Here is a 57,671-nt window from a genome sequence, read left to right on the forward strand (position 1 = left end):
GCGCCACCTCGGTCGGCGTACTGGCGGCCGTCAGCGGACCGCCGGAGGCGGCCGGCGGCTCGGGCAGCGCGTCGCGGTCGAGCTTGCCGCCCGGGCCCAGCGGGAGGGCGGGGAGGACGACGAGGGTCGCGGGCACCATGTAGTCGGGCAGTTCGACGGCGAGCCGGCCGGTGACGGCGCTCTGCAGCGCGGCATCCAGCCGGGGGCCGTCCTGGGCGGCGCCACCCGGGGCCGTGCCGTCCTGCGTCGCGCCGTCGCCCGCGGGCACGACGTAGCCGACGAGCCGGTTGCCCCGCACGACGGCGGCCGCCTCCCGGACCTCGGGGCAGGCGGTCAGCCGGGCCTCGACCTCCTCCAGCTCGATCCGGTAGCCGCGCAGCTTGACCTGGTGGTCGGAGCGGCCGAGGAAACGCAGTTCGCCGTTCTCGGTGAACTCGACGAGGTCCCCGGTGCGGTACATCCGCCCGCCCTCGCGGAACGGGTCCGGCAGGAAGCGCTCGGCGGTGGTGCGCGGCCGGTTGACGTAGCCGTGCGCGACGCCGACGCCGCCGAGGTAGAGCTCGCCGGGCCGGCCGGGCGCCACCGGCCGCAGGTTCCCGTCGAGCACGTGGACCACGGCGTCGGCGGTCGGCGGGCCGATGGTCGGCTCGTCGGTGCCGTCCTCGGGCACCAGCCCGAAGGAGCAGAAGACGGTTCCCTCGGTGGGGCCGTAGGCGTTGAACACCCGTACGGCGCCGGTCTCCCGGTAGGCCCGGTCCACCAGCTTGCGGCGCAGTGCCTCGCCGCCGAACACGATCGAGCGCACGTTCGGCGGCAGGGCGCCGGCGTCCAGCAGGCCGTTCATGACCGACGGGACGACGGTCAGGTGGGTGATCCGGTCCGCGTACCGGCTCTCCGGCAGGTGCACGGCGCTCTCGACGAGCACGACGGCGCCGCCGCGGCAGAGCGCGTTGAAGACCTCCATCACGGACATGTCGAAGCAGATCGAGCTCGCCGCCGAGACGCCGCTCAGGTCGCAGCCTTCGAGGACCCGGTCCATCGCGGCGAGCATCGCCACGGCGCCGGCGTGCCGGACGGCCACGCCCTTGGGCCGGCCGGTGGAGCCCGAGGTGTAGATGACGTACGCGGTGTCCTCGGGCACGACCGCCACCGGCTTCGCGCCGGGCTCGGTCGTCACGGTGTCCCCGAGCACGACGACGGTCGCGCCGGGCGGGCAGTTGGCCCGGGACGCGGGCGTGGTGAGCAGCAGGCGGGTCCCGCTGTCCTGGACCATGAAGGCCAGCCGGTCGGCGGGGTAGTTCGGGTCCAGCGGCAGGTAGCAGGAGCCGGTGCGCAGGACGGCCAGGACGGCGACGAGCAGGTCGGGGGTGCGCTCGACGCAGATGCCGACCGGGACGCCGGGGCCCGCGCCGTCGGCGGCCAGCCGCTCGGCCAACTCACGGGAGCGCTCGTTCAGTTCGCCGTAGCTCAGGACGCCGGCGTCGGAGTGGACCGCCGTCGCGTCGGGGTTCTTGACGGCCTGGGCGATGAACTCGGAGTGCAGGGTTTCGGTCAACGGTCCGTCTCCTTGGGGAGGCCGGCCGGCGCGACGGCGCCGAGGGCCTGGTCGGGTCGGGCGATCGAGTCGAAGAGCACGGTGCGGTACAGCGAGAGCAGCGCCGTCACGGTCCGCCGCTCCAGGTAGGCGGGCTTGAACTGGACGTGGCCGGCCACCCGGCCGTCGATGTCGGCCATCGAGATCTCCAGGTCGAACTTGGCGAGGTGCCGGCGGACCTGGAGGGGTTCGAGCGGCAGCGCGCCGTCCGGGGTGAGCGTGTCGCCGACGCCGTGGAAGAGCTTCACGGAGCGCGGGAAGGCGTCCGAGGAGAGCCAGTTCACCACCACGTCGAACCACGGGGAGCGGCCCTCCGCGCGCGGCGGCTTCAGCTGGGCGGCCAGCAGGTCGAGGGGGTAGTTCATGTGCTCCAGCAGGCCCAGCGAGAAGGCGTGGACCTCGCGCAGCAGCTCGCGGAAGCTGCGGTCGGCGGTCGGGTTCGCCCGCACCAGCACGGTGTTGAGGTAGTAGCCGATGGCGGACTCCCAGCCGGGTTCGGCCCGTTGGGCGATGGCGGTGGCGAGCACCGAGTCCTCGGTGCCGACCGCGCGGTTGAGCGTGGCGAAGAACCCGGCCAGCACGACGGTGCTCACCGACACGCCCTCGCGCACCGCGAACTCCCGCAGCAGGCGCGTCTCCTCGGCGCTCCAGCGGAACGCGACGTCCCGGCCCTCGTAGGTGACGCCCGGCGGCCGCTCCTTGTCGGAGAGGTCGAGGTGGGCGGGCGGGTCGGCGAGCTTGCGCGACCACCAGTCCAGCGCCGCCTCGGCGGCCGGCCCGGCCAGCCACTGCCGCTCCCACGCGACGAACTCGGTGTACGGGGCGACCGGCGCGCTGCTGGCCGGGTCGGCGCCCTCGTAGTACTCCTGGATCTCGCGGATCATGACGTCGGCCGACGCCGCGTCCGAGGCGATGTGGTGGACGAGCACCAGCAGGTAGTGGTCGGCGGGGCCGCGCCGCATCAGGACGATCCGCACCAGCGGCCCGTTGTCCAGGTCCAGCGGCTCGTGCCCGTACCCGGCCAGTTCCTCGCGGGCCTGCTCGTCGTCCAGGTCGGCGGTGTCCACGACGAGGAACTCGTACACCGGCTCGTCCAGGATGACCTGGTACGGGCTGCCGCCCGCCTCCACGAAGACGGTGCGCAGCGCGGGATGCCGGTCCAGCACGGCCAGGACGGCGCGCTCCAGGGCCTCCTCGTCGACCGCGGCCCGGATCCGGGCGGTCACCATGAAGTTGTACGGCACGGCGTCCGGCGCGACCATCTGCATGAACCACAGCGAGGCCTGGCCGTGCGAGGCCGGCGCCACGTCGAGGCCGAGGCCGTCGGCGCGCAGCTGCTCCAGCGCCGGGGCGTCGGTGGCCTCCAGCAGCCCGCGCGCGTCCAGTTCCTCCAGCAGCTCCTCGGCGTCCAGTTCGGAGAGGTCCGCCAGGAAGCTCCGGTCCGGCCGGGCCGGGGGAGCGGTGACGGGAGCCGTGACGGGAGCGGGGATGACGGGGCCGGCGGGGACGGCGGTGGCGCCGGCGGGTGCCGGAGCGGGTGCGGCCGGTCCGGCGGTGAGCCCGACGAAGTGGGCGACGACCTCGGTGATGGAGCGCCCGTCCAGGAACACCACCGGCGACACCCGGTGCCCGAGCACGGCCTGCAGCCTGTTGACGAGGCGGATCGCCAGCATCGAGTCCAGGCCGAAGTCGCGCAGGCCGGCCGCGGTGTCGAACCTGCTCACCGGTACGCCCAGCGCGTCGGCGAGTTCGGCGAGGACGACCTCCGCCACCGGCCGGTCCGCCGCCGCCGGGCTCTCGACCGGCCGCGCCTCGACGGGAGCCGTGACGGCCATGCTCGCCGCCGCGGTCTCGACCGCCGGAGCCGGGGCGGGCGCGGCCTCGCGGCGGGGCTCGGTGTCGATCCAGTAGCGCTCCTTCTGCCACTGGACGAGCGGGGTCTCCACGACCTCGACGTCGTCGCCGAACAGCGAGTCGAAGCTCAGCGGCAGCCCCCTGACGTACAGCGAGGCGACGGCGCCCAGCAGGCAGCGGACGTCGCTCTCCCCGCGCCGCAGCGAGTTGATCGCGTGCACCTCGGTGCCGCGGGACAGCCCGATCTCCTCGACCGCGCCGCGCAGCGTCTCGTGCGGGCCGATCTCGACGAAGGTGGTGACGCCCCGGTCCACCAGCGCGCCGATGGTCTCGGCGAAGCGGACCTGGTTGCGCAGGTTGTGCACCCAGTAGTCGACGTCGGTGACCGGGTTCACCGTGTCGGCCAGGGCGGTGGAGTGGAAGGGGATGCCCGGTGTCAGCGGGGTGATGCCGTCGATGGCCGCGCGCAGCGGCTCGAGCAGCGGGTCCATGCCGGGGCTGTGCACCGGCCGCTCGACCCGGATCCGCCGGACGGAGACCCCGTCCCGCAGGAGGTCCGCCTCCAGGGCGTCGACGGCCTCGGGCGACCCGGAGACCGCCGCGCTGGTGGGGCTGTTGACCACGGCGACGGCCGCGTGCTCGGCGTACGGGGCGAGCCGGGGCCGCAGTTCCTCCTCCGGCAGGTCGACCGAGATCATGGCGCCCTCGGCGGCCTTGCGCTCCAGCAGGTGCGAGCGGGCCACCACGACCCGGGCGGCGTCCTCCAGGGACAGCGCGCCGGACACGCAGGCGGCCGCGACCTCGCCCAGGCTGTGGCCGACGACGGCCGCCGGCTCGACGCCCAGGTCGAGCCAGACCTGCGCCAGCGAGACCTGCAGGGCGAACAGCACGGGCTGCTGGAAGTCCATCTCCTCGTACCTGGCCTCCTCGGCCGGGGCGGCGAGCAGGTCGAGCACCGAGAACCCGCCGGCCGCGCGGACGGCGGCGTCGCAGGCGGTCATCCGGGCCCGGAAGCCGGCGTGGGAGCGCAGCAGCTCGCGGCCCATGCCGACCCACTGGGTGCCGCCGCCGGAGAACACCAGCGCCACCCGCCGGTCGGCGTTCCCGGAGACCGTACCCGTGACGACGTCGGGGTGCGGCCGGCCGGCGGCGACCCGGGCGAGTCCGTCCAGGACGTCCTGCCGGTCGCGGGCGAACAGCGCGATCCGGTGGCCGTGGTGGCTGCGCCGGGCGGAGAGGGTGTAGGCGAGGTCGGACACCCGCAGGGCCGGGTCGCGTTCGACGTGGTTGGACAGCTCGCGGCAGGTGTCGGCCAGCGCGTCCGCGGTCCGGGCGGTGACGGGCACCAGGTGCAGCTGCCCGTCGGCCGCGGCGTCACCGGGGCTCGGCGCGAGGTGGCGGCCCCGGTCGCCGGCCAGGAACGGGTGGGCCGCGACGGGGAGTCCGGCGGTGTACAGGGCGCCGAGTGAGCCGAGCAGGGTGGCGGCCTCGTCGGCGCCGCGCCGCAGGGAGGGCAGGGTGGCCGCCGCCGGGAGGATCTCCGAGACCGACTTGAGCAGGAGGGGGTGCGGGCTGAGCTCGACCACCGCGTCGACGTCGTGGCCGCGCAGGGCCGTCAGGGCGTCGACCATCCGGATCTCCCGGCGCAGGTTGTCCGCCCAGTAGTCCGGCCCGAGCTCCGCGCCGTCGACGAGTTCGCCGGTGACGGTGGAGATCATCGGGATGCGGGTGGACCGGGGCCGGATGCCGTCGAGCTCGGCCTTCAGCGGGGCGAGGACGTGGTCGACCAGCGCGGAGTGCGGGGCGTGGCCCATCCGCACCCGGTGGCTGGTGACGCCGGCCTCGGTCAGCCGCAGGACGAGGTCGTCGATCTCCTGCGGGGTGCCGGTGACGAGGGTGGAGCCGAGGCCGTTGCGGCCGGAGAGGGTGAGCCCGCCGGTCAGGTGCGGCAGCACCTCCTCCGCGGGGGTCATCACCACGATGCCCTCGCCGCGGCCCACGGCCAGCAGTTGGAGGAGCCGGCCGTGGTGGGCGGCCAGCCGGGAGGCGTCCTCGAAGTCGAGGGCTCCGGCGATGTGGGAGGCGGCGAACTCGCCGACGCTCTGCCCCACCACGACGTCCGGCTCCACCCCCAGCGAGCGCCAGGTCTCGGCGAGCGCGACCTGGAGGGAGAACAGCAGCGGCTGGAAGACGTCCATGTCGTCCAGGCGGCCGTCGGGGTCGAGCAGCTGCTCGACCAGCGAGAAGCCCAGCAGCTCCCGCATCCGCCGGTCGGACCTCATCATGGAGCGGCGGAACACGGGCTGGCCGGCGAGCAGTTGACGGCCCATGCCGACCCACTGCGAGCCGTTGCCGGAGAACAGGAACGCCACCCGCGGCCTGCGGCCGGCCTTCCCGGCCTCCCCGACGCTCAGTCCGGGGGCGTCCGCGCCGGTACCGAAGGCGTCGAGGCTGCCACGGAGTTCGGCCATGTCGCGGGCGGTGGCGGCGAGCCGGAACGGGCCGTCGCCGGGGGTGCGGCGGCAGAGCGCGCGCAGGTCGTCCGCGTCGCGCACCGCCCGGGCCCGCTCGGCCAGCTCCTCGGGGGAGTCCGCGGCCAGCAGGAGCAGCGAGGCCTCGGGGCGCGGCAGTTCCTCGACGGCGAGGTGGCAGATCGAGCCGCCGAACCCGAACGAGCTGACGCCGCCGCGCCGGGCGTCGGAGCGCCGCGGCCACGGCTCCAGCCGGTCCTGGACGGTGAGGTTGTACTCGTCGAACAGGATCTGCGGGTTCGGCGCGCTGAAGTGCAGGCTCGGCGGCAGCACGCCGTTGCGCATCGACATCGCGAGCTTGACCAGGCCGACGATGCCGGCGGCCGCCTCCAGGTGGCCGACGTTGGACTTGACGGAGCCGAGCCGCAGCGGCTCCGCGCGGTCGCCGCCGAGGACGGCGCCGATGGCGTTGGCCTCGATCGGGTCGCCGAGCGGTGTCGCCGAGCCGTGGCACTCGATGTAGTCGACGAGGTGGGGTGCGATGCCGGCCCGCTGGTAGGCGGTGCGGAGCATCTTCTCCTGGGCCTGGGGGTTCGGCGCCGTCATGCCGTTGCTGGGGCCGTCGTTGTTGGAGGAGCTGCCCTTGATCAGGCAGTACACCGGCAGGTCGCGTTCGAGCGCCACGCTCAGCGGGGCGAGCACGACGACGCCGGCGCCCTCACCGCGGACGTAGCCGTCGGCGCGGGCGTCGAAGGACTTGCAGCGGCCGTCCGGGGCGAGCGCGCCCATCTGGTCCATGGCGGTGTAGTAGTCGGAGACGAAGCTCAGGTTCACGCCGCCGGCCAGCACCAGGTCGCTCTCGCCCAGCCAGATCGACTGGCAGCCCACGTGCACCGAGACGAGCGACCCGGCGCAGGCCGAGTCGATGGCCATGCTGGGGCCCTGCAGGCCGAGGACGTAGGAGACGCGGTTGGCGATGATGCCGTCGTGCATGCCGGTCGCGGTGTGCGGGGTGATCTGGCTGTCGGGGCCGCGGTAGTGGGCCAGGGCGGCGTAGTCGCCCCAGCAGGAGGCCATGAACACGCCGGTGTCGCTGCCGACGAGGCTGTTCGGCGCGATGCCGGCGTCCTCCAGGGCCTCCCAGGACAGCTCCAGGACCAGGCGCTGCTGAGGGTCCATCTGGACGGCCTCGCGGGGCGAGATGCCGAAGAACAGCGGGTCGAAGCGGTCGATGTCGTCGATGAACCCGCCCCAGCGCACCCGGTCGTTCAGCAGCTCGCGGCGTGCGGCCGGCACCGGTCCGACGGCGTCGCCGCCCTCGGTCAGCAGCCGCCAGAACGAGGACGGGTCCGGCCCGCCGGGGAACCGGCAGCCGATGCCCACGATCGCGACCGGCTCGTGCGTGGGAGAGCGGCGTTCGGTGCTCCGGGCGGGCTCCGCGGCCCGCGGACCGTCGACCAGGGCGCGGGCCAGCCCGTCGACGGTCGGGTACTGCCACATCAAGGTGGCCGGGACCTGCCGGCCGAGGAACTCGGACAGGGCGGCCGCGAGGTTCACCGACTTCAGGGAGTCCAGTCCGTACCGGTGCATCGGTGCCCACCGGTCCACGGAGTTCGCGGAGACGTCCAGTAGCTCGGCGAAGCGGGATAGCAGGAAATCCGTGACGGCGGATATGTCTCGCGCTGCGCGCTCTTGGGGCATGGCGACTCCCTCGACAGGGCGGATGGAATGGACGGTTGGAGCTTCACAGCCGATCGTTCGCAGGGGGGGACTGGCGGTTCTTTCAGGTGGGGGGAATTCGGCCACGAAGGAGCACCTCAGGTATAGGCCTGTACATGACATGCCTAGGCCTGCGGTCGTGCGGCACTGCTCCTCTCGTGGCAGGAGGGAGGAACGGAGCGCCGATCGCGTGACTCGCCAACGCGTGTGGGGGGCAGGGTGCTACGAGGTGACCGGAGTGATCGCGGATCAGCGGCTCACTGTGGAATTCTCACCGGCGCTCACGGCGCCGCGCCGGCGGAGCTGTCGCGCATTCTCGCTGCCGGGATTCTGGCAGCGCTGTTTCATCCGCGCGTTCGGGTGGGGAGCTTCTCGACTCCAGGATTGCGCACTTCGTGCTCCGGTTGTGGCAGTGGCGAGATTTGATCGACAAAGTGTCCGATTCGATCTCCTGGGACGGTACCATTCAGTGCCGTTTTGCGGGCCGGGGCGGAGTGGACAGCGGATGAGTGGTCAATGCAAGCTGTCCGCATGGCAGTTGACAAATTTGACGCGGCGTCGACCGATGCCGAGAACTCCTTACCCGGACCTGCCCCGGCCGCCCCGGTCCGCCGGCCGGGACTGGCACTCGGCGTGCTGGCCGGGGCACTCGCGCTGGACGTGAGCGGCCTCGGCGTGCTCAACGCCGCCCTGCCGTCCGTCGGAGAGCGCTTCCACCTGGGCGAGACGACGCTCCAGTGGGTCATGACCGCCTACGCCGTCACCTTCGCCGGCTTCCTGCTGGTGGGCGGCCGACTGGCCGACGTGCTCGGGCGGCGGCGGGTGTTCGAGGTCGGCGTCGCGCTGTTCACCGTGTCCGCACTGGTCGGCGCGGCGGCCCCCAACACCGCGACCCTGCTGGGCGCGAGAGCCGCGCAGGGCATCGGCGCCGCCCTGTCGGGCCCGGCCGCGCTGGCGCTGCTCACCGACACCTTTCCGGCCGGTCCGGCACGCAACCGGGCCTTCGGGGTGTACGCGGCCGTCGGCGCCGCGAGCTTCAGCGGCGGGGTGCTGCTGGGCGGCGTCCTGACCGAGTTCCTCGGCTGGCGCTCGGTGCTGTGGTTCTCGGTGCTGCTCGGGCTCGGGGTGCTGGCCGCGACGCGCGTCGGACTGCCCGACGGCGCCGGCCACCGCGGCCGGCTCGACCTGCCCGGCGCGATCACCGGCACGCTCGGCCTCACCCTGCTCGTCGTCGGCGTGAGTACCGGCGGTGCCTCGGCGTGGATCGTCCTCGCCGCCGCCGTGCTCTTCCTGGTGCTGTTCGTCGTCCGGGAGCACCGCACCGCCGACCCGGTGCTCCCGCTCGGCCTCTTCCGGACCAACGCGGTGCGGGAGGCGAGCCTGGCGGCGTTCCTCCAGTACACGGGCTCGGTCGGGATGCTGTTCTTCGCCCCGCTGTACCTCCAGGGGATGCTGCACTACTCGCCGTTCGAGTCCGGCATCGCCCTGGTGCCGATGTCCCTGGCCGTGTTCCTCACCGCCAACTTCGCCACCGGCCGGCTGCTCGCCAAACACTCCCCCCGGACGCTGATGGCCGTCGGCCTCGTCCTGATCGGGGTGGGCACCGGGCTGTGGCTGGGCACGCCGCAGGACGGCGACTACCTGCTGCACGTGCTGCCCGGACTGGTGGTCAGCGGCATCGGTCAGGGGCTGAACTTCCCCTCGATGACCTCCGCCGGCCTCTCCGGCGTCCCGGAGCGGCAGCACGCCGTCGCCGGGGCGGTGAACGTGGTGACCCAGCAGATCGGCGCCAGCGTGGGCGTGGCGCTGCTGGTGCTGGTCGCCGCGACCACCGAGGACCAGCTCGCCGGTTACCACCTCGCCTACGTCACCGCCGCCGCCGCGTGCGTGCTGGGCGCGGTGTTCATCGCGGTGCGGCGACGGGCCTGAGCGTCCCGCGCGGTTCCGCGGCCGGTGTCGCGGACCCCGCCGACCAAGATGCCTGAGCCGCCGGTCCGGAGCCCCCGGACCGGCGGCTCAGGCCGTGTTCGGTCCGGCGACGGCGAGACGAGGGAGCGCCCGCCCCCCGCCGCAGCGGCCGGCGGGCCCGCCGCTGACCGGCGGTCGCCGGGCTCGGACCGCGCTGCGGGCGGCGCGCACCAGGGCGTCGAAGAGCCGCTGCTGGGCCGGGTCCTCGTGGGCGGTGTCCTCCGGGTGCCACTGGACGGCCATCGGGCGCGCCGGCATCGCCCGCGTCGACCGGGACGCCGAGACCTTCGCCTCCGCGAGGTTCGTGAACCCGGAGGAGGTCGACGACGACCGGATCGAGAAGCGCGCCTCCGTCCTGACTGCGTGAACGGCGTCAGGAAGCCCCCCGTGGCGGTCACGCACGCCTGATGGGCCGTCAGGTATACGGCCCGGAGCCGGAGTTCCGGGCCGTACGCCGTGTTTCCCGGCACCCGCTCAGCCGGCCTCGCGTAGCTCGCTGTTCCTGGAGATGGCCGCTGCCCGGACATCTAGCAGCGCGAGCAGGACCGGTGGGTCGAGGGCGCGCACGGGGCGAAGGTGAAGTTCGAGGGGATCCACCGGGACGTTCGTCCTGATCTCGATGGGGCCGACCGAGCCGACGGAGGCCTCGTCGGTGAGGACCTCCTCGCAGGAGGCGGGGACGGAGTGCGCGAGCAGGTACCAGGTCCCGGCCGGCACGTGTTCGAGGAGGAAGGAGCCGGGGCGGGGGAGCACGGCGCAGGCGGCCGGCCGGCCCTCGGGGATGCGGGTGCGGAAGAGTCCGACGAAGACGCGGCCGAGTCGTTCGGCGTCGCACGCCCGGATCTCGCCGCGGACGGTGGCGAGTTCCGTCGGCTGGTTCCAGCGCCGGGTGTCGAGTTCGATGTGGTTGGTGAAGCCGCGTAACTGGCGGAACATCGTGGGCGAGGTGCCGACGCTGCTGGCGAACCGTGAGCTGAAGGTGCCGACGCTGTTGTAGCCGACGCGGTGGCTGATCTCGGTCACGGTGCAGTCCGTCTCGAGGAGCAGGCGCTTGGCGGCCTCGATGCGAATGGCGGACAGGAAGCGTCTCGGTGAGACCCCGGTCACCCGCTGGAATTCCCGGGAGAAGTGGAATTTGCTGTAGATGGCCGCCTCTGCCATATCGTCTATGGTCAGTAATTCGCCGATGTTCTCGTGCATGATCTCGATGGCTCGGGCCACGGCTTCTTCGATTGCAGGTTTCAAGGTGACTCCAGATTCTCGCTGTACCCGGTGGACGACGGAAACTTCGCTCCGGCACTGCGTCCCGTGACGCAGCCGATCGGGGGGAGGAGATTCGGCTGCCGGAGCGTGCGAGGTATCCCGGCTCCCTTCGTTAAAGTGCCAGTGACACTGCGTGTTGTCGCGATTGCGATTGACGACCGTAGCAGGTGGACATGACAAGTACAACGGTGTGTTCACGCCCTTATTCGGCAAAGTCGAAGGGGGAGATACTCGCCGGTATATGTTTGAAATATCGCAGCAATTGAAGAGGTGTGGCCGAGGGGGGATGACGTAGCCGTGGGTGGTGCGGATGGGGCGGGCGAGGCGCCGGTGACCGGTGGGACGAGCGTGCCGGGCCGGTGCCCGCGGAAGTCCTCCCCGGATCACGGCGGTTCCACCCCTCAATCCGCGTCGGTCGCCGAGTCCACCTCCTCCCGGAGCCGCTCCGCGGAGGCCGACACCGAGTTGACGGCGGCCTCCCGGGTGTCGCCGACGGCGACCATCAGCCCCACCAACTGCGCCTCCAGCAGGCTATCGGCGTTCCAGGGCTCGGTCAGGTAGTCGCCGAGCTCCAGAACGACGAGACCGTGAACGGCGGACCACATCTGATGTGCGACCAGGTCGGCGTCCGCCGCCCGGAACCGGCCGGCCTCGATGCACCGGGCGGCGCACTCGGCCACGCCCGCCAGCGTGTAGCGGCCGTATTGCCGGTCCTCCTCACCCAGTGAGAAACCGGCCAGTGAGGACCCTCCGAACATCACCGCGTACAGGTGGGGGTTGGCCAGCGCATTGAGCCGGTACGCACGACCCAGCAATGCCAGGTCGCTCACCGGGTCGTCGCTGAACTCCACCAGGGTGAAGTAGTGCTGGAGCCGGGCGAACCCTTCGTGAACCATGGCGCGCACCAGGCCGCGCATTCCGTTGAAGTGGGTGTACAAGGCCATCGTGGAGGCGCCGATCTCGCTCGCGATGCGACGGGCGGACAGCGCCTGCGGCCCTTCCTCCGCGAGCAGCCGGGCGGCGATGTCCACCAGCGCCGGACGGGTGCTGGGATCCGTGTGACGCGGACTCATTCCTTCAGTCAAGCAAAATGCCGTTATCCCAGGGCGGTTCGCGCCCACAACCCTCGGATCCCCGCACAATGCGAGAAGCAGCCCTTCGCGCGCCGGGCATAGCTTTCCAGTCACTCAGCGCGACATTCCAGGGCCCACCGGCGGCCGGAGAACAGCCGGGAAGATATGTCGTGGGCCCTCGCGCGATCACCACACCCTTGGTCAACGGAGGTCGCTCTTGTCCACCACAGCCCCCGGCCGGACCACCGGCGCCACGCTGCTCCTCTCCCTGGGCAGCCTGATCGTCCTGGTCTCCTCGGCATTCGCCTTCCACCATTCCTTCGCCATGGATCCCTCGATGCCGATGGCCCACATGCCGGCCGACGACGGCCGGAAGCTGCACGGCATGGCACTGGCGGACATGCCGGAGATGTTCACCGCCCTCGGCGGACTGCTGCTCGTGGTGGCCGGCGCCGCGCTGCGCGGGCGGCCGAAATCCGTCGAGGCCGACTCCGGGTCCGGGCGGCGCGGCCGGCTGCTGGTCGCCGTCATCGGCACGGCCGCCCTCACCATCGACATCAGCAAGACCTCCACCCTGGGCTTCGTCATCCCCGGCATGCGGGCCGAGTACGGGCTCGATCCCCGTACCGCCTCCCTGCTGGCGGTCTGCGGGCTGACCGGGACGGCGGCCGGGGCGCTGCTGTTCGGCGTGCTCACCGACCGGATCGGCCGGCGCAGCTCCTACCTGATCGCCACCCTCGGCTTCACCGCCACCAGCATGTGCGGCTCGATGCCCACCTTCGAGGGGAACCTGGTGATGTGCGGCCTGATGGGCCTGGCGGTCGGCGGCCTCGCCCCGCTGCTCATCACCCTGCTCACCGAGACCGCCGGCGGAAAGGTCCGCGGCTCCGTGGTGGTGGCGCTCTCCGTCGTCGCCACCGCGGTCGGCTACCTCGTCGCCGCCGGCTCGGCGCTGTGGCTGGAGCCGGTGTTCGGCTGGCGGATCCTCTGGCTGATCGGTGCCCCGACCGGCGCCGTGCTGGCCCTGCTCACCCCCCTCGTCCCCAACCGGGTCTCCGCCCCCGCTCCGGCGGCCGCGGACGCCCCGGCCGTCCGGCACCTGCCCAGGTCCTCCCGGGCCCTCACCCAGGGCCTGCAGCGCGCCTTCGCCACCCTGATCGGACTGCTCACCTTCGGCCTCACCACCTGGGTGCCGAGCCTGGCCAGGATCGGCGGCGTACCGGTGCACACCGCGAACCTGATGCTCACCGTCGCGGCGATCGTGATGATCCCGTGCGCCCTGCTGCTGATGCTCGGCTACCGCCGCTTCGGCCCGACCTCCATGGCCGCGGGCCTGGCCACCGCAACCGCCGTGCTGCTGCTGGCGCTCACGGCCAGCGGCGCGGTGGCCGAGGTGGGCTGGATCGCCGCGGGCGCGCTGGTGGCGGCGCTGTTCTCGGTGAACTCGATGGCGGCGATCTTCCTCCCGATCGCGGCCGACCTGGCGGAGCCGGAACGGCGCGGCCGGACCACCGGGTGGGTCTCCCTCTTCAACCGGCTGGGCGGCCTGATGGGGCCGCTGCTGCTGGCGAGCCTGGTCTCCTCGGCCTCCGCCGTCCTGGTGGCGGTCTCCGCCCTCGCCCTGCTGTGCGGCGCGGCCGCCTGGTACATCAGCCGCCGGCACCGCCTCGCGCTGGCGGGCCCCGAACCGGCGACCGACTGACCGGCGACCGACTGACCGGCGACCGACCGACCGGCGGGGGGGCCCCCGGGGGGCCCCCCCGCGGCCGCGGGGCGGCCGGGCGCCCCCCCCGAGCAGAGAAGCCCCCCGAGCACGGCCCCGCCGCGAAAGGGGAGGCCCCCCAAAACGCCGCTCCCCCCCCCCCCGCCCCCCCCCCCCCCCGCCGGGGGCCCCCCGCGCCGCCCCCCCCCCCCTCGACCGCGGGGCGTCCGGGCGCACAGCACGAGCAGAGAAGCCCGCCGATCTCGGCCCGGCCGATACTGGGCAGGCCCCCGAATCCGACGCTCCGCAAAGCGAGTCGAGACGGCGTCGGCATCCGGACCCCCTGACGGAAGGAAGAGGCATGCCCGACTCACAGGACGTGACAGCCGCACTGGCGGCGGACGGCGACGCCGTCGAGGCCCTGGTGGCGGACCTGGCGGACGCCGACTGGGCGCGGCCCACCCCGGCGCCGGGCTGGACCATCGCCCACCAGATCGCCCACCTCGCGGCCACCTTCAAGCTGGCGGGCACCGCCGCGGCCGACCCGGAGGCGTTCAAGGCGCTGGCCGCGGGCGTCGGGCAGGACTTCGACGGTGCGGTGCAGCAGTCCCTCAAGCCCTACCTGGCGCCCTACCTGGCGTCCGGCGCGCCGAAGGACCTGCTGGAGCGCTGGAACGCCGAGCGGCGGACCGCCGAGCAGGCCCTGGCGGCCGTCCCGGCCGGTCAGCCGGTGCCGTGGCTGGTCCGCCCGCTGCCGGCGCCCGTCCTGGCCGCCGCCGGGATGATGGAGCTGTTCGGCCACGGCCAGGACATCGCCGACACGCTCGGGGTGCGCCGCGAGCACACCGACCGGCTCCGCTACCTGGTCGAATTCGCCGTCCGCACCTGGGACTTCGGGTACCAGGCGCGCGGACTCGCCACCCCCGCGACGGAGTTCCGCTTCGAGATCACCGCCCCGTCCGGCGCCCGCTGGGAGTTCGGCCCCGCCGACGCCGAGCAGCGCGTCAGCGGCCCCGCCGTCGACTTCTGCCTCCTGGTGACCCGCCGCCGCCACCGCGACGACCTCGCCCTGACGGCCGACGGCAAGGACGCCGACGGCTGGCTCGACCTCGCCCAGGCCTACCGCGGCCCGGCCGGCGAGGGCCGCACTCCCGGCCAGTTCCGCCCGTCCGGGAACTGACCGCCGTACCCGTCCTGAATCCGTAGAGAGGGGACCTTCATGGCCACCCGTACCGACGAATGTGCCGTGGTTCTCGGCGGAAGCATTGCGGGCCTGCTGGCGGCCAGGGTGCTCTCCGAGTCCTATCCGAGGGTCGTGATCGTCGAACGCGACAAGATCCTCGGGGTCCGCGGGCCGCGCCGCGGTGTCCCGCACGGCAACCACGCCCACGGGCTGGTGGCCCGCGGCCACCAGATCATGGAGTCGCTGTTCCCGGGCCTCACCGACGAGTTGATTGCCGCAGGGGTGCGGCCCGGTGACTTCAGCGGCGACATCCGCTGGTACTTCAACGGGCTGCGGCTGCGCCCCGCCCGTACCGGCCTGCCGTCCGTGCCGGCCACCCGGCCGGTGCTCGAGTACCACCTGCGCGAGCGGGTGCGGGCGCTGCCGGAGGTGTCGTTCCTGGAGGAGCACGACGTCGTCGCCCCGGTGACCGACGCCTCCGGGCACCGGGTCACCGGGGTGAGGGTGCAGCAGCGCACCCCCGGAGCCGAGGAGCGGACGCTCTCGGCCCACCTGATCGTCGACACCACCGGCCGCGGCTCGCGCACCCCGCTGTGGCTGGCCGACCTCGGGTACCAGGCGCCCCCCGAGGAGCGGATCGAGATCGACCTGGCGTACACCACCCGCCACTACCGCCTGGAGAAGGACCCGTTCGGCAGCGAGATCGCCATCATCCCGGCCGCCACGCCCTCGCACCCGCGCGGGGGGTTCTTCTACCGGGTGCCCGGCGACGACAACCAGGTGGAGCTGTCGGTGACCGGGATCATGGGCGACCACCCGCCCACCGACCCGGAGGGGTTCGACGCCTTCGTCCGTTCGCTGCCCGCCCCCGAGATCCACGAGGCGATCCGCGACGCCGAACCCCTCGACGAACCGCTGCGCTTCCGCTTCCCGGCCAGCGTCCGCAGGGACTACAACCGGCTGGAGCGCTTCCCCGCGGGGCTGCTCGTCATGGGTGACGCGGTCTGCAGCTTCAACCCCGCCTACGCCCAGGGCATGACCTCGGCGGCGCTGCAGGCGCTGGTGCTGCGGCGGCACTCCGCGGGGCGCCGGCTGCCGCGCCCCCAGGACTTCTTCCGCGAGGTCGCGCGGGAGATCAAGACCCCCTGGGAGTCCGCCGCGGTGTCCGACCTCGGCTACCCCGGCGTCAAGGGCCGGCGGACCGCCCAGACCAACCTGGTCAACCGGTACGTCGCGCTGGCCCAGCGGGCGGCGGTGCACGATCCCCGGGTGACCGACGCACTGGTGCGGATCGCCGGACTGGTGGCCTCCCCGCAGTCCCTGATGCACCCGCGCACCCTGCTGCGGGTCCTGCGGGCCTGCCGCCGCCCCGTGCCGCCCTCGGCCTTCGGATCGCCGACTTCCTGAAGCGGACGTCGGCGATCCGATTGGGAGGGAAGACACTTCTTCGCCACTATGTCGAGAGCGGCGCGTCGGCGCCGACGAAGTAGTGGAGGGGGGCGCAGCAGGCGCCTCACGTCGCAGGGAGCGGAACCATGAAGTACCTGATCATGATGTACCCGAACGCCGCGGTCCTGGACGCGATGTCGGAGGAGGAGCGCAACGCCCTCTTCCAGGGGCACGGCGGGTTCATGGAGAAGATCAAGGCGAGCGGCGAGTTCGTCGGGACCCTGGCGCTGGCCGGCATCGACCAGAGCGCCGTGGTGAGCGTCCGGGGCGGTGTGCCCGCGGTGACGGACGGTCCGTACGCCGAGGCCAAGGAGTACATGGGCGGAATCTACGTCATCGACGTCAAGGATGCGGAGCGCGCCCGCGAGGTCGCCGCGATGATCCCGGACGCCGCGGTCGAGGGCCTGGGCATCGAGCTCCGGCCGGTCGTCTACAGCGATGGTTTCTCTTCCTGACCGGTCGCCCGGGGGCCCTCGTGGCCCCCGGGCTTCCGGCTCTTCCGTGTTCTCACCCGTGCCGGCGGGTGATCAGGTCTGGAGCTGGGGCTCCGGGTCCGTGCGGTCGGGTGCGCGTCGGGCCGGTGGCCGGCCCCAGCGGCGCATGGCCGGCACCTCGACGGTCTTGTGCAGCACCCAGGCGAGCGCCACGCAGAGCGCGTAGAGGCCGAGGATGAACAGGATGGCGACGGGTGTGGAGAACGTCGTCGGGGTGTATCTGCCCGCGTAGCCCACGAACTGGCCCGAGAACGCCGCGTGCGCCGCGAAGATCACGGTGATGTGGATGATGTAGAAGGCGAAGGACAGCTCGCCGAGCCACATCATGAAGCGCCCGTCGAGGATCGTTCCCCTGCCGGAGCGGTCACCGGAGGCCAGCGAGCCGATCAGCAGCGCGGCCGGGATCGGGTAGAGCGCCGCGACCATGAAGACGGCGGGCAGGTGGGCCATCAGCAGGAAGACGGCGAGGTTGAGCAGGACGGCCGGCAGGACGCGGATCCTCGGCCACCGCCCGTCGGCGACGATCCGGGCGAGGAGCATGCCCATCACGAACTCGATCGTCCGGACGGGCGGGAAGAAGCACAGCGCCCACATCTGGGGCCAGGACCCCGCGGGGTAGAAGCTCGGCGGGTACCCCGAGAGCAGCGGCTGGCTGATCACCGGGATCAGGGCGGCGGTCACGCCGAGGCCGATCAGCCAGGGCCACAGGGCCCGCTGGTCGAGCCGCCGGACGAACCGGAGCAGCAGCGGGAACAGGGCGTAGCACAGCAGGTCCACCGTGAGGGTCCAGCTCGGCCCGTTGAACTGGTACAGCATCAGGTCCTGGGAGGGCCACCAGGTCTGCACCAGGAAGAGGCCGGCGATGGCCGGGACCCATCGGATGGTGTCGCCCGCGGCGGCGAACTGGCTCAGGGCGAGGACCGCGATCAGGGCGTGGGACGGGCCGATGCGCATCAGTCTGCGCCGCCAGAAGTCGACGGTTCTGCGGCCCGGTCTGGCGGACCAGGTGAGGACGAATCCGCTGAGGACGAAGAAGACCGAGACCGCGAGGAAGCCGACCCGCCCGTTGCCCGTCAGGCTGTTGAAGGCGGAGTGGGCGGCGGGGTCCGAGAACACGGGGAGCAGGAGCGCGTGGTTGGCGAAGACGAAGACGACGGCGACGGCCCGCAGGCCCTCCAGCGACGGCAGCGTCATCGCAGGGGTGGGTAACTGGGATTTCACGGCAGTCCCTTTCTCCGGGGTGGAGAACGCTCGGACGGTGCCGCCCGGTCTCTCGGCCGGTACGCGGCACCGGGCGGCGCCGGGCGGCACCGCCGGCCCCTACGTCGAACGGGGGCGGGGGGATTCGACACCGTCGTCCTCCTTCTTCCTCAAGTTGCGCCGGGGCGGCGGGAGTTGCCGGATGCGCCCGGAACGGACCGACGGCTGTGGCCGGGGCTTTCTGCCCCGGCCACAGCCGTCGGTCGTCGCGGTGGGTGGTGCGGTCAGCCGGTCGCGGGGACGGAGTCCTCGCTGCCCTCGGTGGGGGCCTCGGCCGCCGGCTGGCCGGTGGGCGGCACGTGCCGGAGCAGGGAGGTGACCAGGGCGGCGGTGGCGACCAGCAGGACGCCGGAGATGGTCACCACGGTGTGGAGCTCGGAGGCGAAGGCCGCCCGGGCGGGCGTGAGGAGGGTCTCGGCGACCTGGGCGGACAGCGAGCCGGCGGCCTCCGTCGCGCCCGCGAGGGAGTCCTTCGCCGTCCGGACCGCGTCGGCCGGCAGGCCGTCCGGAAGGCTGAGGGTGCCGCGGTAGACGGCGGTGCCGATGCTGCCCAGGGCGGCGATGCCGAGGGCGAACCCGAGCTGGCCGCTGGTCTCGTTGAGCGCGCCCGCGGAACCGGCCTTCTCCTGCGGCGCGGAGCCCATGACCAGGCCCATGCCGAGGGTGACCATCGGGCCGGAGCCGAGGAAGACCACGGCGAAGCCGGTGATCAGCACGACCGGGCTCGTTCCGGGCTCCGCCATGGTGATCACCAGCATGCCGACCGCGGCGAGGACCAGTCCGCCGCCGATGACGTACGCCGGGCGGAAGCGCTGGCCGAGCTTGGGGGAGATGCCGAAGCTGATCGTGTTGGCGAGGATCGCCGGCAGCATCCACAGGCCCGAGTGGAGCGGGTCGCGGCCGTACACCAGCTGCAGCGTCTGGGTGACGAAGAACATCACCGCGCCGGTGAGCATGGTGCCGAGGAACAGGCTGACCAGGGCCGCGGAGAAGGCGCGGCTGCTGAACAGGCTCAGGTCGAGCAGCGGGTTCGGCAGCTTGCGCTGGCGGTGGACGAAGAGGATGCCGAAGCCGATGCCGACCAGCACGGCCGCGATCGACAGCGGCTGCCAGCCGTCCTTGGCGATCTCCTTCAGCCCCCAGATGGCGAGCAGGACGGCCGCCATCGACTCCAGCGCGCTGATCGGGTCCAGGCGTCCGGCCTCGGGGTTGCGGAACTCGGGCAGGAAGGCCGGGCCGAGCAGGAGCAGCAGCACCATCGGGGGGACACCGAGCAGGAAGGCCGAGCCCCACCAGAAGTGGTCGAGCATGGTGCCGCCGATGATCGGGCCGATGATGGCGCCGGCCGAGAAGCACGCGCCCCAGATGCCGAACGCGGCGCCACGCTGCTTGGGGTCCTGGAACATGGTGGTGATCAGCGAGAGCGTGCCCGGCGCGAGGGTGGCGCCGGCGATGCCGAGCAGGGCGCGCGAGGCGATCAGCATCTCGGGGCTGACGGCGTACGCGGAGGCGACGGAGGCGAGGCCGAAGGCACCGGCACCGATCAGCAGCAGCCGGCGCCGTCCGATGCGGTCGCCGAGCGACCCCATGGTGACGAGCAGGCCGGCGAGCATGAACGAGTAGATGTCGGTGATCCACAGCTGCTGCACACCGCTGGCGTGCAGGTCCTCCGACAGGCTGGGCAGGGCCAGCAGCATGACGAAGACGTCGATCGAGACCAACAGGGTGGGCAGGGCGAGGACGGCGAGTCCGATCCACTCTCGCCGTCCGGCCCGGGGCGCGGCCTCGCCGGGGGACGTGGTGTCGCTCATTACGGGGGTCCTTCCGCATTCTCGGGGCACTCGGCATCCGCGGGTGCCGTCACACCGGTACGTCGGACCCGTCGACAAGGTCTCGACATCTCCGGCGGAAACTCCGGCGCAGCGGCGTCATCTCGGCTTGGATGTCGAGGGCGGGCCGCCTGTGGCGACGTCTCAGGTGCAGAGCACCAGCCGACCGCGCGAAGGACCAAGGAATGATGGTATGAAATACATGCTTCTGATCCATATGAACCCGGTCATCTGGGACGGTCTGCCGGAGCGGGAGCGGAACGAGGTCTACTCCGGGCACGCCACGTTCCAGCAGAAGATCCTCGACTCCGGTGAGATGGTGACGACCCAGGCCCTCGCCGATCCGTCCGCCAGCGCCACGGTCAGAGTCCGCGACGGGCGGCCCGCGGTCACCGACGGCCCGTACGCGGACACCAAGGAGTTCCTGGCCGGCTACTACCTGGTCGACTGTGCGTCGAGGGAGCGCGCAGTCGAACTGGCCGGCCAGATCCCCGATGCCCGGTACACCGGCATCGAGGTCCGCCAGGTCGTCTTCGAAGCAGATGCGGAGAGTTGAGCCGATGAACCGTGACGCCCGGGTCGAGGGCCTGCTCCGATCGCTGGCACCGCAGGTCCTCGGCGCGGTCGTCCGCCGCTACGGACACTTCGACGCCTGTGAGGACGCCGTCCAGGACGCCCTGCTGGCGGCGACCGTCCAGTGGCCCGACCAGGGCGTCCCCAACAATCCCCGGGCGTGGCTGATCACCGTGGCCGCCCGCCGGGTGATCGACGGGCTGCGCAGCGAGCAGGCCCGCCAGCGCCGTGAGGCCACCGTCGCCGCGCTCACCCCGACCGACGAGACGGTGACGCCCGGCCCCGGCGAGGAGCCCAAGGCGGCCGAGCACGACGACATGCTCACCCTGCTCTTCCTGTGCTGCCACCCCTCGCTCACACCCGGCTCGCAGGTCGCCCTCACCCTGCGGGCCGTCGGGGGTCTGACCACCGCCCAGATCGCGCACGCCTTCCTGGTCCCCGAGGCGACCATGGCCCAGCGGATCAGCCGGGCCAAGCAGCGGATCAAGGCCACCGGCTCGTCGTTCCGGATGCCTCCGCAGAGCGAGCGCGAGGAACGCCTGGCGGTCGTGCTCCAGGTGCTCTACCTGATCTTCAACGAGGGCTACACCACCACCAGCGGCCCCGACCTGCTGCACCCCGAACTGGCCCGCGAGGCGATCCGGCTCAACCGTGAACTGCACCGGCTGCTGCCCGGGGAGGGCGAGGTCGCGGGCCTGCTGGCGCTGATGCTGCTGACCGACGCCCGCCGCCCGGCCCGCACCCGGCCCGACGGCAGCCTCGTCCCGCTCGCCGAGCAGGACCGCTCCCGCTGGGACCAGGCCGCGCTCAAGGAGGGGCTGGCGCTGATCGCCGAGACGCTCCCGCGGATGGTGACCGGGCCGTACCAGGTACAGGCGGCGATCGCGGCCGTGCACGGCGAGGCCGCGCGCGCCGAGGACACCGACTGGCCGCAGATCACGGCCCTGTACGAGGTGCTGGAGCGGATGTCCCCCGGCCCGATGGTGCGGCTCAACCACGCGGTCGCCCGCGCGATGGTCGACGGCCCGGCGGCCGGGCTCGAGATGCTCGCGCCCCTGGAGGCCGACGGCCGGCTCGCGGGCCACCACCGGCTCGCCGCCGTCCGCGCCCATCTCCAGGAGATGAGCGGCGATCCGGCGGCGGCCCGGGAGAGCTACCGCGAGGCCGCCCGGCAGACCGGCAGCCTTCCCGAACGCCGCTATCTGGAGGCCCGCGCCGAGGCGACGAACAACCAGTGACGGGCCCGCCGGTGACGGGCCGACCGGTGACGAGCCCGGGCCGCTGAGGCCCGCGTCAGCGCAGGCCGCCGCGCGGGCGCGGCATGAGCGCCAACAGCACGGTCATGCCGAGCAGGGCCCGCAGATCGGGGCCGATGTCCCGGCCGGCCGCCCGCTGCTGCTGCGCCAACTCGTGGGCCATTCGCAGCAGTTCGGAGTCGGTACGGGGGACCAGCTCCGCGACGGCGGACAGCGTCACACCGGCGAGCAGGCACGTCATCACGCCGTGCCGCCACCGGACCTGGTCGAGGTGCAGGGCCGCGAACGGGCCCATCGCCGCCGCGATCAGCAGCGGGTCCCTGCTGCGCAGGCCGTCGGCGACCAGCTCCAGGCCGAGCCGCGTGCAGGAGGCCGGCAGCAGCGCCAACGCCCGTAGCACGCCGCGCTGTTCAGCGTCGTCGCCGCGACGGTAGAGCCGCTCGACCTCGTCCTCCAGGAGCCCGGGGGGCAGCACCTCGGCCAGCACCGTGAGCAGCCGGGCCCTGGCCCGGTCGTCGACGGTGCCGAAGACCAGGCCCTGCGGGTCGGCCTCCGGCCGGACGGGCCCCCGGCCGACCGCCCGGCCGACCAGCGAGAACTCCTCGTGGACGGCGGTGGGGCGCTGCCGGATGCGGCGTTCGGCACCGGCCAGCCAGCCGTTCTCCGGTGCGTGCAGGATGGCCACCGAGCCCCCTCGCGGGATGTCGGTGGCAGGCCAGGGATGTTCCTCGTGGTACTGCATGATCGACGGTCTCCGAATCGTGGACGACAGCGGTGCAGCCGTGGGCGGCAGCTGAACGGAAACGGTTTGTTCGGTGGCCGACTGGTGCCCGGCGGGCGGCGGTTGGTGCGCAGGCCTCAACCGCGGTCGGCGATGCTCGCTATGAAACAGCGGGGCGCGGAGCACGGTCAAGAACCGCCGCGGGGCCGCGAACCGGCCGGACGATCACGGGGGAGCACGCGTTCGCGCAGGTCGCGGCAGGCGCCAGGAGGCGCGGAGGGGGCCCGGAGCGGGCACAGGGAGCCCCGTGGACACCGCACGACACGAGAAGGGAGGCGTGCGGGGCCTCCCGCGGGGCGCCTGGTGCCGGGCGGCCGTCGGGACGGCGTCCACTCCGTCCCGGCGGCCGCAGCAGCCGGCATCTCTGCCCTGCACTTGGTAGTCGAAGCCGACGACGCGTCATCGACATCCGCGGGCAAGATTCTTCGGACTTCTCTCGAAGCCGCCGCCGGGCCGCCGCCGGGCCGCCGCCGGGCCGCGACCGCGCCACCGCAGGGCCCCGGCACGACGAAACAGCGGTCACCGGCGCGGCGGTGGTACCTGCCGTGCCGGTGACCGCTGTGCTGCCCGAGGGGCGCTCAGAGCCGCTGCAGCGCCTTGCGGTCCACCTTGCCGTTGGCGGTCAGCGGCAGGGTGACGACGAACCGGACGTCCCGCGGGTACTTCTGCGGCGACATCCGGGCGCGGACGAAGTCCTTCAGCTCGGCGGCCGAGACCTCCGCGCGGCTGACCACGTACGCCCTGGTGAGGGTGAGGCCGTCCTCCTCGTAACCGACGACCGCGCACTGGTCCACGGCCGGGTGGTTCAGCAGGCAGTCCTCGATCTCGACCGGCGCGACCCAGACCCCGTGGACCTTCAACAGGTCGTCCGCCCGGCCCCGGTAGTAGAAGAAGCCCTCCTCGTCCCGGGTGAAGAGGTCGCCGGTGCGCACGGTGTGCTCCGCGGGGAAGGTCACGGCCGTCTGCTCCGGTGCCTCCCAGTAGCCCGACGCGGCGGTCTCGCCCACCACCTGGAGGACTCCGAGCTCGCCGTCCGGCAGCGGGTCGCCCTGGTCGTCGACCACGTTCACCCGGTACCCCGGCACGACCTTGCCCAGGCTTCCGATCCGGGCCTCACCGGGCCGGTTCGAGATGTAGGCGTGGTAGACCTCGCAGGAGCCGATGCTGTCGGTCACCTCGACGCCGAAGGTGTCTAGCCACCTGCGGTGCAGCTCGCCCGGCAGCGCCTCGCCGGCCGAGATGCAGAGCCGGAGCGAACTCAGGTCCCGGGTGCGGGCGTCGGGGTGGTCGACCATGGACTTGATCATGGTCGGCACGTTGACCAGGACGGTCGGCCGGTGCCGCTCGATCAGGTCGAAGATCCGCTCCGGCGTGCTGCGCTCCGGGAAGACGACCCCGGCGGCGCCGACGCCGAACGGGAACAGCACCGCCGTGTCCCGCGAGTAGCCGAAGAACAGCTTCGGCACCGGCAGCACGACGTCGTCCGGGCGCAGGCCGAGGACGCCGCGGGCGTACCAGTCGAAGCTCAGCACCGGGCTGCGGGCCGGCACCGGGACGGCCTTGGGCGCGCCCGTGCTGCCCGTGGTGAACTTCCACATGACGATGTCGTCCCGGTCGACGTCCACCGCGGCCAGCTCGTCCGACTGCCCGGCGAGCAGCGTCTCGTAGTGCAGCTCGCCCTCGCGCAGCTCCTCCGGCGCCAGGCCCATCACCAGGAGGTTGCGCTCCCCGGCCTCGCGCAGGGCGGCCACCGTCGCCCGGTCGACCAGCGTGAGCGACGGCTTCACGTAGTCGAGGTAGTACCGGTAGTCCTTCGGGTGGAGGTAGCTGTAGACCTCCGCGGTGACGGCACCGATCTTCTGCACGCCGTACCAGGCGGCCACGTACTCGACGCCGTCGCTCAGCGCCATCATCACCCGGTCGCCGCGCCCGATGCCCAGGCCGCGCAGCAGGTTGCCCACCCGGTTGGCCAGCGCGCCCAGTTGGGCGTAGGTGGTGCGTCCGGTGTCGGTGATCAGCGCGGTGCGCTCGCCGTCGTTGCGGTCGACGAACCAGTCGGCGACGTTGAGTCGCTCCGGTACGTCCGCGTACCGCATCGGGCCCTGTGGCCCGGATGTCCCCGTCTCGGTCATTTGCCGGACCCCACCAGGTCGCGCAGCTTCTCGGCGGGGCGCTCGATGAGGTAGTGGCTCACCGTCGCGAACAGCACGCTGCCCGCGAGGACGAAGACCAGCAGTTCCCAGAAGCCGACCTTGCCCACGAACGCGCCGACCGGCATGGCGTGGTTGTCGAAGATGCTTCCGTTCTTGAACCAGGCGTGGATCATCGGCAGGTGCCAGAGGTAGATGCCGTACGACATCCGCCCGAGGAAGCGCACCGGCGGGTTGCCGAGCACGCCGTCCATCAGCCGCGAGCTGACGCCGGGGACGGTCAGCGGCAGCACCACCAGCATCGCGAAGAGGATGGTGAGCACCTGGACGGTCAGCTCCTGCGCCAGGGCGCCGTAGGTGCCGGTTCCCGGGATGCCGAAGGGCTTGGGGATGTTGAGCAGGAACACCACGCCCGCGCCGAGCCAGCACAGGTTGGGCCGCGCGGCCACCATCCGGAAGAGGGCGGGCGGCTCGGAGGTCGTCTCGGCGTAGGCCAGCAGCGCCGCGAGCGCCATGCCTCCGGCGAAGAAGCTGAAGGAGCCGAAGGGGAAGAAGGAGTAGTAGAAGACGTCGGCCTTCATGGCCGGCAGGTACGCGAAGGTGGTCCAGCCCAGGCTGGCCAGCGCGACCAGGGCCAGCGGCAGGGCGATCCGGCGGGCCCGGCGGCTCGGGTCGGCGGCGCGGGACGCCCACTTCTGGACGAGCCAGCCGATGAGCGGCAGGCTCAGGTAGAACACCAGCTCGGTGGGGACCGTCCAGGTCGGCTCCAGGCCGGCGATCCAGTCCATCGGGTTCCTGGTCAGCACGAAGTGCACCATCAGGAACGGCTTGAGCACGTACCAGGGTCCGTCGATGTTGTCGAAGTCGATCAGCAGCAGGACGGCCAGGACCATCGCCCAGTAGCCCGGCACGATCCGCAGCGCCCGCTTCCAGAGGAACGGGAGCGTGGCGGGTCGCCGGGTCCCGGATATCGCGGCGCGCGCGAACGGGCGGAACAGCAGGAGGCCGGACAGCACGAAGAAGGGCGACAGGCACACCTCCAGGCCGTTGGCCAGCACGCTCCACAGGTCATGCCCCGGCTCGGCCATCGAGTGGCTGACGTTGGCCTCGTACGCGACGTGGTACGCGAGCACGCCGACGGCGGCCAGCCCGCGCAGCCCTTCGAGGGTCGGAACCCTCTTCGTCTTCTGTGCCCCCCCGGCGATACCGACGGATCTCTCTGTCACTGCCATGCGTGTGTCCCCCTCTGGTGACTGTGTTCCGGTGTTAGGGAGCCGTCGAGGGCCGGGCCGCCGAGGTGGCGGCCCGGCCCGACCAGAGGTCTCAGTTGGCGGCGGCGTGCTGCGCGACCAGCTCGCTGAGCTGGTCGACGGCGGAAGCGGGACCGGGGAAGAACCGGTTCTTCGTCAGCGCGAAGGCGATGCCGGTCTCGGTGTCGGCGTAGGCCGTGCTGCCACCCATGCCGGGCATGCCGAACGTGGTGAGCGTGTCCTGCGGGTTGGCACCCGGCCGGCCCAGGTTGTAGCCCAGCGCGCGCGGCAGCGGGAAGCCGATCATCTGGTCGACGTCGGCGGTGGCCACGGCCGTGACCTCGCGCAGCCGCTCGTCCGAGATCAGCCGGACGCCGTCGACCTCGCCGAGCAGCGCGGCGTACATCCGGGCCACGGCGCGGGCGGACATCGTGCCGCCGGAGGGGATGTCCGAGCCGAGCACCAGCGGGTGGTTGCCGTAGTCGGCGCTCGGGGTCACGGCCGCCGGGGTGGCCTTGAACAGCGGCATGTCGGCGGGCATCATCGCCAGCATCTCGGCGGTGCCGGGCGCGTCCTCCAGCCGGGCGAGCCGGCCGAGCTCGGACTCCGGGACGCCGAAGAACAGCTCGTCCGCGATGCCGAGCGGGCCGGTCACCTCCTCCTTGAGCACCTGGGAGATCGGCTTGCCGGTGGCCCGGCGGACGATCTCGCCCATCACGAAGCCCCAGGTCATCGCGTGGTAACCGGTCTTGGTGCCGGGCTCCCACCACGGCTCGGCGTCGGCGAGCAGGCCGACCATCCGGTCCCAGTCGGCCAGGTCCGGGATGGTGAGGTCGGACGGCACCGCCGGGACGCCGACCGAGTGGGTCAGCGCGTGGCGCACGGTCGCCTTGTCCTTGCCGTGGGCGCCGAACTCCGGCCACAGCTCGACGATCGGGGTGTCGTAGTCAAGGGCGCCGCGGTCGGCGAGGACGTGCACCACCGTCGCGGTGACACCCTTGCCGGTCGAGGCGCTGTAGAACGGGATGTCCGAGGTGACCGGACGGCCGCTGTCGGGGTCGGCGACGCCCGCCACCGCGTCCACGACCAGCTCGCCGTGCTGGTACACCGCGACCTGGATCCCCTGCTCGGCGCCGGACTCCACCATCTCGTCGATGGCCTGCTGGACGATCTTCTGCATGATGCTCATGCCCTTTCGACTTTCGCTCTGTGGATCCGGCGCCCCACGGGCACCGCTCACATGAGACATCGGTGCCGCCGTCGGGATCTCGACATCGGCCCGCCGGGTGCTCGAAGATTTTTTTCGGTTCACCCGGGTGGCGGCGGTCAGCCGGTCCAGCGGTGGCTGTAGAACTCGAAGTCCAGCGCCTGCCCGTCGAGCGCGGCGTGCAGCTCGGCGACGGCGGCCCGGGCCGCGGCCCGCACGGAGGGCACCCGGCAGTCGGCCGCCAGCCCGTGCAGCACGCGGTAGCAGTCGCGCAGCTGCCCCTCCTCCTCGGGCGAGAGCCGGGCCGCGGCGGGGGAGTGGTCAACCGGCTCGTTCGTCATGGAATCGCGCTGCCTTCACTTCGAATCGGGGGAGGCTGCCGGGGTCGGCCAGCTCGACCTCGGGGCGCAGGCCGAGCTGGCGCTTCATCTCGGCGCTGATGCGCGCGCAGAGCTCGGCCTGCTCGGAGCGGCGCGCGGCCGGGACGGGCCGCGGCTCGACGCGGACGACGACGGTGTCGAGCCCGCGCACCGTCCGCAGGACCGTCTGGTACTCGCTGACCTGGTCGAAGCCGCGCATGATGTCCTCGATCATCACCGGGGTGACCGAGATGCCGCGGATCTTGCGCATGTCGTCGGTCCGGCCGAGGATGCCGCCGTCGTACCAGTCCCAGCTCCGACCGCAGCCGCACTCGTGCCACGGCCGCTTCACCACGAGGTCGTCGGTCCAGTACCGGAAGATCTGGATGCCCTCGCGGCCGAGCGCCGTCATCACGCGGACGCCCTGCTCGCCGTAGCCGACCGGCTCGCGGGTGACCGGGTGCAGGACCTCCTCGATCACCCCCGGCTCGATGATGTGGCAGCTGCCGGCCCTCGCCGGGCACTCGAACATGAAGACGGTGGCGAGTTCCGTCATCCCGGCGAAGTTGTACACCCGGGCGCCGAAGGCGTCGGCGATCGCGCGCGCGGTCGAGTCCGGGCGCGGTTCGGCGCCGGTCACCACGATCCGCACGTTCGCCTCCGCGGCCAGGTCGACGCCCATCTCCCGGGCCGTCTCCACGAGCCTCATCGCGTAGGTGGGCGTGCAGCCCAGGACGTCGATCCGCTGGTCGACCAGCAGCCGCACCCGGCTGCGGGAGTCCATCGAACCGACCGGGACGACCATGCTGCCCATCCGCTCCAGGGCGTAGTGCATGCCCCAGTAGCCCATGAACAGGCCGTACCCGAAGGCGACGCAGCCCCGCTGCCCGGCCCGCACGCCCGCGCCGTACAGGGCCGTGCACCACATGTCGACGGCCCAGGTCCAGTCGCGCGCCGTGTCGAAGGTGCGGAACGGCGGGTTGCCGCTGGTGCCGCTGGTCTGGTGGTAGCGGACGGCCAGGGCCGGATCCGTCGAGGGGATCGTGCCGTACGGAGCCGGCTCGGCCTGCTGGGCGGCGATCAGGTCGGACTTGTACACCAGCGGCACCCGCTCGGTGTACTCCTCCAGGGAGGCGATGCCCTTCGGCAGGCGCTCGCGCCAGAACGGCGAGTGCTCGGCGTGTTCCAGGGCGCGCCGCAGCTTCCGCCACTGCCACCGCGCCAGTTCCTCGCGCGGCATGGTCTCGGTTCTCGGGTTCCAGTACGGGGTGTCGGTCGGCAGGGGCGTCATGACACCACGCCGGTCTCGGTGGGCGCCGGGCGCAGCACGCAGAGGTCGGCCCAGCCGGCCGCGAGCACGGTGTGGATCTGGTCGAGGGTCCGCAGCGCGTCGTCCACCATGACCGCGATCCCGGCCTCGTTGCGTACCGCGTCGGCGAGTTGGAGGACGTCCGAGGGCTCGTCGGCGGCCCCGCAGGCCTCCAGGAGCAGCAGGTCCGCGCCGTGTTCGGCCAGCCGCCGGGCCAGCGCCACGAGCGGACCGGACCCGGTGGACCGCGGGCCGGCCGGGTCGGGGCCGAGCGCCACCGCGAGCGGGCGGGGGGAGGGCCAGGCGGCCCGCAGCGAGTCCAGCGCCGCGAGGACCCGCTCCGGCGGGCCGGCCGCGGGCTCCGGCCACGGCTCGGCGCAGAGGTCGAGCAGCAGCATCGCGCAGCCGTCGTCGACGGCCTGCCGGGCGAGCTCCCGGTAGCTCCCCGGGTCGTCCGCCAGGGGGAGCCGGCGGCAGGCCGGTGCGGCGGCCCGGTTCACCGGGCCGGGTTCCGGGTCGAGCACCAGGGCGCTGCCCAGTGTCCCGGGCGTCCCGGCCTCGCTGACCAGACGGTTCTCCAGGTGCAGCCCGCCGATCCACAGCGGGGCGAACGCCGGCGGCGGCGCCAGCTGCGCCTGCCGTCCGGTCGCCCGGCTGTGGAACCAGCCGTCGAAGCGGGCCGAGAACTCGGGGTCGCGGGCCGCGATGTCGGCGTGGGTGATCCGCCAGGACCGGGCCACCAGCTGGTACGCGAACTGGGTCGGCTCGAAGTCGGTGTAGCGGTGCAGGTTCTCGAAGTAGCGCTCGGACCTGCGCGCCGCCTGCTGGAACTTCTCGACCCGTGGCATCCGGGCCCGCTCGAAGCGGGCCAGGGCGTCGGTGAGGCTTCCGGAGCCCGCCCGCAGCTCGTCGGCCAGCACGATGGCGTCCTCGATCGCGAGCCGGGTGCCCGAGCCGATCGACCAGTGCGCGGTGTGGGCCGCGTCGCCGATCAGGACCACGTCGCGGTGGTGCCAGGTGGCGCAGCTGAGCTGCCGGAAGTTGGCCCAGGGCGCGCCGTTGGACCGGATCGGCCGTCCGTCGAGGTCCGCGGCGAAGATCTCCTCGCAGCGGCGCACCGACTCCTTCTCGTCCAGCTCCGGGAACCCGGCCCGCTGCCAGGTCTCCTCGGAGACGTGGATGATCATCGAGCTCCAGGGCTGCCCCGACGGGTAGCAGTACCCGTGGAAGCGGCCCCACTCGGTGTCGCGGAAGATGTAGGTGAAGTAGGGGAAGACCTTGTCGACCCCGTACCAGACGTAGCGGAACGCCGACTGTTCGAACTCCGGCCGGAAGACGTCCTCGTGGGCCCGCCGGACCACCGAGTTCACGCCGTCAGCACCGACCACGAGGTCGGCCCCGGAGTGGTCGTCGAGGCTCTCCACCCGGTGGTGGTGGTGCACCCGCGCGCCGAGCCCGGTGGCGGTGTCGCGCAGGATGGCGAGCAGGGCGGCCCGGGGGACGCCGTGGAAGCGGTTGCCGTTCACCAGCAGCCGGGAGGAGCGGTACCGGACGTCCACCGGGGTCCAGGTGGTGCCGGCGGCGACGATCGCGGCGTGCGTCGCCGGGTCCACCCGCCCCAGCTCGTCCAGCGCTCCCTCCGGGAAGACGACTCCCCAGCCGTACGTCGTCTCCGGGCCGTTGCGCTCGAAGACCCGTACGTCGTCCGCGATTCCGTACCGGCGTAACAGGACGGCGAGGAAGAGTCCGCCGGGACCGCCGCCGATGATGTCGACCCGCATGTGTCTCACTGTTCCGTTGGGGATCCGTCGAGGATGGTGGCCGCCTTCCAGCGGCCGATGTGCTCGCGAAGCGCGTCCGGGCGGGCCGCGGGGGCCGCCTGGGACAGCACGCTGATCAGACGGCTCCCGACCACCACGCCGGCCGCGTCCGGGGCGAGGGCCCGGATCTGCCGCTCGTCGCGGATGCCGAAGCCGACCAGGAACGGCCGGGAGGCCGTCGCGCCGAGCCGCCGGGTGAGGCGGGTGGCCTCGTCGAGGTCGAGGTCCGCCCCGGTGTGCTCGGCCAGGTTCCGGTACGTCAGATGGGCGGCCGCCGACTCCAGTTGCCGGACCAGCGCCGGGTCGGCGGCCGGGGCGATCCCGGGGACGGCGCTGAGGCCGGCCGCCGCGACCCGCTCCAGGTCCTCGGGCCCGTCCGGGCGGGCGAGCACCAGCGCGTCCGCCCCGGCCGCGGCCGACCGTGCGAGGAGCAGGTCCCAGCCGAGGTCGGCGACGGTCTGCGGGTAGACCAGGAGCAGCAGCGGGAGGTCCGCCGCGGCCCGGCGCAACTCGCCGAGCCACTCCCAGAGTTGCTCCTGGTCTGCCCCTCGGGCGCGTTCGAAGGACCGCGCGATCTCCGCACCGCGCGGGCGGGTGCCCGGAGTCGGGATGCCGAACTCCAGGATGTCCGCGCCCGCGTCGGCCGCCGCCAGGGCCAGGTCCGGCCGGTCGCAGGTCAGCGGGTCACCCAGCGTCAGGTAGATCGCCAGGGCCCGCTGTTGTGCGGCGGCCAACCGGTCCAGGCAGCGTCCGAGCCGGTCGCCGGGACCGCCGGACGAGGCCGGTGGGAGATCGTCGGACACCTGCTAGGCCCTCGCCGCGTCTCGCAGTGACCGGACGGTGGCCGCCGGGTCGGCGCTCTTGGCGATGGCCGTCCCGACCAGGATGCAGTGGGCCCCGGCGCTCGCGGCCCGGGACACGTCCGCCTCGGAGTGGAAGGCGCTCTCGGAGATCACCAGGAGGTCGTCCGGGCAGTCGGCGATCAGCTTCTCGCTGAGGCTGACGGTGCCGTCGTCGAGTTCGAGCGCCGTGATGTCCCGGTTGTTGATGCCCACGGCGACCGCGCCGAGCTCGATCGCCCGCTCCAGCTGCTCGGCGTTGTGGACGCCGACCACGACCTCCAGCCCGAGGTGCTCCGCCCGGCTCTTCATCGCGCCGAAGAGCTCCGGGTCGGGGACCGTGCTCAGCGAGATCTGCACCGCGTCGAAACCCGCCTCGTGCGACTCGTCCATCTGCTCCACCGTGCGGAAGAACTCCTTGCGCATCAGCGGAACCCCCGCCACCCGGCGGATCCTCCGGGCGATCGGGATGCTGCCGCCGAAGAAGTCGGGGTCGGTGGGGGTCGAGAGCGCGTCGGCGCCGCCGTCGAGCAGCACCCGGACGTAGGGCTCGAGCTGCTCGTCGGAGATCAGCTCCCCGTCCCGTGGGGACCGGCACTTGACGTCGACCATCAGGGCCGGCCGGCGGTCCCGGCGTGCGGTGGCGAGTACGTCATACAGGCTGTTCATGATCCTCCTCTCGGGTCGGTGCCACCACATTGTGGTCGGCCCCGGTGTGCCGGACTTCTTCTGTCGTGCTGTGACGGATCCGGTCGGAGACCTTGACCCAGCGTGCGAGCAGGTCCGCGGCCGCCCCCGAGTCGACCGCCCGGGTGGCCTGCGCCAGCCCGGAGGCGAGGTCCTCCTCCAGGGATCCGGTGAAGCCGGTGTACGCGGCCAGCGCCGCGGCCGCGTTGAGCAGCACCGCGTCCCGCACCGCGCCGCGTTCGCCGCGGACCAGCCGGCGGACCGTCTCCGCGTTGGCCGCCGCGTCCCCGCCCCGCAGGTCCCGCGGCCGGGCCCGGGGGATGCCCAGCGCGACCGGGTCGAGGGTGCGCTCGGTCACCGTGCCGTCCTGGACCAGCCAGACCCGGCTGGTGGTCGTGGTGGTGAGCTCGTCCAGGCCGTCGTCGCCGCGGACCAGCAGCACGGTCGCGCCGCGCCGGGCGAACACCTCGGCCAGCAGCCCGGTCCGCTCCGGGAAGGCGCAGCCGACCAGGGCGTGCGACGGCCGGGCCGGATTGAGCAGCGGCCCGAGCAGGTTGAAGACCGTCGCCACGCCCAGGTCCCGCCGGGTCTCGGCGATGTGCCGCAGCGCGGGGTAGCACACCGGACCGAACAGGAACCCGATGCCGATCTCGGCCACGCAGCCCGCCACCGCCTCCGGTTCCAGGTCGATGGCGACCCCGAGCCGCTCCAGCACGTCCGCCGAGCCGGACCTCGACGTCGCGCTGCGATTGCCCACCTTGGCGACGGTGGCACCGGCCGCGGCGGCCACCAGCGCGGCCATGGTCGAGATGTTCACCGAGTCGGACCGGTCGCCGCCCGTGCCCACGATGTCGAGGGCACGGGCGGCGAGCCGGACCGGACGGGCGTAGCCGAGCGTCGTGTCGGCCAACGCGCCGACCTCGGCCGGCGTCTCGCCCTTCGCGCGCAGCGCCACCAGGAAGCCCGCGACCTGGGCCGGGGCCGCGGCACCGGACATGACGCGGCCCATCACCCAGGCGATGTCCTCGGCCGAGAGGTCCCGGCCGTCCAGGAGCTGCTCGATCAGCCGCTGCCAGTCGGGCACCGCCCGGCCGGCGACCGGCTGACTACGCGCCGGCAGCGCTCCCATTCCCGCCCCCCGGCTCGTCGTGCCGGGCGGCCGCACCGACGACCGCCGGAACCTCCGCCGGACGGGCCTCGATCAGCGACGACCTCGCCGAGCGGTCGATCCCGACGAACTCGAACCCGCTCTCGGTGAGCAGCCGCCGCCAGGAGCTCTCGCTCCGCTCGCGTCCCCCGAGCAGCACCAGCATGTGCAGGTCGAGCAGCTTCGCGGGGTGCGGCCGGGAGTCGTCCGGGATCACCTGTTCGAGGATGAGCAGCCGGGCCCCGGGCCCCATGGCCCGGTGACAGCTGCGCAGGATCTCCACGGCCCGGTCGTCGGACCAGTCGTGCAGGATCTGCGCCAGGACGTAGACGTCGCCCCCGGACGGGACCTCGTCGAAGAAGTCGCCGCCCACCACCCGGCAGCGCTCCCGCAGTTCGCCCCCGCCGAGCCCGGACAGCGCCTCGTCCGCCACCTTCGGCAGGTCGAACAGCACCCCGCGCAGCTCCCGGTGCCGGGACAGCAGGGTGCCCAGCAGCGTGCCGTTGCCGCCGCCGACGTCGACGACCGTGCCGACCCCGCTCCAGTCCCGGTCGAGCAGGGGCAGCAGTCGCAGCGTCACCAGCCCGGCCTGGCCCTCGTTGAAGGCGGCCAGCTCCGCGGGATGGTCGCCGAGCCAGTCGAACATGGGCTTGCCGAAGACGGTCTCGAAGGCCGCGCGGCCGGTGCGCAGCGAGTGGCCGGCCGCCGTCCACGCCTGGTACGCCTCGCCGGCCATCAGCGAGGCGAGGTGGTGCAGCGAGCCCGGCGCGTCGCGGTGCAGCAGGGCGCCCAGCGGGGTGACGGCGAAGGTACCGGCGGGCTGCTCCACGAAGAGCCCCTCGGCGGTGAGGACCCGCAGGAAGCGGTGCAGGGCGTCCGGGTCGGCGCCGACCCTGCCGGCCAGCTCCGCGGCCGGGACGGCCTCCTCGCCGAGGCTCTCGACCACCTTGAGTTCGGTGACGGCGAAGATCGCCTGGGAGACGATGTACCCCATGATCTTCCGGCGCAGCAGGCTGTTCTGGTCCTCGGGGTCGGGCATGGTGTTCTCCGTCGGTCGCGGCGGTCTCCGGTTGTGGTCGCGGGTGCGTTCCCCCGCGCCTTGCAGGTCCGGGAAGAGTGGTATCGCGGCGGTGGCCTTCAGGTAGTCGGCACCGGTGGTGCCACCGGTGCCGGGGGAGTCCTTGATGATCTTTCGGGTGATCCCCCAGTGGGTCCGCTTCATGGCGCGCCAGCTGTCGTCGAGCCGGGCCATCGCCGCGGCCACCGCCTCCAGCGCGGGCTCCCCGAGTACGGGTACCAGCTCCTGGTAGACCTCCTGGAGGGTGGGGCTCGGCACCTCGACCCGGGCGACCCTGTCGTCGGTCGCCGTACGGGGCCGCTGTGCGGTGATCCGCTCCACCTGCCGGTAGGCGCGGGACTGGATGGCGCTGCGCCCCTCGGTGTGCGCGCGGATGATCGCGAAGCCCTCGCGGGACATCGTGGTGAGCACCCGGTAGAGGATCGGGGTGCTCTCCACCCGCTCGGCCGCGGCCCCGAGTTCGGCGACCGCCGTGCCGAGGTCCGCGGACCGCAGCGCCGTCAGCGCCCGCTCCAGGCACCGGTACGTCCGCCGGTAGACCAGCTCGAAGAGCTGCACGCTGCGCACGAACATCAACTCGTCGTGGACGGGCGTGGACGGGAGCATCGAGATCTCGGCCGCCTGCCGGACGGCCTCCGGCGTCGCGTCCAGCGCTGCCTGCGCGAGCCGTCGGCCGAGCGCGGCCAGCGCCGGGTCGTCCCGGTCGAGCGTCCGGACGAACCCCGCCGGCGGCACCACGCCCCCGCGTGCCGTCGGCGCCAGTTCGGCCACCCGCGCCAGGGCCTGGGCGACCGCGTGGGTCCGCACCCGCTGCCAGTGCGCGTCCGGCGTCACCGCCAGGGCCTCGCTCTCGGCGAGCAGGAGGTCGGCCAGCAGGACGCGGATCTGGGTGTCGAGGCCCGGGTCGGTCTCCGACTCGCCGTCGGCCGCGGCCAGCCGTTCGAGCATCGGCACGAGGAGGTAGGAGTCGTAGTCGCCGTCGTCCTGGTCGAAGGTGCTCGGCAGCCAGTCGAGGAGCAGCCGCCGGCCGAGCGGCTGCCGGTGGTCCGGCGGCGCCGCCGCGGCCAGCCTCCGCTCCAACTCACGTAACGCGTCGACCAGTTCGGGGGAGGCGTAGTTCCGTCCCGCGGTCTGGAAGTGGTCGAGGATCTCCTTGAACGGGAAGCTCTCCGGTGACCCGCGCTCGCCGTCGGTCTCCAGCCCGGCGGTCCACTCGGCGAGGCGGGCCAGGGCCGCCGCGGGATCCGGTCGGTCGCTGGGGCGGGCTCCGCGGAGGCTGATTCCCGCCACGCCGGTGTGCTGCGGCCACTCGGCGGTCGGGCCGGCCGGGGTGCGGCCTTCGGTTCGGACGGACGGGGACTTGTGTTCCGATAGGTACATGCCACACCTCGTGGAATAGTGGCGGGATGGCCGCCGTGAGGTGGATCAGGGATCGGTCTCACATCTCGCTGCGGATCGCCCAGAGGTCCGGGAACACCGGCTGGTGCAGGGTGCCGCGCAGGTACGCGGCACCGGCGGATCCCCCCGTGCCGGGCTTGGCACCGATGATCCGTTCGGCCATCTTGGCGTGCCGGTAGCGCCACTCCTGGATGAGTTCGTCGAGGTCGAGCAGCCGCTCGCACAGCTGCGCCGCCACGCCGTCGTCGCGGTAGACCCGCAGCAGCACCGACTGCACCGCCTCCGAAGGCGCCTGGGGCAGCGAGACGTCCCGGTGCAGGCGGTCCTGCGGCACCGGGTAGCCGTGCTGCGCCAGGTAGCGCAGGACGGAGTCGAACACCGGCGGCCGGGTCATGGCCGCGGTGATGGCGGTCCGCTCGGCACTGTGCCGCGGGTACTGGCTGACCATCGCGTCCCCGCGCCGGCCGAGCACCGCCTCGATCTCGCGGAACTGCGCCGACTGGAAACCGCTGCCGTTCAGCACCGACCGGAACGCGTTGAACTGGTCGGCCGTCATCGTCTCGATCAGGCCGACGTGACCGACCACCGCCCGGAAGACGGCGAGCAGCCGGTTCAGCCGGCGCAACGAGCCGCCGCTGTCGCCCTCGGACAGCGCCCGCTGCATTTCCGAGAATTCATGGAGGATCAGCTTGAAGAAGATCTCGTGCGCCTGGTGGACCACGATGAAAAGCAGCTCGTCGGGCACGTCGGTGCGCGGCCGCTGCAATGCCATGAGTTCGTCCAGTGCGAGATATGCGGAATAGTCCAGAACCGCCGTGTCTTCGCCCGTCACAACCCACATCCGATTCGAGTAGTGAATCTTGAGCTGGAATGTCCGACAGGCTAGCGGGCGGCGCCGAAGGTCAACAAGGCGAGGATGGGGAGTTCAGCAATCCGGAAGATGTGACGTGCCGTCAGTTCGGTGCCCCGCGGTCACCGTCAGGCCGGTGACCGCGGGGCACTGGACGACCGTCAGGTCAGTGACCGCAGGGCCAGGACGGTGGTCAGGACGTCCGCGTGCGAGACGTAGAGGCCGTTCAGGCCGAAGCGCAGCAGGTTCGGCGGCCGCACGTCGCCGGTGATGCCGCGTTCGACCAGGGCCGCCATGAGCCGGGCCGCCTCCGGGTGGCCGAGGGTCAGCTGGCTGCCCCTGCGTTCGTCCCGGCGCGGCGTCACCAGCTCGAAGCCCCGGCCCGCCAGGTGTTCGTCGACGCAGGCGATGAAGAACCGGCTCAGCGAGAGGCTCTTCCTCCGGAGCTGCCGGAGGTCGACGCCGTCGAAGACGTCCAGTGCCGCGTCCAGGGCCAGCAGCGACAGGATCGCCGGTGTGCCGATCCGGCAGCGGGCGATCCCCTCGGCCGGCCGGTAGTCCGGCGTCATCGCGAAGGGGTCGGTGTGGCCGTTCCAGCCGGTCAGCGGCTGGTCGAGGTGGTCGTGGTGGCGGCGGGCCGCGTAGCCGAAGGCGGGAGCGCCCGGGCCGCCCGACAGGAACTTGTAGCCGCAGCCGACGGCGAAGTCGACGCCGTCCCGGTCCACCGCGAGCGGGACGGCGCCCACCGCGTGGCTGACGTCCCAGACCACCACGCCCCCCTCCCGGTGGGTGGCCGCGGTCAGCCGGGCGAGGTCCCACAGCTCGCCGGTGCGGAAGTCGACGGCGCTCGCGGTGACGACGGCCAGGCGCTCGCCGCAGTCGGCGAGCGCCTCCTCGAACCCGGACACCGGGGCCTCGCGCAGCTCCAGGCCGAGCATCCGGGCCACCGAGGCGGCCAGGTAGCGGTCGGTGGGGAAGCCCGCGTCGTCCATCAGCAGGATGTCGCGCCCGGGGCGCAGCCGGGCGGCGGCGGTCAGGGCGTTGAACAGTTGGACCGAGGTCGAGTCGCCGGCCACCGTCTGGCCGGGGGCCGCCCCGAGCAGCCGCCCGAGCCGGTCGCCGACCCGCAGCGGCGCGTCCCACCAGCCGTCCTCGTACCAGGCGCCGATCAGGTGCTCGCCCCACTGCTCGGCGACGACCCGGCGGACCCGCTCCGGCACGGAGGCCGGCAGCGCGCCCAGCGAGTTGCCGTCCAGGTACACCGTGTCCGGGGGCAGCAGGAACGCCTTGCGGGCCGCGGCGAGCGGGTCGTCCCGGTCGAGCTGCGCGGCGACCTCGTGCGTGGTCACAGGCCCACCTGCGCGAACACCGCGGCGCCGAGCCCGGTCGTCGGATCGGCCAGGTCGAACGGGAGGTCGAAGTGGTTGCGGTCGGCGGCGACGACCTCGCGCACCACGGTCGCGCGCGGGCCGACGGCCCGTACCAGGTCGTCGTGCTGCCGGGCGAACTCGTCCGTCTCGGCGCCGCCCCTGGCCACCACGAGGGCGGGCAGGCGCGCGGGCAGCCGCAGGATCGGGCTGAGCCGGGCCGCCGCCGCGGCGTCCAGCCCCAGTGGCGCGTTCACATAGGTGTGCCGCACCGGTTCGAGGTCGTAGACGCCGCTGAGCAGGAGCGCCCCGGCGAACGCGTCGGCCGGGTGGCGGCCGCCCGGCCGCCAGTCGTCCAGCAGCGCCATCAGGGCCAGGTGGGCGCCGGCGGAGGAGCCGCCGATATGGACGCGGCCCGCGTCCACCCCCAGCTCCTCCGCGTGCTCCAGCAGCCAGAGCAGGCCGCGGCGGACCTGCGCGACGATCTCGTCCAGCCGGTACTCGGGCGCCAGCCCGTAGCCCAGCGCCGCGAACGCGGCGCCGGCCGGGACCAGGTCGCGGGCCGGGAAGGACGCGTCGTCCTTGCTCAGCTCCTGCCAGTAGCCGCCGTGCAGGAAAACCACCAGCGGCGCGTTCCGGGAGCCCGCCGGAAAGAAGTCCAGGGATTCCGCGGGGGCGGGGCCGTAGGGTATTCCACGGCGGACCTCGAAATCCGCCCGGGCTTTCTCGCTGTCGCCGGCGTACCGGTCCACGAAGACGTTCAGGTCGGGCACGCGGGAACTCGGCGAGTACTGCCGGTCCAGTGTGCGCTGGTCGTATCCGCGATACACCGGCGATTCCATAAGGGGCCTCTCCGTTTCTGCCCGGCGCCGCCACCGGCGCCGGGCGGGTTCGAGTTTCCGGTCAGCGCACCCGGCGCGCGAAGGTCCGGACGTCGCCGACGAACAGCTCGGGCTCCTCCAGCGCCGCGAAGTGCCCGCCGCGCTCGAGCTCGGACCACTGGGCGAGGGTCGGCAGGATCTGCTCGGCCCACCGGCGGATCGGGCGGACGGCGTCCTCGGGGAAGACGGCCACCCCGACCGGCGCGGCGAGCGGCCACGGGCCGGCCCAGGTGCGGATGAAGTCGGCGTCCAGCCGGTTGGACTCGTAGTAGAGCTGGGCGCTGGAGCCCGCGGAGGCGGTGAACCAGTAGATCTCGGCGTTGGTCAGCAGCCGGTCGCGGGCCACCGCGTCCTCCGGGACCGTCTCCGCGGCCGTCCACTCCTTGAACTTCTCGACGATCCAGGCGAGTTGGCCCACCGGGGAGTCGGTCAGACCGTAGCTGAGGGTCTGCGGGCGGGTGGACTGGATCTTCCGCCAGCCGGCCCCGTCCTGCTCGAAGTTCGCGGCGAACTGCAGCCGGGCCAGGTCCGCCTCGCCCAGGTTCGCGAACTCGGCCGGGTCCTGCGGCGGGAAGGTGGCGAGCATGTTGAGGTGGACACCCGCGACGTGCGCCGGATCGGCCAGGCCGAGCTGGAGCGAGACCGGCATGCCCCAGTCGCCGCCCTGGACGAGGTAGCGGTCGTAGTCGAGCCGGTGCATCAGCTCGGCCCAGGCCCGGCCGACCCGGGCGGTGTCCCAGCCGGCCTCCTGGGGGCGGCCGGAGAAGCCGTAACCGGGCAGCGAGGGGATGACCACGTGGAACGCGTCGGCGGGGTCGCCGCCGTGCGCCCGCGGGTCGGTCAACGGCCCGATCACGTCCAGGAACTCCACCACCGAGCCGGGCCAGCCGTGGGTGATGACCAACGGCATGGCATCCGGCTCCGGCGAGCGCACGTGCAGGAAGTGGATGTCCACGCCGTCGATCTCGGTCAGGAACTGCGGGAACGCGTTGAGCTGCTCCTCGGCCTTGCGCCAGTCGAAGCCGGTGCGCCAGTACTCGGCCAGCTCCTTCAGATAGCCGAGCGGTACACCGCGTTGCCAGCCCACGCCCGGCAGCTCACCGGGCCAGCGGGTCGCCGCGAGCCGGCGGTCCAGGTCGTCGAGGGCTTCCTGCGGGATGTCGATACGGAAGGGGCGCATGGCGAGTCCTCTCGGTGGGACGGTCGGGGCGAAGGCGGGGGCAGCGGCGGGGCCGGAAGCCGGCCGGGTCTCAGGCGGCGATGTCTCGGACGGCGGTGTCTCAGGCGGCGAGGGGGGTGTTCTGGTACGAGGCGATCCGCCAGTCGCCACCCTGGCGGGCCAGCACCCAGGTCGCCCGGATCGCGCGCTCGGCCGTCACCTCGGCGTCCCCGGGGGCCAGCACGCCGCCCCGGGTGACCACCACGGCGACGTCCTCGGCGAGCGGGCGGACCGACACCGGCTCGCCGGTGACCCGGGTCCCCTTGAACGGGCCGGCGAAGGCCTGGGTCATGAAGGCGCGGATCTGCTGACGGCTCGTCAGGAACACGTCGCCGGGCAGGATCAGCGTCGCGTCCTCGGTGAAGACCTCGGCGAAGCCGTCGGCGTCCTGCGCGGCCCAGGCCGCGACGATGCGCTGCGGGACGGCGCTCAGGGCGGCGGCGTCGGGGGTGTTGGGCGCGGGAGTGGCGGACATGGTCTCTCCTTCTCCGGTGGTCCCGGCCGCGATCACGCGGGCCGGGTGACGGCCAGCCTCACAGCAGGCCGGGAGGGGGGACAACTCCCGGATTGCGATGGTGTGTTGCCCAGAAAAAGGGGAACGGCATGCCTCGGGTGCGCCGCAATCCGGGAGATGCGGGCACCCCGGCCGACTGTCAGCCTCGACAGGGCCGATCAACGACCGCGGCCCGGACGGCCAAGCCGTCCCGAGTGGGCCGCCCACTCCGGAGGAGCCCCCGATGACAGCCAAGGAATCCCCGTCCAGGGAAGAACTGGTGAGCCGTGCCGCCGAGCTGGTGCCGCTGCTGCAGAAGAACGCGCTGTGGCACGAGGAGCACCGCCGGCTGTCCGACGAGACCCTGGCGGCGCTGACCGACTCCGGACTGCTGCAGATCCGGGTGCCGCACCGCTACGGCGGCTACGAGTCCGACATGCGCACCGTGGTGGACGTGATCGCCGAGCTGGGCCGCGGCGACGGCTCCACGGCCTGGGTCATGGCGGTCTACGCGATCAGCTCCTGGATGGCGGGCCTGTTCCCGGACGAGGTGCAGGACGAGATCTTCGCCGACCCCGGCGTGCGGGTGAGCGGCATCCTCAGCCCGACCGCGGTCGCCGTGCCGGTCGAGGGCGGCGTGCTGCTGAACGGCAAGTGGACGTTCAACTCGGGCGCGCTGCACAGCTCCTGGAACACCAACGCGGCCGTGCTGATGACCCCGGACGGCCCGCAGCCGATCATGGTGGCGGTCCCGCTGGCGGACCTGGAGATCGTCGACGACTGGCACACCACCGGCCTGCGCGGCTCCGGCAGCGTCACCACCGTCGCCACCGACCTGTTCGTTCCCGAGCCGCGGGTGCTGCCGATGGTCCCGGTGCTCCAGGGGCAGCACCGCTCCCTGGCGAACGCCGACTCGCCCATCTACCGGGCGCCGTTCATGCCCACCGCGTGCGCCACCGTGGCCGCGCCGGCCCTCGGGCTGGCCCGGGCCGCCAAGGAGGCGTTCTTCGAGCGGCTCCCCGGCCGGAAGATCAGCTACACCGAGTACGCCAACCAGGCCGAGGCCCCGATCACCCACATCCAGGTGGCCGAGGCCATCACCCGGATCGACGAGGTGGAGTTCCACGCCCACCGCGCCGCCGCCCTGCTCGACACCAAGGGCCCCACCGGCGAGGAGTGGACGCTGGAGGAGCGCGCCCGGATCAGGCTCGACCTCGGCGCGGTCTGCTCGCGCGCCAAGGAGGCGGTGGACATCCTCAACACCGCCAGCGGCGGCTCCTCGATCTACACCACCGTCCCGATCCAGCGCATCGAGCGGGACGTCCAGACGCTCAACCTGCACGGCATCCTGCACCCCAACACCAACCTCGAGCTCTACGGGCGGGTCGCCTGCGGGCTCGGCCCGAACACGCTCTACCTGTAGCCGACGCTCTGCCCTGACAGGGCCGCCGCCACCAGCGGCGGCGGCCCTGTTCGGCATGCCGTCCGACCGTTCCCATCGACCGCTCGGAGACCTCCATGGCAATCCCCGAACCCGTCGTCATCGACCGCACCGGACGTGACATCCACGCCGAGGCCGCCCGGATCCGGGCGAACGGCCCGGTCACCCGGATCGAACTGCCCGGCGGCGTGCTCGCCTGGTCGATCGCCGACCACGAGACCGCCCGACAGGCGCTCAGCGACCACCGGCTGTCCAAGGACCCGCGCCAGCACTGGACGGACTTCGCCGAGGGCCGGATCGGCGAGGACTTCCCGCTCATCGGCTGGGTGCTGATGGACAACCTCACCACCCGGTACGGCGCCGACCACACCCGGCTGCGCCGGCTGACCGCCGGGGCCTTCACCCCGCGCCGGGTCGAGGCCATGCGCGCCGAGGTCCAGAAGGCCGTCGACGAGCTGCTGGACGAGCTGGGCCAGTGCGAACCCGGCGAGGTGCTGGACCTCAAGGCCCGCTTCGCCCGCCCGATGCCCGCCCGGGTGATCTGCGACCTGTTCGGCGTCCCGGCCGAGGACCGCGCGCAGATCCTGCGCGGCGGCGAGGCGAACATCGACACCAGCCTCACCCCGGAGGAGGCCGCGGCCAACGTCGAGCAGTGGCACCGGGAGATGCTGGAGTTCGTCGACTCCAAGCGCCGCGACCCCGGTGACGACCTGACCAGCGACCTGGTCCAGGTCCAGGAGGAGGACGGCTCCCGGCTGAACGACTCCGAACTGGTCGGCACCCTGCACCTGCTGCTCGCCACCGGCACCGAGCCGGTGATGAACCTGCTCGCCAACGCGACCCGGGCCCTGCTCACCCACCCCGAGCAGCTGGCGCTGCTCCGCAGCGGCGCGGTGACCTGGGAGGACGTGATCGAGGAGACCCTGCGCGTCGAGGCGCCGGTCGCCCACCTGCCGTTCCGCTTCGCGGTGGAGGACATCGCGCTCGGCGGCGTCGTCATCGCCAAGGGCGACCCGGTCCTGATCAACTTCGCGGCGGTGGGCCGCGACGGCGCGATGCACGGCGACAGCGCGGACGCCTTCGACGCCGGCCGGCCGGACAAGGAGCACCTCTCCTTCGGCCACGGCGTCTACCGCTGCATCGGCATGCCGCTGGCCCGGATGGAGGCCGAGATCGCCCTCTCCGCGCTGTTCAGCCGCTTCCCCGACCTCGAACTCGCCGTCCCCGCAGGGGAACTGGAGCCGCAGGTCACCTTCATCATGAACGGCGTGCAGACCCTCCCGGTCCGCCTCACGCCGCGAACCCGCTGACACGAAAGGATGGTCGGGCCGATGTGGGCTGCCGTCGTACCGGAGGCCAAGGCGCGCTGGGAACTGCGCGAGATCCCCACCCCCACGGCTGGACCGGGTCAGGTGCTGATCCGGGTCCACGCCTGCGGGGTCTGCCACAACGACCTCTGGGTCAGCCAGGGCGTCTTCCCCTTCCCGCCGCTCGACCCGGTGGTGGTCGGGCACGAGGCGGCCGGTGAGGTCGTCGAGGTCGGCCCGGGTGTGACCACCCGCCGGGTCGGCGACCGGGTCGGCACCACCTGGGTGCAGGCGACCTGCGGCCGGTGCGACTACTGCCGGCTCAACCTCCCGCTCACCGGGCAGTCCGGGATGAACTGCCCGCAGTCGGTGATGAGCGGCCTCACCGTGCAGGGCGGCCACGCCCAGTACGTCGCGGTGGCGGCCGACAGCACGGTGCTGCTGCCGGACGCCCTCTCGTACGAGACCGCCGCGCCCGTGCTGTGCGCCGGCTACACCGCGTGGAGCGCGCTGCGCGCCGCCGACCCCAAGCCGCACGAGCGGGTCGCGGTGCTCGGGATCGGCGGACTCGGCCACCTGGCCGTGCAGTTCGCCCGTGCGGCCGGCTTCGAGACCGTGGCCGTCACCAGCTCGCCGGACAAGCACGAGCTGGCCCGTTCGCTCGGCGCGGACCACGTGGTCGCCGACGGCGAGCAGCTGCGGGCGGCCGGCGGCGCCGACGTGGTCCTGGTGACCGGCACCTCCTACCGGGCGGCCACCGAGTCCCTCCAGGGGCTGCGGCCGAACGGCCGGATCGTGCTCGCCACCATCGACCCGGTCGACTCCTTCGCCATCCCGCCCACCAGCCCGTTCTGGGCGCAGCGCCAGCAGGTGATCGGCGCCACCCACAACGGCCTCGACCAGCTCACCGAGGCCCTCGACATGGTCGCGTCCGGGGCCGTCACGCCGATGGTCGAGGTCTTCCCCAAGGAACGGGTGGCCGAAGCACTCGAACGGGTCGAACAGGGTGGGGTACGCTTCCGCGCGGTCGTCAACTATCTCTGATCAACCGTCAAATACCGCAACCTGCAAGAAGCGCACGGTCTGATCAACGATCAGGATGGCGACCTGGGACGCACCCGAACAACGTTTCGGGCGCGCGGATACCGACTTGGGGAGGACATCCTGAACAGGCGACACTTTCTCGGCCTGGCGGGCATCGCGGCGAGCACCGGCGTACTGATACCGGTGAGCGCGCTGGCCGCCGGGGAGTCGGAGCGCCCCGGGCAGGCCGCCCGGGGCGCGGCCTCCGGGCCGTTCTCCGTACGGATGCCGGTACCGCCGACCCTCAACCCCGTGGCCCGCACCGCCGACACCGACGTGTACCGGCTCGACATCCTGCCGGCCGAGCTCGAGCTGATCCCCGGCGTCAAGACCAAGTGCATGACGTTCGGCGGCAGCTTCATCGGCCCGACGATCCGGGCCAAGGAGGGGCGCCGGGCCCTGGTGACCTACCGCAACTGGCTGCCCGAGCACGCCAACGTGCACCTGCACGGCGGCCACGTCCCGGCGGCCAGCGACGGCCACCCGATGGAGGTCATCGACCCGGGTGCCGAGCGGCAGTACGAGTACCCGAACCAGCAGCCCGGCGCCACGCTGTGGTACCACGACCACAGCCACCACATGGAGGCCGAGCACGTCTACCGCGGCATGCACGGCTTCTACCTGATCGAGGGTCAGGGCGAGAGCCAGTACGGGCTGCCGTGTGGCGAGTACGACGTCCCGATCGCGATCCGCGACGCCGAGATCGACGCCAACGGGCAGCTGGTGGCCGGCGACCCGCGGAACCGGAACGTGATCCTGGTCAACGGCCGTCAGAAGCCGTACTTCCCGGTGGCCGCGCGCAAGTACCGCATCCGGCTGCTGAACAACTCCACCCTGCGGTTCCTGAAGTTCAACTTCGGTTCCCTGCCGGTGCTCCAGATCGGCTCGGACGGCGGTCTGCTGCCCGCGCCGATCGACCGGACGGGGACGGACTTCCCGCTCGCCGCCGGCGAGCGGGTCGACCTGGTGGTGGACTTCTCCCGGCAGCGGGTCGGCACCCAGTGCTTCCTCACCAACCAGGGCCAGTTCACCGGCAACGACGAGGTCGAGCAGGTGCTGCGCTTCGACGTGACCCGCCCGGCCTTCGACTTCAGCCGGGTGCCCACCGCGCTGCGCGCGATGCCCGCGCTGGCGCCGGCCACGGTCCAGCGTGAGGTGCGGCTCTCCTTCGACCTGACCGGCAACCCGGTCGGTCTGATCGACGGCAAGCCGTTCGACGAGAACCGGGTGGACCAGCGGATCCAGCGCGGTGCCACCGAGATCTGGACGATCATCAACGACGACGGTGCCACCAAGTACGGTCCGATCCAGCACTCGTTCCACATGCACATGACGCAGTTCCGGGTGCTCGACCGGGACGGCCAGCCGCCGCTGCCCGGTGACGTCGGCCTGAAGGACACCGTCCCGCTCCCGCCCGGCACCTCGGTCCGGGTCCAGGCGACCTTCGCCGACTACCTGGGCAAGTACATGTACCACTGCCACATGCTGGAGCACTCCTCGGCGGGCATGATGGCGCAGATGGAGATCGTCGACTGACCCCGCGCGACACGAAGGCGGCGGGGGGGGGGGGGCCCCACCCCCCCCCCCCCCCCCCCCGGGCCCCCGGGGGGGCCCCCCGCCCCCCCCCGCCCCCCCCCCCCCCCCCCCCCCCCCCCCCCCCCCGCCGCCGTTTCCGCGGGTGCTACCCGATCACATCTCCAGGCCCTGCTCGAACATCACCTGACGGACCTCGATGCCGGTGTGCTTGGCGTCCGGGATCATCCCGGCCAGCTCGATCGCGCGCTCCCGGGTCTCGACGTCGACCAGGTAGAAGCCGCAGACGAACTCCCTGTTCTCCAGGTACGGGCCGTCGCTCAGCGCCGGGGCGCCGTCACGGACCTTGACGGTCGTGCTCTTCTCGGGCTCCGCCAGCGCCTGGGTGTGGACCAGCTCGCCGGACTCGCGGAGGAGCTTCATGAAGTCGCCGTGGCCGGCGTAGACCGCCTGCTTCTCGTCCTCGGGCAGGCCCTCCCACAGCACGGGGTTCATGTGCATCGTCAGCATGTACTTCATGACTGTCTCTCCTTGGGGGTGGCGCCCCGGGCGCTTCCCGGGGCTTCCACCGGAGACGTCGGAGCCGGCGGCCCGTTCTCGACATCCCCGGTCGTGCGTACAGGACGAATCCCAGGCCGGACGGCCTGCGGGCGCTCCGGCGGGCGGTCCGACGGGCCGGGCCGGCCCGTCGGCCGGGGCCGCCGGGGCCGCACACGCCGGCGGCCGGCCGTGGTGTCCCACGGCCGGCCGCTCGCTCGTCGACGTCAGCGCACCAGTCGGGCGGCCCGCGGGGCCGTCCGCTCGAGCCACCAGTGGGCGACCAGCAGGTTGAACACCCAGCCCGCCCAGTTGGCCAGGTCGAGGAGGGTCATGATGTCGATCCGGAAGCCCGGGACGTGCAGCATCAGTTCGGCCAGCACCCGGCCCCAGGTGGTGCCGAGGGCCAGCGCGAAGCTGTAGACCATCCACCGCCGGTGGTCGACGAACCGGCGCTGGAGCGCCGCCCGGAGCCCGAGCAGGGTGGTGCCCAGCCAGAGCACCGCCATCATGGCCAGCCCGGTCTTGCCGGACGGCGCCGCGGAGTACGGCACCAGCACCAGCGCCAGCACCCCGCTGGGCAGCGCTCCGGCGAAGATGTACAGTCGGCCGCTCATCCGGTGCACGGCCGGGTGGTGGCGGCGGATCCACGGCAGGACCTGGAGGAGGACCGTCACCAGCGAGATGTTGCCGAGGACGACGTGCGCTACCAGGACCGCGTAGTGCGCCGGGAAGTCCGGGTCGAGCGGGATCCGGGCCTGATGGCTGTCCCCCGACAGGTAGCGCGGGAAGGCGTACAGCAGGTTGAACACCACGACGGCGGCCAGGGCCGCCGCCCACGGGCTCTGCCACCAGCTCGTCGCGGCCGTGGCCGGTTCCGTGCCGGGTCTCGCCCGCCGTGGTCCGGTGGCCAGCGCACCGGTCTGCTCCGTGTTCTCTGTCACCGCTGGTCCTCAGCTTCCGTGTCGTCGTCGTCCTGACAGGTTCAGTGGTGGTATTCGCCGGCGTTGACGTCCAGGCAGTGCCCGGTGACGGCGCGCGCCAGCGGGGAGGCGAGGAAGAGCACCGCGTCGGCGACCTCGTCCGGCTCGGGCAGCCGGCCGAGGTCCAGGGTGGCGGCGATCTCGTCGTAGATCTCCTGGACGGTGATCCCGCGCTGCGCGGCGACGTGCCCGAAGCCCTCGCGCAGCGCGTCCGCCCAGATGTAGCCGGGGGCGACGGTGTTCACCCGGACGCCCCGCGGGCCGAGTTCGGTGGCCAGGCTCTGCGCCAGCGACAGCAGGGCGGCCTTGCTCATCTTGTAGGCGCCGAACGGCCGCTTGGAGTGCCGGATCACCGCCGAGTTGATCATGACGACCGATCCCCGGTTCTCCGCCAGCGCGGGCGCGAACAGCCGGGTGAGCCGCAGCGCGGCGTACACGTTGGTCTCGAACCCGGCGCGCACGTCCGCGAGGTCTACCTCGCCGAGGTCGACCATCGGCGGTACCGCGAAGGCGTTGTTGACCAGCGCGTCGACCCGGCCGAAGGCCTCCGTCGCGGCCTTGACCAGCGCGGCGGCCGACGAGTCGTCGGTGATGTCGGTCGGCACCGCCAGCGCCCGGCGCCCGGTCCGCTCGACCTCCGCGGCGATCTCGGCGAGCCGGGACTCGGTCCGGGCGGCGAGCACGACGTCCGCGCCCGACTGCGCGGACCGCAGGGCGATCGCCCGCCCGAGGCCGGGGCCGACCCCCGAGACCACGACGACCTTGTTCTCAAGCATCCTGATCCTCCTTCACATTCGCTTCGCCGCCGGGGAGTTCGACCGACAGGGCGTGACGGAACACGTTCCGGGGGTCGTACGTCCGCTTGACCTGCTGCAGGCGCGGGTAGTTGCCGCCGTAGTAGAGCGTCGACCAGGGCACCCCCGAGGTGTTCCAGGCCGGGTCGGCCAGGTCGCGGTCGGGGTAGCCGATGTAGGTGCCGTCGCTGTTCTCGTCGGGCACCGGGACGCCGCCGCTCGGGGCGTACGCGTCGCGGTAGAACGCCCGGACCCAGGCGATGTTGGCCTCGTCCTGGTCCTCGGACTGCCAGATGCCGGCGCAGTAGAGGACCTTCAGGACGGAGTCGCGCTGGACGGCGGCGGTGGCGTCGGGGGCGACGGTGTTGACCTTCCCGCCGAAGCCCGCGACCACGATGCACGACATCGGGTTGGTGTGCTCCGGATCGCTCAGGTAGCGCCAGATCACGTCGAGTTGGTGATCGGTGAACCCCTTCCGCAGGTAGCCCGCCTTGTCCTTGTAGCGCCCCTTCGGGTCGCTCGGGAAGCTGTACGAGGGCAGCCAGGAGCTGAACCAGGGGACGACCTCGGCGGTGTGCACCACCGGCTCCACGCCGACCCCGGCGGACACGGACTCGAAGTGCTCGGCGAACACCTTCTCGGCGTCCGGTCCGTCGTGGTCGATCACCACCGTCATCCCGAACATCCCGGAGTTGCGGTGGGTGACGATCAGGTTGCTCCACAGGCCGGCCGCCGGGGAGTCGGCGTCGTCGTTGTTCTCGTACCAGGTGGCGTAGTTGCGCAGCAGCGTGGTCAGGGACCGCTCGGTCATCCCGTCCCAGGGCCACATCACCGTCCGCTTCCAGACCCGGGCCGGCGCCTTGGGCAGCAGCCCGGCCGGGTCGTCGGTGTCCGCCCCCGGGGTGCGCAGCCAGTACCTGGTCACCACGCCGAAGTTGCCGCCGCCACCGCCGGTGTGGGCCCACCAGAGGTCCCGGTGCGGGTCGTCGGGCTCGGATGTGGCCACCACGGCCCCGGCCCGGCCGGACTCGTCGACCACCACGACCTCGACGGCGTACAGGTGGTCGACGATCAGGCCGTCGCGGCGCGAGAGGGGGCCGTAGCCGCCGACCGGGAAGTGGCCGCCGACGCCCACCTCGAAGCCGGTGCCGCCAGGGATCGTCACCCCCCAGCGCTTGAACAGGGTGCGGTAGACGTCACCCAGCAGGGCGCCGGACCCGACCTCGATCGCGCGGCGCGCGGGGTCGTGGGCGATGCGGTTCAGCTCGGACAGGTCCAGCAGGATCTCGATCTCGGGCGAGGTGGTGAAGTTCTCGAAGCAGTGCCCGCCGCTGCGGACCGCGATCCGCTTGCCCGCCGCCACCGCCTCGTCGACGGCCGCCACCACCTCCTCGGTGGTGGTCACCAGGCGCACCTCGTCGGGGCGTCCGACGAAGCGGTGGTTGAAGCCCTGCACGAGGTTCTCGTACCTCGGGTCCCCGGGCCTGATCACCGCCGGGCCGGTCGGATCAACGGTCTTGTCGGTCATGCTCGTTCGTCCCTCCGTGTTCCTGCGCCGCAGAGACGTTCGCACGGCACGGCCGGGCGGCACATCTCGCGGATTGCGGTGTGATCGGGCGGGTGTGATCGGGTGGGTCCGATCGGGCGCCGCGGTCGGGTGCCGAGGTCGGGCGCCGGGATCAGGTGACGGGATCAGGCGGCGCGTTCGGCGGTGATGACCGCGAAGGTGCCGGGGGTGTACTGGTCCCGGACGGTCAGGCCGGCGGCCGCCAGCCAGGCGCGCAGGTCGGCGAGCGCGAACAGCGGCATGCCGTCCGGGAAGCCGGGCCCCCGGAAGGTGCCCTGGAAGTGGCGGTCGACCGGGTCGGCGGCCTGGAGGAAGGTGAGCAGGGTGAAGCTGCCGCCGGGCCGCAGGCAGCGGCCGACCTCGGCGATCACCCCGGCCGGGTCCGGCATCGCCTGGAGGGCGTTCCAGCAGTTGACCGCGCCCAGCGTGGCGTCGCCGAACGGGAGCGCCTGCGCGCTCGCCCGCAGCGCGGGGACCTCCGGCAGCCGTCCGCTCAGCCAGGTGAGCATGGCCGGGTTGAGGTCCAGCGCGATCAGCCGCTCGGCGCCCACGGCCTCGGCCAGCACGGCGGTCCACCGGCCGGCTCCCGCGGCCAGGTCGAGCACCGGCCCGTCGACCGGATTGGTGTGTGCGGCGATGTAGCGGTCCTCGTCGGCCGGCGTCACCTGGCCGCCGAAGTTGCCGCCCATCAGCCGCAGGAAGGCCGGCCGCAGCACGGTCTCGTAGTGCAGCCCGATGTTGCGCATGGCGGCGGCGTTCTGGAGGACGTCCTTGGGGTCCGAGGGCTCGCTGCGCTCGAACAGGTCCAGGTGGCCCGCGGCGGACGAGAACTCGGCGGCGCAGTCGGCGCAGCGGGCGCCGCCGGGGGAGACGTCCAGGCGGCCGGTGCAGGCCGGGCAGCGCAGCACCTCGGCGTGGCGGGTGAGGTCGGCGGTGCCGACGGCGTCGGCCGACAGTGCGGTGGTCCGGTGCGGGCTGGTGTCGGCGACCACCTCGGTGGTGCCGTGGCGCAGCGCCCAGTACGCCTTGGCGCCGGAGTAGCCGATCAGCATCCGGGTGTCGCCGTCCCACGTGGCGGCGAGCTGCGCGGGGGCGAGCGCGTCGACCCACGAGCGGTCGAAGGCGCGTTCGGCCTCGCTGAGCACCCACTCGGCAGGCGAGGGCCAGACCCGCCCCAGGACGGCGGTGGCCGCGTCCAGCGGCCGCAGCACCCGGTCGAGCCGGCTGAGGTCGTCCTGGGAAGGCTCCAGCGGTTCGACGGCCGCCAGGATGCGGTCGCGGTCGGCGGGGAAGTGCGAGAGCAGGTACAGCAGGGCGAGGGTGCGCCCGGGGTGGGCCCCGCGGTCCGCGAGCAGTTCGAGGAACCGGTCCAGCTCCTTGCCGATCGGCTCGGCCGACTCGCCTCCGACGGAGGGCGGTTCGGCGCCGGCCAGCAGGCCGAGCAGCAGGACCAGCCAGCCCTGGCGCTCGGGCGGGGCCTGGTCCAGTGCGGTCAGCAGCGCCGGCACGGTGGCCGGGGCGAGGTCGCTCGCCCGGCCGTCCTGCCACAGCGCGGCCACCAGGTGCCGGAAGGCGGCGTCGCGCTGTTCGGCGCCGGCCGTCGTGAAGGCGGTCAGCAACTCCACGGGGGTCTGGGTCATTTGGGTGTCCTGTTCGGGCTCTGGCCGGCGGCTTCGGTCATCGAGCGGGCCAGGGCGAGGGCGTCCTCGCGGACCTGGCCGCCGAGGCGCGGGCGCTGACCGGTGTCGGAGTACTGCCGGGGCCGGCTGCCGCTGGTGCGGCGCAGCACGGTCATGCTGTTCTGGCGCAGCTTGCGGCTCTCCAGCAGGTTCAGCATCTCGAACTCGCCGGGGGCCAGCCGCTGGGTCTCGGCGATGTAGTCGAGGATCGCCTCGCCCTCGGGGTAGGTCATCAGGTAGTGCATGACGACGATCCCGCCGTCCGGATCGATCAACTCCCAGAAGTTCTCGAAGAAGTAGAGGCAGTCCCAGGCGTCCACCCAGGCGAAGTCGATCGGCCGGAACTCCTCGGGGAGTCGTCCGACGGCCCCGCGCATGTCGGAGTTGACCACGGTGACCCGCTCGGCGAGGCCGAGTTCGCCCAGCACCTCCGTCACCAGCGGGGCCGAGGAGCCGCTGTCCGAGAGGTCGTCGATCGCCACGAACCGCGGCTCGTACGGCTCGCGGTAGCCGGCCGGCAGCAGCAGCGCGGGCTCGCTGTCGATCCACGCCTCGTCCAGCTCCCGGCCGTCCGCGAGGTACGGCCGGGTCTTGCGGACCAGCGCGGCGGCCTCGGCCGCGGCCAGTTCCTCGGCCTCGGCCAGGGCCTTCGCCAGGAACGGCGTGGTGTACCCCATGCCGACCTCCAGCACCCGGCGGGGCCGGGCCAGGTGGATCAGGTGGGAGAGCAGCGGCGCCACCACCTCGGTGCCCATGCCGGGCACCCGCAGCCGCTCCACGGCCGCCCGGAACCGGTCGTCGAAGATCCCGTCACGCGCCATCGGCCACACCCCTGCCCTTCTGGTACTCGATGGCCTGGTACAGCGCCTTGATGTTGCCGCTGCCGAACGAGCGGGCCCCCATCCGCTCGATGACCTCCAGGAAGAGGGTGCCGCGCGGGTGCACGGACTTGGTGAAGATCTGGAACAGCTGCCCGTCGTGGTCCTGGTCGATCAGGATGTTCAGCCGCTCCAGGTCCGCCACGGAGTGCCGCAGCGGGGTGAGGCGGCCGGAGAGCAGCCGGTAGTACGCCTCCGGGGTGCCCAGGAACTCCACGCCCCGGCCGGCGATCGCGTCGACGGACCCGACGATGTCGTCCGTGGTGAAGGCGATGTGCTGCACCCCGGGCCCGCCGTGGTCCTTCAGGAACTCGTCCAGGTGGCCGGTGACCTGGGACTGGTCCGGTTCGATCAGGGTGAAGGTGACGGTGCCGTTCTGCACCACCTTGGTGATCATCACCTGCCCGTTGACCTTGATCCGCTCCGTGAAGATCAGCTCGAAGTCCAGCACCTCCCGGTAGAAGGCGACCGTCGCGTCGATCTGCCCAGGCTCGACGCAGATCGCGAAGTGGTCGACCTCCCGCAGGCCGAAGTCCGGTGCGGCCGGGTCGGTGGCGACCGGCGCCAGCCCGGGCAGCGGCCGCTCGTCGGCCGGGTCCGGCCGCTGGACGAAGGTGTGGGCGATGTCGCCGACGCCCATGATGGTCGCGGTGACCAGCTCGCCGTGCGCGGCCGGCCCGGCGACGGGCCGGGCGCCGCGCCGCACGGCCTCCGTGAAGGCGGCCCGGGCGTCCGGGACGCGCAGCGCGATGTCGGCGACTCCGTCACCGTGCTTCTCCACGTACGCCGCTCCCGGGTGGTCGCCCGGCAGCGGCTGGCTGAGCACCACCCGGATGCCGTTGCGGCCGAGCGCCACCGAGCGGAGGTCCGGCGCCTGCGGGGCCGAACCCGCGTACACTTCCAGGCCGTAACCCCGGACCAGCCACTCGGTGGTGGCGGCGAGGTCGGCGACGTAGCAGGCGATGTGGTCGACGAGCATGCCGCCGAAGGTCTCCTGACCCGCGTCGAGGCTCATGTTCCAGACTCCTCGTCAGTCGTCGGGCTGCCCAGGGAGGCGCCCGGTGAGGCTCTTCGGCCTCAGATCGGTCCAGTGCTCGTTCACGTACGCGAGGGCGGCGATCCGGTCGACCGGGCCGTGCTCGGCCGTCCAGCCCGCCGGAACCCCGGCGGCGGCCGGCCAGAGCGAGAACTGGCCCCGCGCGTTGACCAGGACGGTGAACCGGCCGTCCTCGGCGTCGAAGGGACTGGTCATCCCCGCTCTCCTTCCGGTCGGTCCAGCAGGCTCTCCAGCGCGGCCACCGAGGGCACGTCGAAGAACTGGGTGACGGTGAGCCGGACGTCCAGCGCCGCCCGGATCCGGCTGACCAGCCGCATCGCGTCCAGGGACTGGCCGCCCACCTCGAAGAAGCTGTCGTCGATGCCGACCTCCGGCACCCCGAGCACCTCGGCGAACAGCGCGCACAGCTGCCGCTGGCGCTCGGTCGCCGGCGCCCGGCGGGCCGAGTCGGTCACCGGTTCGGGCAGCGCCCGCCGGTCCAGCTTGCCGTTGGGGGTCAGCGGGAGGGCCGGCACGCTCACGAAGGCCGTCGGCACCATGTACGCCGGCAGCTGCGCCACCGCATGCGCCCGCAGCGCGCCCGCCTCGACCCCGTCGGACTCCGCGACGTAGTAGGCGATCAGGCGCTTCTCCCCGGACTCCGACTCCCGTGCCACGACGGCGACATGGGCCAGACCGGGGTGGCGCGCCAGCGCCGCCTCCACCTCGGCGGGCTCGATCCGGAAGCCCATCACCTTGAGCTGGTCGTTGGCCCGGCCGAGATACTCCAGCAGACCGTCCCGGTCGACCCGGACCAGGTCCCCGGTGCGGTACATCCGCTCGCCCGGCGCGTCGAAGGGGTTGGCCACGAAGCGTTCGGCGGTCAGGTCGGGCCGGTTGAAGTAGCCGCGGGCCAGGCCGCGTCCGGCGATGTGCAGCTCGCCCACCCCGCCGGCCGGCACCGGCCGCAGCTCGGCGTCCAGGACGTGCAGCCGGACGTCGTCCATCGGCCGGCCGACGCCCACCGGGCCGTCGGCGACATACGGGGCGGTCATCGCCGCGCTGGTGCTGAACAGCGTGGCCTCGGTCGCGCCGTACATCGCCCGCACCACCAGGCCGGGGTTGTGCTCCAGCACCCGCTGGACGGCCGAGGGGGCGATGACGTCGCCGCCGGTGAGCACCTCGCGCACGCCGGCCAGGCAGCCCGGGTCCTCCTCGGCGAGCACCCGGAACAGGCCCGCGGTCAGGTGGATGCCGGTGATCCGCTCCTCGGCGATCAGCCGGCGCAGGGCGTGCACGTCGAGGTCGCCCGGCGGGGCCACCACGATCCGCCCGCCGTGCAGCAGCGGCACCCAGAACTCGTAGGTGGAGACGTTGAAGGCGTACGGCGCCACCATCAGCACCCGCTCGTGCCGGCCCTGCGACCAGATCGAGTCCAGGGCCAGGCCGAGCGCGTCCCGGTGCGCGACCGCGACGCCCTTCGGCTCCCCGGTGGAGCCCGAGGTGTGGATCACGTAGGCGAGCGCGTCCGGCTCGACCGGGACGGCCGGGTCCGTCGCGGGGTGGTCGGCGAGGCCCTTCTCGCCCTCGACGACGACCACCTCGGCGACGTCCGGCAGGCCGCGCCCGCGCATCGCCTCGTCGGTCAGCAGCACCGGCGCCGCGCAGTGCTCCACGATCCACTGCTTGCGTGCCAGGGGGTAGGCGCTGTGCAGCGGGAGGTAGCAGCCGCCGGCCTTGAGCACGGCCAGCACCGCCACCACCAGGTCCGCGGAGCGCTCCATCAGCACCGCGACCGGCGACTCGGCCCGCACGCCGAGGTCCCGCAGCCGGTGCGCCAGCCGGTTCGCCCGCTCGTCCAACTCGCGGTAGCTGAGCCGGACTTCACCGGACGATACGGCGATCGCGTCCGGTGTCCGCAGCGCCTGTTGTGTGAAATGCCCCTGAAGGGAAGGGGAAGCCACCATGCCCTCCGATCCTCATCGATTGGTTGTCGGCCGGTCGTCGGCGCCCGGATCAGCTGTCGAGCAGCCCGTGCACGGAGTCGCTCAGGTCGGCGAAGGAGGACAGATCGGGTACGGTCCACCCGTTCAGGTCGTACTCCGCCAGGCACTCGTCGACCAGGCCCTTGTAGGCGTCCAGCTGGCCGTTGGCGAGCTGGGCGAAGAGCAGCTCGATCCGGGTGTTCTCGTGACTGCCCGCGTAGTTGCGCTCGTAGAGCTCGTGGCGGCCGCCGAACTCGCTGCCGACGGCGTCCCAGAGCAGCTTCATCACCTTGACCCGCTCGACCGCGTCGACACCGCCGGAGCCGCGCAGGAACCGGTCCAGGTAGGGCCGGATCCCCGGGTTGTCGAAGTCCTTGGCGCTGGAGTTCACGTAGATCAGCCCGCTGGCCACGTCCTGCAGCACGATCTCCCTGATCCGCGGGTAGCCCGTCTGCATGAACCACCGGTAGGCCAGGCCGTACTGGGAGTTGGGCAGCACCGCGCCGTTGTGCCAGGCGACCGGGTTGCGGGCGGCCGCGTCGGACAGCCCCCAGAACAGGTTGCGCCAGGCCAGCACCTCGCCGAGCCGGCTCTGCACCCCGCGGAAGTCGCCGGTGCCGGTGATGTCCAGGGCCTTGGCCAGCAGCCCGGCGATGAACTCCAGCTTCACCGCGAGCCGGGTGCAGCCGTGGAAGGTGAACCGCTCGATGAAGCCGGACTGCCCGGTGAACAACCGGATCTTCTCCGGCTGGCCGTAGACGAAGACGTTCTCCCACGGGATGAGCACCTTGTCGAGCACCAGGATGGTGTCGTTCTCGTCCAGCCGGGAGGAGAGCGGGTGGTCGAAGGGGCTGCCCATCGCCGCCGCCGTCGCGGTGTACGACGGGCGGCAGATCAGCTTCATCCCGGGCGCGTCCATCGGCACGGTGGCCACCAGCGCGAAGGTGCGGTCCTTGATCGGCAGGCCGTAGTGCGCGATGAAGTTGTAGTGCGTCAGCGCGGAGCCGGTGGCGACCACCTTCGCGCCGGACACCACCAGGCCGGCGTCCGTCTCCTTCTCCGCGTGGATGAAGACGTCCTTCACCTGGTCCGGCGGCAGGGAGCGGTCGACCGGCGGGTGCACGATCGCGTGGTTCCAGTACAGCACCTTCTCCTGCGACTCGGCGTACCAGCGCCGGGCGTTGTCCGCGAACGGCTCGTAGAAGTCCGCGTTCGCGCCCAGGGTGCCGAGGAAGGACGCCTTGTAGTCGGGGCTGCGGCCCATCCAGCCGTAGCTCATCCGCGCCCAGGCGGCGATCGCCTGCTGGTCGGCGACCAGGTCCTCCGCGCTGCGCGGGGTGGTGAAGAAGCGGTGGGTGTAGCCCTCGCCGCCGCTGTCGACCGGCGCGGTCAGCACCGGCCGGTGTCGCGGATCGTGCAGGGCGTCGTAGAGCCGCGCGGTCATCCGGACCGGGTTGTGGAACGCCGGGTGGGCGGTGACGTCCTTGACCCGGTCGCCGTAGAGGTAGATCTCCCGGTCGTCGCGAAGGCTCTCGATGTACTCCGCCCCGGTCAGCGGGCGGCTGCCGCGCGCATCTCCGGCGGTGGTCTCGCGGGCTTCGGCCATCAGACGCCTCTCCTTGCTGCCAGTTCACCGGACGAACCGAGCCTGACAGTTCCGCATGGGTGGCCGCTTCTCCCGACGTGCGCTCGCGCCGGACCGGGCCGCGAGGGGCCTGGGAGTCAGCACGAGCGGAGATGCCCGGGGCCCGCCGCCCCCGGAGCATGAGCATCTGGATTGCCCGGCCTGCCAGGAAGGATTCCGGAATGAGCAAGCGGATCGACCTCGACATCGTGGTGCCGCTCTACCCGTTGATGCCCTACTTCCAAGACCGGACCAGGGAGTTGGCGGAGAAGTTCACGGCCAACCACCCCGAGTACCGGATCCGGGTCACCGGCGCGGACTGGCTGTCGGTTCCGCAGACCATTCACGACGCCGCCCTGAAGGGCGAGGCGCCGACCATCGCGCAGTACTTCTACACCTCGACCCGGGACGCCCTCGACGCCCGACGGCCCGACGGCTCACCGCTGTTCACCTCGGTCGAGCGGGCGATCGCGGGCCGCACCGAGATCCTCGGCGAGCCGGTCGTGCTCGGTGACGTCGAACCCGCCGCCCGGCACTTCTACACCTACGACGGCGCGGTCGCGGCCATGCCGCCGCTCACCTCGACCACCCTGCTCTACGCCAACACCACCCTGCTGGAGCGGGCCGGGATCACCGAGGTGCCGCTGACCTGGGCCGGCATCGAGGCCGCCTGTCGGGCCGTCACCGCGCTCCCGGACGGG

At 72.6% G+C, this 57,671-nt stretch carries 44 protein-coding genes and 2 pseudogenes (2 of these 46 running past the window's edge); 13 read left to right on the forward strand and 33 right to left on the reverse strand.

All coding sequences use genetic code 11. The features are described 5' to 3' along the window. Together ACGF0D_RS15505 and ACGF0D_RS15510 are read right to left on the reverse strand one after the other, a co-directional pair. Positions 1 to 1,555: the 5' portion of an amino acid adenylation domain-containing protein gene (locus tag ACGF0D_RS15505; RefSeq protein ID WP_392916322.1), read on the reverse strand. It extends 305 nt beyond the left edge of the window; 1,555 of the gene's 1,860 nt are visible here — the first part of the coding sequence; it begins with the start codon at positions 1,553 to 1,555; the stop codon falls past the left edge of the window. Next, positions 1,552 to 7,620, reverse strand: a complete 6,069-nt coding sequence (locus ACGF0D_RS15510; RefSeq protein WP_392916324.1) for an acyltransferase domain-containing protein — start codon at positions 7,618 to 7,620, stop codon at positions 1,552 to 1,554. The genes ACGF0D_RS15505 and ACGF0D_RS15510 overlap by 4 nt, the downstream gene beginning before the upstream one ends. Positions 7,621 to 8,169: 549 nt before the next feature. Here ACGF0D_RS15510 and ACGF0D_RS15515 point away from each other — a divergent pair. Further along, on the forward strand, positions 8,170 to 9,567 hold the full coding sequence (locus ACGF0D_RS15515) for an MFS transporter (RefSeq protein WP_392916327.1): 1,398 nt from the start codon (positions 8,170 to 8,172) through the stop codon (positions 9,565 to 9,567). 87 nt (positions 9,568 to 9,654) lie between these two features. Here the strand turns inward: ACGF0D_RS15515 and ACGF0D_RS15520 are convergent. After that, positions 9,655 to 9,846, reverse strand: a pseudogene (locus tag ACGF0D_RS15520) (hypothetical protein); the annotation flags it as partial. Here ACGF0D_RS15520 and ACGF0D_RS15525 point away from each other — a divergent pair. Continuing rightward, entirely contained in the window at positions 9,821 to 9,973 is a 153-nt protein-coding gene (locus ACGF0D_RS15525; RefSeq protein ID WP_392916437.1) for a hypothetical protein, read from the forward strand. The pseudogene ACGF0D_RS15520 and the gene ACGF0D_RS15525 overlap by 26 nt on opposite strands. Before the next feature lie 107 nt (positions 9,974 to 10,080). On the opposite strand, the gene ACGF0D_RS15530 is transcribed toward ACGF0D_RS15525, so the two are convergent. Then, the gene (locus ACGF0D_RS15530; RefSeq protein WP_392916432.1) at positions 10,081 to 10,806 is read right to left on the reverse strand and encodes a helix-turn-helix transcriptional regulator; all 726 of its coding nucleotides are present in this window, start codon (positions 10,804 to 10,806) and stop codon (positions 10,081 to 10,083) included. 464 nt (positions 10,807 to 11,270) lie between these two features. Then, positions 11,271 to 11,942 carry a TetR/AcrR family transcriptional regulator gene (locus ACGF0D_RS15535; protein WP_392916330.1) on the reverse strand — a complete coding sequence of 224 codons (672 nt, stop codon included), beginning with the start codon at positions 11,940 to 11,942 and terminating at the stop codon, positions 11,271 to 11,273. 217 nt (positions 11,943 to 12,159) lie between these two features. On the opposite strand from ACGF0D_RS15535, the gene ACGF0D_RS15540 reads away from it, so the two are divergent. The 4 genes from ACGF0D_RS15540 (at position 12,160) to ACGF0D_RS15555 (ending at position 16,731) form a co-directional block, all read left to right on the forward strand. After that, a complete protein-coding gene (locus ACGF0D_RS15540) occupies positions 12,160 to 13,644 on the forward strand; it encodes an MFS transporter (RefSeq protein WP_392916332.1) in 1,485 nt (494 codons plus the stop codon). Between the two features lie 361 nt (positions 13,645 to 14,005). Further along, positions 14,006 to 14,824 (forward strand): TIGR03084 family metal-binding protein, encoded by an 819-nt coding sequence (locus ACGF0D_RS15545; protein WP_392916335.1) that lies wholly within the window; start codon positions 14,006 to 14,008, stop codon positions 14,822 to 14,824. Between the two features lie 39 nt (positions 14,825 to 14,863). Next, positions 14,864 to 16,234 carry an FAD-dependent oxidoreductase gene (locus ACGF0D_RS15550; RefSeq protein WP_392870527.1) on the forward strand — a complete coding sequence of 457 codons (1,371 nt, stop codon included), beginning with the start codon at positions 14,864 to 14,866 and terminating at the stop codon, positions 16,232 to 16,234. A 128-nt stretch (positions 16,235 to 16,362) separates the two neighbouring features. Next, a complete protein-coding gene (locus ACGF0D_RS15555) occupies positions 16,363 to 16,731 on the forward strand; it encodes a YciI family protein (protein WP_392870530.1) in 369 nt (122 codons plus the stop codon). 72 nt (positions 16,732 to 16,803) lie between these two features. Here ACGF0D_RS15555 and ACGF0D_RS15560 read toward each other — a convergent pair whose 3' ends face one another. Further along, positions 16,804 to 17,964 carry an acyltransferase family protein gene (locus tag ACGF0D_RS15560; protein WP_392916338.1) on the reverse strand — a complete coding sequence of 387 codons (1,161 nt, stop codon included), beginning with the start codon at positions 17,962 to 17,964 and terminating at the stop codon, positions 16,804 to 16,806. 290 nt (positions 17,965 to 18,254) lie between these two features. After that, a complete protein-coding gene (locus ACGF0D_RS15565; RefSeq protein WP_392870535.1) occupies positions 18,255 to 19,841 on the reverse strand; it encodes an MFS transporter in 1,587 nt (528 codons plus the stop codon). Positions 19,842 to 20,052: 211 nt separating this feature from the next. Between ACGF0D_RS15565 and ACGF0D_RS15570 the strand changes: the two genes are divergently transcribed. Beyond that, on the forward strand, positions 20,053 to 20,415 hold the full coding sequence (locus tag ACGF0D_RS15570; RefSeq protein ID WP_392870538.1) for a YciI family protein: 363 nt from the start codon (positions 20,053 to 20,055) through the stop codon (positions 20,413 to 20,415). A gap of 4 nt (positions 20,416 to 20,419) precedes the next feature. Next, a complete protein-coding gene (locus ACGF0D_RS15575) occupies positions 20,420 to 21,670 on the forward strand; it encodes an RNA polymerase sigma factor (protein ID WP_392916341.1) in 1,251 nt (416 codons plus the stop codon). A 55-nt stretch (positions 21,671 to 21,725) separates the two neighbouring features. Here ACGF0D_RS15575 and ACGF0D_RS15580 read toward each other — a convergent pair whose 3' ends face one another. The 16 genes and pseudogenes from ACGF0D_RS15580 to ACGF0D_RS15655 all read right to left on the reverse strand — a co-directional run bounded on the left by ACGF0D_RS15580 (position 21,726) and on the right by ACGF0D_RS15655 (position 40,505). Next, positions 21,726 to 22,373, reverse strand: coding sequence for an EboA domain-containing protein (locus ACGF0D_RS15580; protein WP_392916344.1), 648 nt, complete (start codon positions 22,371 to 22,373; stop codon positions 21,726 to 21,728). Positions 22,374 to 23,047: 674 nt separating this feature from the next. Then, a complete protein-coding gene (locus ACGF0D_RS15585; protein WP_392916347.1) occupies positions 23,048 to 24,601 on the reverse strand; it encodes a benzoate-CoA ligase family protein in 1,554 nt (517 codons plus the stop codon). Then, entirely contained in the window at positions 24,598 to 25,851 is a 1,254-nt protein-coding gene (locus ACGF0D_RS15590) for an acyltransferase family protein (protein ID WP_392916350.1), read from the reverse strand. Before ACGF0D_RS15590 ends, ACGF0D_RS15585 begins: the two co-directional genes overlap by 4 nt. 91 nt (positions 25,852 to 25,942) lie before the next feature. Next, positions 25,943 to 27,058, reverse strand: coding sequence for a serine hydrolase domain-containing protein (locus ACGF0D_RS15595; RefSeq protein ID WP_392870555.1), 1,116 nt, complete (start codon positions 27,056 to 27,058; stop codon positions 25,943 to 25,945). A gap of 137 nt (positions 27,059 to 27,195) precedes the next feature. Further along, complete coding sequence (locus ACGF0D_RS15600) at positions 27,196 to 27,417, reverse strand: DUF6052 family protein (protein WP_392916353.1); 222 nt, start codon at positions 27,415 to 27,417, stop codon at positions 27,196 to 27,198. Continuing rightward, positions 27,398 to 28,726 (reverse strand): phenylacetate--CoA ligase family protein, encoded by a 1,329-nt coding sequence (locus ACGF0D_RS15605; protein ID WP_392916356.1) that lies wholly within the window; start codon positions 28,724 to 28,726, stop codon positions 27,398 to 27,400. The genes ACGF0D_RS15600 and ACGF0D_RS15605 overlap by 20 nt, the downstream gene beginning before the upstream one ends. After that, the gene (locus ACGF0D_RS15610) at positions 28,723 to 30,525 is read right to left on the reverse strand and encodes an FAD-dependent monooxygenase (protein WP_392916359.1); all 1,803 of its coding nucleotides are present in this window, start codon (positions 30,523 to 30,525) and stop codon (positions 28,723 to 28,725) included. Before ACGF0D_RS15610 ends, ACGF0D_RS15605 begins: the two co-directional genes overlap by 4 nt. A 5-nt stretch (positions 30,526 to 30,530) precedes the next feature. After that, entirely contained in the window at positions 30,531 to 31,367 is an 837-nt protein-coding gene (locus tag ACGF0D_RS15615) for a tryptophan synthase subunit alpha (protein ID WP_392916361.1), read from the reverse strand. 3 nt (positions 31,368 to 31,370) lie between these two features. Continuing rightward, positions 31,371 to 32,072, reverse strand: coding sequence for an indole-3-glycerol-phosphate synthase (locus tag ACGF0D_RS15620; protein WP_392916363.1), 702 nt, complete (start codon positions 32,070 to 32,072; stop codon positions 31,371 to 31,373). A gap of 82 nt (positions 32,073 to 32,154) precedes the next feature. Continuing rightward, positions 32,155 to 33,219, reverse strand: a pseudogene (trpD, locus tag ACGF0D_RS15625) (anthranilate phosphoribosyltransferase); the annotation flags it as partial. Further along, complete coding sequence (locus tag ACGF0D_RS15630; RefSeq protein WP_392916366.1) at positions 33,197 to 35,695, reverse strand: methyltransferase; 2,499 nt, start codon at positions 35,693 to 35,695, stop codon at positions 33,197 to 33,199. The gene ACGF0D_RS15630 and the pseudogene trpD, both read right to left, overlap by 23 nt. A gap of 58 nt (positions 35,696 to 35,753) precedes the next feature. Next, positions 35,754 to 36,554 (reverse strand): tryptophan 2,3-dioxygenase, encoded by an 801-nt coding sequence (locus ACGF0D_RS15635; RefSeq protein WP_392916369.1) that lies wholly within the window; start codon positions 36,552 to 36,554, stop codon positions 35,754 to 35,756. A gap of 170 nt (positions 36,555 to 36,724) precedes the next feature. Beyond that, positions 36,725 to 37,912 carry a kynureninase gene (locus tag ACGF0D_RS15640; protein ID WP_392916372.1) on the reverse strand — a complete coding sequence of 396 codons (1,188 nt, stop codon included), beginning with the start codon at positions 37,910 to 37,912 and terminating at the stop codon, positions 36,725 to 36,727. After that, the gene (locus ACGF0D_RS15645; RefSeq protein WP_392916375.1) at positions 37,909 to 38,703 is read right to left on the reverse strand and encodes an alpha/beta hydrolase; all 795 of its coding nucleotides are present in this window, start codon (positions 38,701 to 38,703) and stop codon (positions 37,909 to 37,911) included. The genes ACGF0D_RS15640 and ACGF0D_RS15645 overlap by 4 nt, the downstream gene beginning before the upstream one ends. Before the next feature lie 130 nt (positions 38,704 to 38,833). Then, positions 38,834 to 39,991 (reverse strand): epoxide hydrolase family protein, encoded by a 1,158-nt coding sequence (locus ACGF0D_RS15650; RefSeq protein WP_392916378.1) that lies wholly within the window; start codon positions 39,989 to 39,991, stop codon positions 38,834 to 38,836. A 100-nt stretch (positions 39,992 to 40,091) separates the two neighbouring features. Next, on the reverse strand, positions 40,092 to 40,505 hold the full coding sequence (locus ACGF0D_RS15655; protein ID WP_392870588.1) for an SgcJ/EcaC family oxidoreductase: 414 nt from the start codon (positions 40,503 to 40,505) through the stop codon (positions 40,092 to 40,094). Positions 40,506 to 40,767: 262 nt separating this feature from the next. Here ACGF0D_RS15655 and ACGF0D_RS15660 point away from each other — a divergent pair, with 262 nt between their 5' ends. The 4 genes from ACGF0D_RS15660 (at position 40,768) to ACGF0D_RS15675 (ending at position 45,890) form a co-directional block, all read left to right on the forward strand. Beyond that, positions 40,768 to 41,946, forward strand: coding sequence for an acyl-CoA dehydrogenase family protein (locus ACGF0D_RS15660; RefSeq protein ID WP_392870591.1), 1,179 nt, complete (start codon positions 40,768 to 40,770; stop codon positions 41,944 to 41,946). Between the two features lie 95 nt (positions 41,947 to 42,041). Beyond that, the gene (locus ACGF0D_RS15665; RefSeq protein ID WP_392916380.1) at positions 42,042 to 43,274 is read left to right on the forward strand and encodes a cytochrome P450; all 1,233 of its coding nucleotides are present in this window, start codon (positions 42,042 to 42,044) and stop codon (positions 43,272 to 43,274) included. A 21-nt stretch (positions 43,275 to 43,295) separates the two neighbouring features. Further along, positions 43,296 to 44,315, forward strand: coding sequence for an alcohol dehydrogenase catalytic domain-containing protein (locus ACGF0D_RS15670; RefSeq protein ID WP_392916383.1), 1,020 nt, complete (start codon positions 43,296 to 43,298; stop codon positions 44,313 to 44,315). A gap of 183 nt (positions 44,316 to 44,498) precedes the next feature. After that, positions 44,499 to 45,890, forward strand: a complete 1,392-nt coding sequence (locus ACGF0D_RS15675) for a multicopper oxidase family protein (protein ID WP_392870599.1) — start codon at positions 44,499 to 44,501, stop codon at positions 45,888 to 45,890. Positions 45,891 to 46,043: 153 nt separating this feature from the next. On the opposite strand, the gene ACGF0D_RS15680 is transcribed toward ACGF0D_RS15675, so the two are convergent. From ACGF0D_RS15680 to ACGF0D_RS15725, 10 genes are all read right to left on the reverse strand, one after another. Beyond that, on the reverse strand, positions 46,044 to 46,406 hold the full coding sequence (locus tag ACGF0D_RS15680) for a YciI family protein (RefSeq protein ID WP_392916386.1): 363 nt from the start codon (positions 46,404 to 46,406) through the stop codon (positions 46,044 to 46,046). A 245-nt stretch (positions 46,407 to 46,651) separates the two neighbouring features. After that, entirely contained in the window at positions 46,652 to 47,368 is a 717-nt protein-coding gene (locus tag ACGF0D_RS15685) for a DUF2306 domain-containing protein (protein ID WP_392916388.1), read from the reverse strand. Between the two features lie 41 nt (positions 47,369 to 47,409). After that, complete coding sequence (locus ACGF0D_RS15690; protein WP_392916391.1) at positions 47,410 to 48,183, reverse strand: SDR family oxidoreductase; 774 nt, start codon at positions 48,181 to 48,183, stop codon at positions 47,410 to 47,412. Further along, a complete protein-coding gene (locus ACGF0D_RS15695; RefSeq protein WP_392916394.1) occupies positions 48,176 to 49,729 on the reverse strand; it encodes an FAD-binding oxidoreductase in 1,554 nt (517 codons plus the stop codon). The genes ACGF0D_RS15690 and ACGF0D_RS15695 overlap by 8 nt, the downstream gene beginning before the upstream one ends. 164 nt (positions 49,730 to 49,893) lie before the next feature. Next, positions 49,894 to 51,408 carry a class I SAM-dependent methyltransferase gene (locus ACGF0D_RS15700; protein ID WP_392916397.1) on the reverse strand — a complete coding sequence of 505 codons (1,515 nt, stop codon included), beginning with the start codon at positions 51,406 to 51,408 and terminating at the stop codon, positions 49,894 to 49,896. Continuing rightward, a complete protein-coding gene (locus ACGF0D_RS15705; protein WP_392916400.1) occupies positions 51,405 to 52,268 on the reverse strand; it encodes a hypothetical protein in 864 nt (287 codons plus the stop codon). Before ACGF0D_RS15705 ends, ACGF0D_RS15700 begins: the two co-directional genes overlap by 4 nt. Beyond that, positions 52,258 to 53,340 carry a 4-hydroxyphenylpyruvate dioxygenase gene (gene hppD, locus ACGF0D_RS15710; protein WP_392870619.1) on the reverse strand — a complete coding sequence of 361 codons (1,083 nt, stop codon included), beginning with the start codon at positions 53,338 to 53,340 and terminating at the stop codon, positions 52,258 to 52,260. The genes ACGF0D_RS15705 and hppD overlap by 11 nt, the downstream gene beginning before the upstream one ends. Positions 53,341 to 53,355: 15 nt before the next feature. Beyond that, on the reverse strand, positions 53,356 to 53,577 hold the full coding sequence (locus ACGF0D_RS15715; protein WP_392916402.1) for an MbtH family protein: 222 nt from the start codon (positions 53,575 to 53,577) through the stop codon (positions 53,356 to 53,358). Beyond that, positions 53,574 to 55,328, reverse strand: coding sequence for an amino acid adenylation domain-containing protein (locus tag ACGF0D_RS15720; RefSeq protein WP_392870625.1), 1,755 nt, complete (start codon positions 55,326 to 55,328; stop codon positions 53,574 to 53,576). The genes ACGF0D_RS15715 and ACGF0D_RS15720 overlap by 4 nt, the downstream gene beginning before the upstream one ends. 49 nt (positions 55,329 to 55,377) lie before the next feature. After that, positions 55,378 to 56,952: a 4-hydroxyphenylacetate 3-hydroxylase family protein gene (locus ACGF0D_RS15725; protein WP_392870628.1), complete on the reverse strand. Its 1,575-nt coding sequence runs from the start codon at positions 56,950 to 56,952 to the stop codon at positions 55,378 to 55,380. Positions 56,953 to 57,152: 200 nt separating this feature from the next. Here ACGF0D_RS15725 and ACGF0D_RS15730 point away from each other — a divergent pair, with 200 nt between their 5' ends. After that, positions 57,153 to 57,671: the start of an extracellular solute-binding protein gene (locus tag ACGF0D_RS15730; RefSeq protein WP_392916404.1), read on the forward strand. It continues 819 nt past the right edge of the window; 519 of the gene's 1,338 nt are visible here — the first part of the coding sequence; the start codon lies at positions 57,153 to 57,155; its stop codon lies beyond the right edge, outside the window.

Origin of the sequence: Kitasatospora sp. NPDC048298 (assembly GCF_043201465.1) — a bacterium.
In the GTDB taxonomy this organism is placed as follows: Bacteria; Actinomycetota; Actinomycetes; order Streptomycetales; family Streptomycetaceae; genus Kitasatospora.

Bases quoted from the DNA above. Each gene is read 5' to 3' on its own strand.
- ACGF0D_RS15510 (WP_392916324.1), bottom strand. From the start codon at position 7,620: ATGCCCCAAGAGCGCGCAGCGCGAGACATATCCGCCGTCACGGATTTC.
- ACGF0D_RS15515 (WP_392916327.1), top strand. From the start codon at position 8,170: ATGGCAGTTGACAAATTTGACGCGGCGTCGACCGATGCCGAGAACTCC.
- ACGF0D_RS15530 (WP_392916432.1), bottom strand. From the start codon at position 10,806: ATGCACGAGAACATCGGCGAATTACTGACCATAGACGATATGGCAGAG.
- ACGF0D_RS15535 (WP_392916330.1), bottom strand. From the start codon at position 11,942: ATGAGTCCGCGTCACACGGATCCCAGCACCCGTCCGGCGCTGGTGGAC.
- ACGF0D_RS15545 (WP_392916335.1), top strand. From the start codon at position 14,006: ATGCCCGACTCACAGGACGTGACAGCCGCACTGGCGGCGGACGGCGAC.
- ACGF0D_RS15550 (WP_392870527.1), top strand. From the start codon at position 14,864: ATGGCCACCCGTACCGACGAATGTGCCGTGGTTCTCGGCGGAAGCATT.
- ACGF0D_RS15555 (WP_392870530.1), top strand. From the start codon at position 16,363: ATGAAGTACCTGATCATGATGTACCCGAACGCCGCGGTCCTGGACGCG.
- ACGF0D_RS15560 (WP_392916338.1), bottom strand. From the start codon at position 17,964: ATGACGCTGCCGTCGCTGGAGGGCCTGCGGGCCGTCGCCGTCGTCTTC.
- ACGF0D_RS15565 (WP_392870535.1), bottom strand. From the start codon at position 19,841: ATGAGCGACACCACGTCCCCCGGCGAGGCCGCGCCCCGGGCCGGACGG.
- ACGF0D_RS15570 (WP_392870538.1), top strand. From the start codon at position 20,053: ATGAAATACATGCTTCTGATCCATATGAACCCGGTCATCTGGGACGGT.
- ACGF0D_RS15575 (WP_392916341.1), top strand. From the start codon at position 20,420: ATGAACCGTGACGCCCGGGTCGAGGGCCTGCTCCGATCGCTGGCACCG.
- ACGF0D_RS15585 (WP_392916347.1), bottom strand. From the start codon at position 24,601: ATGACCGAGACGGGGACATCCGGGCCACAGGGCCCGATGCGGTACGCG.
- ACGF0D_RS15590 (WP_392916350.1), bottom strand. From the start codon at position 25,851: ATGGCAGTGACAGAGAGATCCGTCGGTATCGCCGGGGGGGCACAGAAG.
- ACGF0D_RS15595 (WP_392870555.1), bottom strand. From the start codon at position 27,058: ATGAGCATCATGCAGAAGATCGTCCAGCAGGCCATCGACGAGATGGTG.
- ACGF0D_RS15600 (WP_392916353.1), bottom strand. From the start codon at position 27,417: ATGACGAACGAGCCGGTTGACCACTCCCCCGCCGCGGCCCGGCTCTCG.
- ACGF0D_RS15605 (WP_392916356.1), bottom strand. From the start codon at position 28,726: ATGACGCCCCTGCCGACCGACACCCCGTACTGGAACCCGAGAACCGAG.
- ACGF0D_RS15610 (WP_392916359.1), bottom strand. From the start codon at position 30,525: ATGCGGGTCGACATCATCGGCGGCGGTCCCGGCGGACTCTTCCTCGCC.
- ACGF0D_RS15620 (WP_392916363.1), bottom strand. From the start codon at position 32,072: ATGAACAGCCTGTATGACGTACTCGCCACCGCACGCCGGGACCGCCGG.
- ACGF0D_RS15630 (WP_392916366.1), bottom strand. From the start codon at position 35,695: ATGTACCTATCGGAACACAAGTCCCCGTCCGTCCGAACCGAAGGCCGC.
- ACGF0D_RS15635 (WP_392916369.1), bottom strand. From the start codon at position 36,554: ATGTGGGTTGTGACGGGCGAAGACACGGCGGTTCTGGACTATTCCGCA.
- ACGF0D_RS15650 (WP_392916378.1), bottom strand. From the start codon at position 39,991: ATGCGCCCCTTCCGTATCGACATCCCGCAGGAAGCCCTCGACGACCTG.
- ACGF0D_RS15655 (WP_392870588.1), bottom strand. From the start codon at position 40,505: ATGTCCGCCACTCCCGCGCCCAACACCCCCGACGCCGCCGCCCTGAGC.
- ACGF0D_RS15660 (WP_392870591.1), top strand. From the start codon at position 40,768: ATGACAGCCAAGGAATCCCCGTCCAGGGAAGAACTGGTGAGCCGTGCC.
- ACGF0D_RS15665 (WP_392916380.1), top strand. From the start codon at position 42,042: ATGGCAATCCCCGAACCCGTCGTCATCGACCGCACCGGACGTGACATC.
- ACGF0D_RS15670 (WP_392916383.1), top strand. From the start codon at position 43,296: ATGTGGGCTGCCGTCGTACCGGAGGCCAAGGCGCGCTGGGAACTGCGC.
- ACGF0D_RS15680 (WP_392916386.1), bottom strand. From the start codon at position 46,406: ATGAAGTACATGCTGACGATGCACATGAACCCCGTGCTGTGGGAGGGC.
- ACGF0D_RS15690 (WP_392916391.1), bottom strand. From the start codon at position 48,183: ATGCTTGAGAACAAGGTCGTCGTGGTCTCGGGGGTCGGCCCCGGCCTC.
- ACGF0D_RS15695 (WP_392916394.1), bottom strand. From the start codon at position 49,729: ATGACCGACAAGACCGTTGATCCGACCGGCCCGGCGGTGATCAGGCCC.
- ACGF0D_RS15700 (WP_392916397.1), bottom strand. From the start codon at position 51,408: ATGACCCAGACCCCCGTGGAGTTGCTGACCGCCTTCACGACGGCCGGC.
- ACGF0D_RS15705 (WP_392916400.1), bottom strand. From the start codon at position 52,268: ATGGCGCGTGACGGGATCTTCGACGACCGGTTCCGGGCGGCCGTGGAG.
- hppD (WP_392870619.1), bottom strand. From the start codon at position 53,340: ATGAGCCTCGACGCGGGTCAGGAGACCTTCGGCGGCATGCTCGTCGAC.
- ACGF0D_RS15715 (WP_392916402.1), bottom strand. From the start codon at position 53,577: ATGACCAGTCCCTTCGACGCCGAGGACGGCCGGTTCACCGTCCTGGTC.
- ACGF0D_RS15720 (WP_392870625.1), bottom strand. From the start codon at position 55,328: ATGGTGGCTTCCCCTTCCCTTCAGGGGCATTTCACACAACAGGCGCTG.
- ACGF0D_RS15725 (WP_392870628.1), bottom strand. From the start codon at position 56,952: ATGGCCGAAGCCCGCGAGACCACCGCCGGAGATGCGCGCGGCAGCCGC.